Here is a 55685-nt window from a genome sequence, read left to right on the forward strand (position 1 = left end):
TAGCCAAGGCCATCGGCCGACCCGACCTCTCGGACAGGGAGTCCCGGTGAACCGCAATCTCGACCACCCCGGCCTCACCTCCTGGCTCGACGGCGGCCCGGCCTGCAACGGCTGGCCGACCGACACGGAAGCGGGAGGCCGGACGGAGGTCTTCACCGGCACCGCGGCCGCACCGCCCGTGCAGCCGCCGCGGATCACCGTCGCACCGGCACCCTTCCCCTCCACCCACGAGCAGGCCGCCCACGAACTCTCTCTCGCCATCGCCCTGGTCCTCAACGCACCGCAGGCCGGCGCGTCCCTGAAACAGCTGGTCAACGGGTCCCGGATCCACCCGGAGGGCGCGCTCGTCCTCGCCTGTCTGCTGGCCCTCACCGGCCGGGTGGACGCCGCGCAGTTCTGGTGGCAGTTCGCGGCCGGCTCCGGCAGCACCACCGCCGCATACCTCCTCCACCTGCACCACCAGCAGGCGGGCGAGACGCGGGACGCTGCCTACTGGCGCGCCCAGGCGGAGAACCTGGCCGAGAACTCGCGGCACCGCCCCGGACCCCACCGCCCCGCCACCGCGCTGCTCCCCGAGCAGGTGCGGCACGACATCCTCGCCCGCTGCCACGACGGTCTCGCCCCCCGCCTCCCGCCCCGGCTGCAGGCCGTCCTCAACCAACTCGTCGTGGACGGCGAGGACGAGGACTTCGGCGAGATCCCCCAGCCGTCCGCCAGCCTGGTCGAGGACCTCGCCGCAGCCCGGTGACGCGACCCGGACGACGCGTCAGCCGGGTGCGGCCCAGGCGGCGCGGCCGAGGGGGCGCCGCGCGGGCCTCCGGCCGCGGGTCGCGGGCCACCGCCGCCGGGGCGGGGTGCGCCGACGCGGTGTCCGCGTACCCCACCCCACCCCACCCCGGCCGCCCGGCGCTACCTCGGATCACGGTTGAAGACCGACTTCGACCAGAGGTAGCCGAGGACGGTGAGCGCCACGCACCAGGCGACGGCGAGCCAGCCGTTGTAGCCGATCCCGCTGCCGAGCAGCAGGCCGCGCAGGGTCTCGATGGCCGGCGTGAACGGCTGGTACTCGGCGATCGGCTGGAACCAGCCCGGCATCGCGTCGACCGGGACGAAGGCACTGGAGATCAGCGGCAGGACGATCAGCGGCAGCGCGTTGTTGCTGGCGGCCTCGGCGTTCGGGCTGACCATGCCCATCCCCACCGCGATCCAGGTGAGCGCCAGGGCGACGAGCGCGAGCAGACCGAAGGCCGCCAGCCACTCCAGGGCGGTGGCATCCGTGGAGCGGAAGCCGATGGCCACGGCGACGGCGCCCACGAGGAGGACACTGGCGACCGACTGCAGGACGCTGCCGATGACGTGTCCGACGAGGATCGACCCGCGGTGGATCGCCATGGTGCGGAAGCGGGCGATGATGCCCTCGGTCATGTCGTTGGAGACGGACACCGCCGTCCCGACCACCGTGCCACCGATGGTCATCAGCAGGATGCCCGGCACGACGTAGGCGATGTACGCGGAGCGGTCGGCGCCGCCACCCATCCCCGCGCTCATCACGTCCCCGAACACGTAGACGAAGAGCAGCAGCAGGACGATCGGGGTGAGCAGCAGGTTCAGGGTGAGTGACGGGTAGCGCCGGGCGTGCAGGAGATTGCGGCGCAGCATCGTGGAGGAGTCGCGCACGGCGAGGGAGAGGGAGCTCATCGGACGGTCTCCTTGGACTGGTCGGTGCCGCCGGTCAGGGCGAAGAACACGTCGTCGAGGTCGGGGGTGTGGACGGTGAGTTCGTCGGCCGCGATGCCGGTGGCGTCCAGTCGGTCGAGGACGGCGCGCAGGTCGCGCTGGCTGCCGTCGCTGGGGATCCGCAGGGCCAGGGCCTCGTCGTCGCGGGTGACGTCGTGCAGGGCGAGGGCGGCGGACCGGTAGGCGGCCGGGTCGGCGAAGCGCAGCCGCACGTGGCCGCCGGGGATGAGTCGCTTCAGCTCGTCGGCGGTGCCTTCGGCGGCGATCCGGCCGTCGTTCAGGACCGCGATGCGGTCGGCGAGTTGGTCGGCCTCCTCCAGGTACTGGGTGGTGAGGAGGACGGTCACGCCGCCGGTGACGAGTTCGCGGATGATCTGCCACATGGTGTGGCGCGAGCGCGGGTCGAGGCCGGTGGTCGGCTCGTCGAGGAAGATGACCCGCGGGCCGCCGACCAGCGTCATGGCGATGTCCAGCCGGCGCTTCATGCCGCCGGAGTAGGTGGAGGCGGGCTTCCCGGCCGCCTCCACCAGGTCGAAGCGTTCAAGGAGTTCGGCGGCGACCCGGCGGCCCTCGCGCTTGGAGAGGTGGTGCAGGTCGGCCATCAGGAGCATGTTCTCCTCGCCGGTGATCAGGCCGTCGACGGCGGAGAACTGCCCGGTGACACCGATCGCGGCGCGCACCGCCTGCGGCGCGGTGGCGATGTCGTGGCCCGCCACCCGGGCCTGTCCGCCGTCGGCGCCGATCAGGGTGGAGAGGATCTTGACGACGGTGGTCTTGCCGGCCCCGTTCGGGCCGAGCAGCGCGAACACGGACCCGGCCGGGATCCGCAGATCGATGCCGTCGAGGACGGTCTTGTCCCCGTAGGACTTGCGCAGACCGACGACGGAGACGGCGGCCGGTGGCAGGTGACCGTCGGCCCGCCTGGGTGTGGGCATGGCGGATGAAGGCATGAGCCCTCCCGTTCGAGAACTGAAGTGACTGGGGCGTGTGCGAGGTGGCGGCGCCGGGGCTCAGCCCGCGGCGCGGAGGAGGTCGATGGCGCTCTGCCGGGCGTGGTTCTTCGGACCACGACGTCGTCGATCGTCTCCGGGATCACTGACGTCGCGAGGCCGATGACGCTATGGTGGCACCATAATGGCGCCATGCGCAAGCCTTTATGGCACCCACGCTGACATCGGCCTCGTGCCAGGCATTCCCGGGCCTCCCAGCTGCCCGGCCCTGGAGCAAGCACCCCCCAACGACCGGGCACCCCGCGCCCCGCAGCCCCTGGAGACAGCACCCGTGGCGCCTCATGACGTCTCATGACACCGGATGACACCAGATGGCACCACCCACGCGCCAGGCGATGCCACGACGCCACCCGCAGGCACCCCACCGGCCCGCCCGACATCCGCCCCGGCCCCGGCCCCCGGCCCCGGACGAGCACCCGGCCCCCGACCCGCGACCCCCGGCCCGCGACCCGCCCGCCCTGCCACCGCGCGGGTCGCGGCATAGCCTGGACGCAGGACCGGACGCGGTGCCCGTGCGAGCACCGGGCTGCCCCGCGACGCCGCCCCGCAGTCAGGAGGAGCCGGCCATGAGAAACCCCGTCGTCGTGGGCGTCGCCGCCTCCCAGTCGAGCCTGGAGGCCGTGGACTGGGCGTCGGACGAGGCCTGGCTGCGCAACGCGCCGCTCCGCGTGGTCCACGCCTGGTTCGGTGAGGCGGCACACGCTCCCGCGGGTCAGGAGACCCGGCTCAGCAAGGACGCGGGCGCCGGCCTGCTCGACGCGGCCCGCGAACGCGCCCTGCTGAGGCACCCCGGCCTCGCCGTCGTCACGGAGCTGGTGGACGACCATCCGCGGCAGGCGCTGGCGGCAGCGGCCGAGGAGGCCCTGCTCCTGGTCCTGGGCGCCCGGGGTACGGGGGGCTTCCCCCGCCTGCTGCTCGGCTCGACCAGTCTCCGGGCCGCCGGCCACGCCGCCTGCCCGGTCGTCGTCGTGCACGACACCGGGGCCGGCGCCGACGGCGGCGGCGGCGTGCTGGTGGGCGTCCAGGGCAAGGGACACGACGACGAGGTCCTCGCCTACGCCTTCGACTCCGCGCGGCGCCGGAACCTCCCCCTGTTCGCCGTCCACGCCTGGGCCTATCCGCTGGTCGCCGGGCCCGCGCACGACCTCCCGCTGGTCTACGAGGAGGCGGACATCGCCGCCGAGCACGACCGGCTGCTGGCCGAGGTGCTGGCCGGCCCGCGCGAACAGTTCCCGGACGTCACCGTCACCGCGACCGCGGTGCGGTCCAACCCGGCCCGCGAGCTGGTCGCCGGGTCGCAGACCCAGCGACTGGTCGTCGTCGGACGCCACGGTGAGCAGCGCGGACCGCTCGGCAGGCTGGGCTCGACCAGCCAGGCGGTCGTCCGGCACGCCGGCTGCCCGGTCGCGGTCGTTCCGGTCTGAGCGCCCGGCCCGCCTCGACGCCCGCAGCCCCCGGAGTCCCGCTCACCCGACGTGGACGCGGGGGCGGCGGCCGCGGTCCGGCTCGGCCTCCCGCAGCACCTCGCGGGTGACCGGCGCGACCTCGCCGTGGCCGAACAGGAAGAACCGCAGGAACTGGGCGAACGGGTTGCCCTCGGTCCACTCGAAGTAGATGTGCGGCTGCTGCCCCGTCCGGTCCCGGACTTCCATCAGGAGGGCCGCCAGGGCGTTCGGCACGCTGGAGCTCTCCAGGGTGAGCACCCGGTAGCGGTCGTGCAGGACCTCCCCGTGGACCTTCAGGACGGTCTCGAACTCCGACGGGTCGAGCACGGTGACCTCGACGAAGACCAGGTCGTCCTCGGCGGGGATGTCGTTGTCCGCCCGGATCTGGCGCTTCTTCTCCTGGTACTCCGCGAGGTCCCGGCTGTTCGGCTCGTTGGCGATCAGGCGCAGCGGGCGGTGCGTGTAGTCGCGGACGAACCGCTCGGCGGCCTCGTCGAACGCGACGTCCGTCACCCGCAGCTCGAAGGCCCGCTTGAGCCGGGAGAGCAGCGACAGCAGGATGATGCCGGCGATGAAGCAGGCACCGATCTTGACGCCGTCCGGCCGCTCGGCGATGTTCAGCGCCGTGGTGTAGACGAAGACCGCCGCGATCACCGCGAAGCCGACGGTCCAGTTGCGCTGGCGGGCCTTGTGCGCGGCGATGGTGACGGCGATCGCGGCCGAGGTGATCAGCACCAGCACGCCGGTGGCGTACGCGCCGCCCTGCGCGTCGACGCTCGCGTCGAAGAGCCAGGTCACCAGGAAGGCGATCAGGGTGAGCACGATGACCATCGGCCGCACCGCCCGCGCCCAGGCCGGCGCCATGCCGTAGCGCGGCAGGTAGCGGGGCATCAGGTTGAGCATGCCCGCCATCGCCGACGCGCCGGCGAACCAGAGGATCAGGATCGTGGCCAGGTCGTAGACGCTGCCGAAGGCGCTGCCCAGGTACTCGTGCGCCAGGTAGGCCAGGGCCCGGCCGTTGGCCTCGCCGCCGGGCTCGAACGCCGCCTTCGGGATCAGCAGGGTGGTGATGAAGCTGGTGGTGATCAGGAAGACGCTCATGATCAGCGCGGCCGTGGTCAGCAGCTTCCGGGTGCCCCGGATCCGGCCGGTCGGCCGTTCCTCGGTGTCCTCCGGATCGCCCTCGATGTGCGGCATCACCGCGACGCCGGTCTCGAAACCGGACAGGCCGAGCGCGAGCTTGGGGAAGGTGACCAGTGCGACGCCGATCATCGCGACCACGTTGCCGTGCTCGGTGGTCAGCGCGTCCGACCAGTCGGTGACCAGGTGCGGGGAGCGCGCGACCTCCCAGAGCCCGGTGGCCACCACCACCACGTTCAGCGACAGGTAGATCGCGACCAGCACCACGGCCAGGCCGATCGCCTCGCTGAAGCCCTTCAGGAAGACGCCGCCCAGCAGCGCGACCAGGACGAGCGTGATCAGCACCTGCCGGCCGCTCAGCGCGCTCTGCAGGTGCGGGTTCTCCACCAGGTGCGCGGTGGCGTCGGCGGCCGACAGGGTGATGGTGATCATGAAGTCGGTGGCGGCGAAGCCCAGCAGCGCGAGGACGAAGAGCTTGCCCTTCCAGAACGAGAGCAGCCGCTCCAGCATCGCGATCGAGCCCTCGCCGTGCGGGGACTCCTTCGCGACCCGCCGGTACACCGGCAGGGCGCCGAACAGCGTCACCAGCACCAGCACGATGGTCGCCACCGGGGACAGCAGGCCGGCCGCCAGCGCGGCGATGCCCGGCTGGTAGCCGAGCGTCGAGAAGTAGTCCAGGCCGGTCAGGCACATCACCCGCCACCAGCGGGCGCCCTGGTGCTCGACGGGCGCCTGCGCGTGCGGCCCGGGGTACTGCTTGGCCATGTCGGCCAGCCCGTCCAGCAACCACGCACGCAAGCGCTGCCGCCCCGACGCCGCGGCCCCCGGATCGGCCGAACCCGACGAAACCAAGCCGCACCCCTGTCCACCGACCCACGCCGCCTCACCGTCGGGCGACGGCAAGGCGACAGGGTATGCGGCTCGGATCATCGAACCGGGCAGCGCCGGGGCGATGTCGCCGCAATGGCGGAACACTCTCCCCCGGCCGCAGGCACACGCGGCCGCAGGAACCACCGCTGCCCGTGCCCGGCCCCGGCAGCGGGCGTCGCGGTCCCGGCGGCCGGACGGCGACGACCCGCAGGCGACCGGGCGACGGACAGCTCGGCCGGGGCGCTGCGGCGAAGAATATGAGCACGGCTCACAGCGATGATTGGCCCGTGGAACACCCGATGCGGCACAGTGGCCCCATGAGCGCGGACACGAGGAGTCACCGGGTGGCCGGGCAGGGCGGACCGGGCCGGCGGCGGCCGGTGCAGCAGCGCAGTCAGGAGCGCTACGAGCGGCTCCTGGACGCCTGCGCGGGGCTGCTCGACGAGGTCGGCGCGGCCGCGCTCACCACCAAGGAGGTCGCGCACCGCGCCCAGGTGCCGATCGGCACGCTGTACCAGTTCTTCGCCGGCAAGGAGGACCTGCTGGCGGCGCTCGCCGGCCGCAACCTCGACCACTACCTGGAGCGCCTCGACCGCCGGCTGCTCGACGAGGCGCCGACCGGTACGGCGGGGTTCACCGACCTCGCGGTGGACGAGTTCGTGGCGATGAAGCGGGCCGTCCCCGGCTTCGGCCAGGTGGACTTCGGGCTGGCCGGCGCGGCCGTGCCCGCCGGGGTCCGGGACGACCTGCACCTGCTCGACACCGACCTCGACAACAACACCGCCGTCGCGCTGCGCCTCCAGGCCCTCGGCGGCGACCTGTTCGCGACGGCCGACCCGGCGGCGCTCACGCTCGCACTGCGGGTGGCCCTGGAGGCGGCGGACGCCGTGCTCAAGCTCGCCTTCCGGAGCGCTCCGGACGGGGATCCGGCGCTGATCGGCGAGTGCAAGCGACTGGTCCGCTGCTACCTCGCCGAGCAGTTCGGCCCCCACTGACCGGGCCCGCCCCGTGCCCCGCCCGGCGACGTCGACCGGCCCACGACGACACCCGCCCCCCGCACCGGCCGCACGGCCAAGCCGTTGCGGGCCCGCCCCCGCCGCAGCAGAGTGGAAGCAGAACGGCCGCCCGCGCGGCCATCGCGACCCGAGGAGCAGACCATGCACGCAGCGGTAGGTGACCAGCTCCACATCCACAGCAGGGCGGTGGGCATGGTCGACCAGAAGGGCGAGATCATCGAGGTGCGCGGCGCGGAGGGCGAGCCGCCGTACATGGTCCGCTTCGAGGACGGCCACACGGGGCTGATCTACCCCGGCCCCGACTGCAACATCGAGCCCCGCCAGGCGCTCCGCTGACCCATCCGGCCGCCACCCCGGGCCCGACCGGCGCGGGGTGGTGAGCCACGTGTCCGAGCCCGCACTGCCCGGCCCGCTCGCCGGGCTCGCCCCGCTGCTCGACGAGTACGGCTACGCGGCCGTGGCGCTCCTCGTCCTGCTGGACAACTGCGGCATCCCCGCGCCCGGCCAGACCATCCTGGTGCTGGCCGCCGTCTACGCCGGCGCCGGGCACCTCGCCCTGGCCGCCGTGGTCGGGATCGCCTTCGCGGCCGCCGTCCTCGGGAACAGCCTCGGCTACCTGATCGGCAGCACCGGCGGCCGCGCCTTCGTCCACCGGTGGGGCCGCTACGTGCTGCTCACCCCCGCCCGGATGGAGCGCGCCGACGGCTTCTTCGCCCGGCACGGCGGCAAGGTCGTCACCGTGGCGCGCTTCGTGGACGGGCTGCGCCAGACCAACGGCATCATCGCCGGCACCACCGAGATGCCCTGGCGGCGGTTCCAGCCGTTCAACGTGCTCGGCGCGGCGCTCTGGGTGGGGGTCTGGTCCGCCTTCGGCTACCTGGCCGGGGCCAACATCGGGGCCGTGTACCGGACGGCGGTCCGGTACCAGCTGTGGCTGCTGGTCGCCGTCGGCGTGCTCTGCGCGGCGCTCGCCGCCCGGCAGCTGCTGCGCCACCGGCGGCGCCGCCGCGAGCACGCCGACCACGGCTCCTGATCCCGCGCGGTACGCCTCAGCGCAGCGGGAACACCTCGAAGGGGACGGCGAACCGGGTGCCGAGCCGGCTGCCGGCGCCCCGGCCGAAGCCCTCCAGGAACTCCTGCGGATCGGCCATCGCACCGCCCAGCCCGGCCAGGTACGCCTTGTGCTCGGCGAGCGAGGCGACGCCCTTGTCGAAGTGCTCGGTGGTGTCCACGGCGTGCCGCGACTCGGGCGAGCCGGCCGCCCAGACCGCCCGCACCCCGTTCCACGGCTCGTACCCCTCGGCCACCAGCTCGCGGAACACCCAGCGGTTGGCGGCGTCCCGGACCGCGTCCAGGGTGGCCCGGCCGACCGCGATGTGGTCGGCCTGGTTGAGGAAGACCCCGCCGTACGTCTCACGGAAGTTGCTGGTGATGACGATGTCCGGGCGGTGGCGGCGGACGGCCCGGGCGATGTCCCGGCGCAGCGGCAGCCCGTACTCCAGCACCCCGTCCGGGTGGCCGAGGAACTCGACGGTGTCGACGCCGACCACGGCGGCGGAGGCGATCTGCTCGGCCTCGCGGAGCGGGCCGCAGTCCTCGGGGCTCATCGAGTCGATGCCGGCCTCGCCGCTGGTGACCATCACATAGACCACCTTCTTGCCCTGGGCCGTCCAGCGGGCGACGGCGGCGGCACCGCCGTACTCCATGTCGTCGGGGTGGGCGACGACCGCCAGCGCGGTCTGCCAGTCCTCGTCGACGGGCTCGAACGGCTCGGGTGCCTGCTGGTCGTTCATGGTGGTGCCGCCTCTCGGTGTCGCGCTCCGCACAGTCTCCGGGACCGCACGGTGGTCATACAGTCGTACCGCTGGCGACTCTAGAAGATCACCGAGTCGATCGACCGTCGGCCACCGCCCCGGGCAGGCCGACGTACCCGGAGGACATCACTCCGGTTCTCCGCCCGCCCGCTCCGCACGCTCCCCACACTCCTCCGGGCATCACTCCGGGGCAACTTGCAGAGTGTTCTCTGCAGAGACACCTATGCAGAGAACACTCTGCACCCTACGATGGCGCCATGACCGAACACCCCGCCCCCACCGAGCCGCCGGACCCGACCGAGCCGCAGCCGCCGGCCGACCGGCCGCTCCGACGGCTGGACGCCCGCAGCCTGCGCGGGCTGGCCCATCCGCTGCGGATGCGGATCTTCGAGCTGCTGAAGCTGGACGGTCCCGCCACCGCCACCCGACTCGCCGAACGGCTCGGCGAGAACACCGGCACCGTCAGCTGGCACCTGCGCCACCTCGCCGAGCACGGCTTCATCGAGGAGGACACCGGACGCGGCACCAAGCGCGAGCGCTGGTGGCGGCGGATCCCCGTCCGCAACGAGCTGAACACCGCCGAGTTCCGGGACGACCCGGACAGCCGGGGCGCGGTGGCGCTCTACACACACGAGCTGGTGCAGCAGTACTTCAACCGCGTCACCTCCTACCTCAGCGAGGACTGGGCGGGCGACTGGCGCAACTCCGGCACCATCGCGGACTGGACCAACCTGCGCCTGACGCCGTCTCAACTCAAGGCCCTCAACGAGGAGTTGTTCGAGGTGATCGGCCGCCACACCCCCGCCCCGGACGCCGACCCGGCGCCGGACGCGCTGCCGGTCGTGGTGCAACTGCAGTCCTTCCCCCGTACGTCGCGCGGTGCCGAATGAGCGCCGGCGCCCGCGGCTCGCTGCTCCGCCGCAACCGGGACTTCCGGCTTCTCTTCACCGGCGAGGTCGCCGGCAGGTTCGGCGGCGCCCTCACCAATCTGTCGTTACCGCTGATCGCCGTCGGCGTCCTGCACGCCGGCGCCTTCGAGGCCGCCCTGCTGGTCGCCGCGAAGTGGGTGCCCTGGCTGCTGATCGGCCTGCCGGCCGGCGCCTGGGTCGACCGGATGCGCCGACGGACGGTCATGCTCGTCTCCACCGCCGTCTCCCTGGTGCTCCACCTCACCGTCCCCGCCGCCGCCGTGCTCGGCGTCCTCACCACCGGCCAGCTCCTCGCGGTCGCCGCGGCGACCGGCGCCGCCGAGGTCTTCTTCCAGACCGCGTACACCGCCTACCTCCCCACCCTCGTCGCCGAACCGGACCGCGCCGAGGGGAACGCCGCCCTGCACGGCAGCGCCTCGGCCGCCCAGATCGTCGGGCTCGGCGCCGGCGGCGCCGCCGCCCAGACCTTCGGCCCGGTCAACAGCCTGCTCGCGAACACCGCCACGTTCCTCCTCTCGCTCCTCTCCACCGCCGCCATCCGCACCCGCGAGCCCGCCCCGGCGGCACGACGCGGCGACCACCCGGGCACCGCCCCGAGCCCCCGCCCGAACCTGCGGCGCGAGGTCTCCGAGGGCCTACGCCTGATCACCGGCGACGTCTGGCTGCGCACCTTCGCCCTCCACGGGGCGCTGGCCAACATGGCCCTGATGGCCTACCAGTCGATCCAGGTCGTCTTCCTGGTCGAGCAGGCCCGTCTCTCCGACGGCGCGATCGGCGCGGTGGTCGGCGCCGCCGGTGCCGGCGGCGTCCTCGGCGCGGCCGTCGCCCGCCGGGTCGGAGCCGCGATCGGCACCGCCCGCGCCCTGATGCTCTTCCTGTTCTGGGTGCCGATGCTGGCCCTGCTGATCCCGCTGACCGGGCCGGGCGCCGGTGTCGCCTGCTACGTCCTCGGCGGTTTCGCCGTCTCGGCGGGCATCGTCGCCGGTAACGTCCTCCGGGCCACCTTCCAGCAGCGCCGCGTCCCCGCCCGGGTGCTCGGCCGGATCAGCGCGAGCGGTTCCTTCCTCAACTACGGCGCCATCCCCCTCGGCGCCCTGGCCAGCGGCGCGACCGCCTCCGCCGTCGGGGTGGTGCCCGCGATGTGGCTGGCCACCGCCGCCGTCCCGCTCGCCGCCGCCGTCCTCTGGCTGTCCCCGCTGCCCCGCCTGCGCGACCTCCCGGACGGCTCCGCCGCGCCGGCCACCCCGGCCGCCTCCCCCACCCCGGTCGGCCGACCCTGACGGGGCGGCACCCCGCCCCCGGCACCCCGCCCCCGGCACCGCGACACCGAGCCGTCCGGCGCGCCGACACCGGGCCCGCCCCGGCCCGGAGCCGTACGTTTCTCGTATGGCACGGAGCGCACGAGCCGGCCGGCTCGCACCCCCCAGCTGGATCACCGCGGGCCTGCGCCCGCAGCCCGCACCGATCCCCTGGGCGGCCGTCGCCCGCGCCGCCGTCGCCCTCTCCGCGCCGCTCGCCGTCGGTCTCGCGGCCGGGCAGCCCCAGTACGGCGCGCTGGCCTCCATGGGGGCGCTCTCCGGAGTCATCGGCGACACCGCCGACGCCTACCGGATGCGGGTCTACAACATCGCCGTCCCCCAGCTCTTCGGCGCCGTCGGCGTCACCCTCGGCACCCTGGTGTACGGGGAGGGCTGGCTCGCCGTCGTCGTGCTCACCCTGATCGCGCTGGTCTCCGGCATGATCTCCTCGATCGGTTCGGTCGCCTCGGTGTCGGGGCTGCTGCTCCTGCTCAACGCCGTCGTCGGGGCCGGCCTGCCGATGCCGGCGCCCTGGTGGAAGCCGCCGCTGCTGCTCCTCCTCGGCGGCCTGGTGGTGCTCGCGCTCACCCTGTTCGCCTGGCCGCTGCGCGGTGGCGTCCCGGAGCGGACGGCGGTCGCGCAGACGTACCGGACCGTCGCCGACTTCCTCCGGGCGGCGGGCACACCCGCGCACGACGAACGGCGCCTGGCCGTCACCCACTCGCTCAACCGGTCCTACGACCTGCTGCTCGCCCACCGCACCCGCCGGCACGGCCGCTCCCCCGGCCTCACCCGGCTGCTCGCCCAGCTCAACGCCGTGATCCCGGTCGTGGAGGCCGCCTCGGCGGCGAAGCTGCGCCCGGCCTCGCTCGGCCCGCTGCCGGACGCCTACCAGGCGGCGGCCCGGGCCCTGGCCGACACCGTCGAGCGGGGGCGGCCCGGCGAGCCGCACACGCTGGACCTGCCACCGCCGACCGGTCCCTCGGAGCGGGCCGTCGACCAGGCGCTGCGGTACGCGGCCGCCGTCGCCGGGGAGCCCGCGCCGGACCCGTTCGGCGGGGCCGACCGGCTCGGCCGCCCCGCCGTGCTGCACGTCCGGGCCCGCCGCACGGCCCGCGCGGCCCTGCTGTCCGGGGCGTCCTGGCGCTACGGCCTGCGGCTGGCCCTGTGCATCGGCGTCGCCCAGACGCTGGTCTCGGTGATCGCCGTCCCCCGCTCGTACTGGGTGGCGCTGACCGTCACCTTCGTGATGAAGCCCGACTTCGGCTCGGTCTTCTCGCGCGCCGTGCTGCGGGCGTTCGGCACGGCGGTCGGCCTGCTGATCGCCGTCCCGGTCCTCGCCGAGGTGCCGCGCGGATGGTGGGACGTGCCGACCATCGCCCTGCTCGCGATGCTGATCCCGGCGTTCTCCGCGAAGGGCTACGCCTTCCAGACCGCAGCGATCACCCCGGTCATCCTGCTCCTCTCCGACCTGCTCAACCACCAGGGGTTCGGGCTGGTGGCACCCCGGCTCTACGACTCGCTGATCGGCTGCGGGGTCTCGCTGATCGCCGGCTACCTGCTCTGGCTGGAGTCCTGGCACACCCGGATCGGCGACCGGCTCGCGGACGCCGCGGCGGACACCGCGGCCTACGTCAGGCTGGCGTTCGACGCGGACCCCGGCCGGGACCAGTCGGCCCGGCTGCGCCACCGGCGCAGGCTCTACCGCGACCTGTCCGCCGTGCGGTCGGAGTTCCAGCGGGCGCTCACCGAACCCCCGCCCACCGGGGCGCGGGCCGCCGCGTGGTGGCCGCTGGTCATCGCCGTCGAGCGGATCGTGGAGGCCACCACCGCCACCCGGGTCCGGATCGACCACGGGGTGCCCCCGCCGCCGGCGGCCGAGGTCGCCGCCATCACCCGTGAGCTCGACGAGCTCGCGGCGGCCCTGCGCGCCGACGCTCCGCGACCCGCGACCCCTCCGCCGTCCGACCCGGCCGCCGGCACCGGGCGGACCGGCGGAGAGACCGGGCCGGAGACCGGCGAGGAGTCCGGCGGAGAGTCCGCCGAGGACGGCGTGCTGGCGCCGCTGCGCCAGGAGGTGCGGGCCGCCCGGGCGATCGCCTCCCCGGGCCCGGGCTGAGCACCGGCACCCCCTCACGCGGGACGCCTCCCCCGGCCCGGCTTGAGCACGCACCACGCGGGACGCCTGCCGACCCCGCGCTCAGTCCTGGATCCGCTGCCAGGGCCGGTCCGCCTCCAGCGCGAACGCCAGCTCCAGCAGCAGCCGCTCCCGGCCGTGCGCGGCCGACAGGTGCACCCCGATCGGCAGCCCGTTCCCGGCCGACTCGGCGGGCAGCGAGATCCCCGGACCGCCCGTCACGTTGTTCACCGGGGTGAAGGCCACGTACCGGCCCAGCCGGTCCAGCAGCTCGTCGAACGCCACGTTCGGGCTCAAGTGCCCTATCGGCGGCGCGACATGGGCCAACACCGGCGAGAGGATCACGTCGTGCTCGCGGAACAGTCCGCCGTACGCAGCCTCCGCCTGCCGGAGCCGGCGCAGCACGCCGGGCGTGCGCAGGAACTCCCGGTGGAAGCGCCGCCGCAGCCCCGTGGTCAGACCGTCCAGCTTCCGCGCCTGGAAGCCCGGGTCCAGCAGCAGCCGGCCGGTGGTGGCGATCATGAAGGCGATGCAGCCCCAGTAGAGCGTGAAGTCGCGGGAGAAGTCCTCGCCGAACGGCAGCGTCGCGGGCGTGACCTTGTGCCCCATCGCCTCCAGCCGCGCCGCCGTCCGCTCGACCGCCTGCCGGGTCGGCCCGTCGGTGACGGCGATCGGGGAGTCCACCACCAGGCCGACCCGCAGCGGCCGGTCCCCCGGGCCCTCCACCAGTCCGAGCGGCGGCAGCGCCGGATTGCGGTGGTGGAGTTCGGCGGCGGCGAAGAAGGCGGCGGTATCCCGGACGGAGCGCGTCACCACACCGTCCGTCACCAGGTCGATCGGCAGCCGGCGGCCCTGGTCGTTGGCGACCAGCCGGCCGCGGGTCGGCTTCAGGCCGACCAGGCCGCAGCAGGCGGCCGGTATGCGGATCGACCCGCCGCCGTCGTTGGCGTGCGCGATCGGCACGACGCCCGCCGCGACCAGCGCGGCCGCGCCGCCGGAGGAGGCCCCCGGCGAGTGCGAGGTCCGCCACGGGTTGCGGACCGGCCGGGCCTCGGCGAACTCGGTCGAGGCGTTGAGGCCGAACTCCGGCATCCTGGTCTTGCCCAGCACCGCCAGGCCGGTGCTGAGGAACTGCTCGGCGAAGCCGGCGTCGCGCCGTGCCGGCTTGGCGCGGAACGCCGAACTGCCCTGCCCGGTGGGCATCCCCCGCAGGTCAACGTTGTCCTTGAGGTAGCTCGGGACCCCGAACAGCGGGGCCCCACGACCGGCCGGGGCGCTGCGCGGCTGCCCGTACGACGCGAACGCGACGGGTGCCAGCGCCGCGTCGACCCGCTCGGCGCGCGCCGCCGCGGCGGCGGCCAGCTCACCGGGAGCGACCTCGCCGGACCGTACCAGCGCCGCCAGCGCGACCGCGTCGTGCTCCCCCAACGCGTCGTCCCCGAACGCGTGGACCCGCTCCTCGGCCATCCGAACTCCCCATCCCTACCGGTCGGTAATACCGCGCGAGTTCCGCAGTCTAGGCGTGCTCCGCCCGCCCGGACACCCCACCGGACGGCCGGGCGGACGGGCCGGGCGACCGGGCCACCTGATCCGACGCGCCGTGAGCAACGCCGTGAGCAACGCCCGCCCGGCGCCGTGCGGGCCTTCGGTGCTCCCGCCCCGGCGGCATCCCCCCGTACGCTGAGGTGCCCCGGGAACACCCCTGCGGTGTCGCCCGGGACGCCCGGCAGCACCCAACGAGCCCTCTCCCGAAGGCGGTCCGCCATGACCCGACTCCCGGTCGCCGTACTCGGCGAGTGCGTCGCCGACGCGTTCACCGACTCCTCCGCCGAGCGGCGCCCCGGCGAACTCGCGCTGCGCGTCCTGCCCGGCGGCGGCCCCGCCAACACCGCCGTCGCGCTGGCCCGGCTGGGCACCCCGACCCGCTTCCTCGGCCGGATCTCCGCCGACCCCTTCGGGGCGCTGTTCCGACAGCACCTCGACTCCTCCGGCGTCGACCTCGGCGGCAGTGTCGCGGCGGCCGAACCCAGCACCCTGGCCATCGCCACCGTGGACGAACTGGGCCAGGCCCGCTACTCGTTCCACGCCGAGGGCACCGCCGACTGGGCCTGGACGCCGGCCGAGCTCAGCGCCCTCCCGCTGGCCGGCGTGGGCTGTCTGCACACCGGCTCGCTCGCCCTGGTCCGCGAGCCCGGCGGCCCCCGCGTCGAGGAGTTGCTGACCCGGGCCCCGGGCCGCCCGACCGTGTCGATCGACCCCAACGTGCGTCCGCTGCTGGTCGATCCGGCACGCTACCGGTCCCGGCTTCCGCACTGGTGCGCGGCCGCCGACATCCTGCGGCTCAGCGCGGACGACCTCGACCTGCTGCTGCCCGGCGTCAGTCCCGAACGCGCCTGCGACGACTGGCACCTGGCCGGCGTTCGACTGGTCGTGATCACCCTGGGCGGCCGGGGCGCGCTGGCCTCGTTGGACGGCGAGCGGCTGACCGTCGACGCCCCGCGGACCGACGTGGTCGACACCATCGGCGCCGGCGACGCCTTCACCGGCGGCCTGCTGCACCACCTCGGCGGGATCGGCCGGCTCGGCGGCCGCCTCGACGCGCTGACCCCGGAGGATGTGCACGACGCCTGCCGATTCGCCGCCCGGGTGGCCGCCCTGACCTGCTCGGTCGCCGGCCCCAACCCGCCCTGGCACGCCGACCTCCGGGACCGGGCCGACTCGTAGCCCGACGCCCCGCACCGGTGGCCCGTGCTCCGGCATCCCGTCGGCCGCCCCGGGTAGGCTCCGAAGATCACCCGTACACCGACCGTCGGCCCCTCGACCCTCGCCCGGCACACCACGATCACTCCGCGATCCCACCGTGTTCCCACCGAAGGCAGGCCCCCTTACTCGACTACGACGACACCGGGTTCCGCCGCGCCGGCGCCCCGCACCGGATCATCTCCGGCGCCCTGCACTACTTCCGCGTCCACCCCGACCTCTGGGACGACCGCCTGCGCCGGCTGCGCGCGATGGGCGCCAACACCGTCGACACCTACGTCCCCTGGAACTTCCACGAACTGTCCTCCGGCGAGGTCGACTTCACCGGCTGGCGGGACATCGCCCGGTTCGCCGGGCTGGCGCGGGCGAACGGCCTGGACGTGATCCTGCGCCCCGGCCCGTACATCTGCGCGGAGTGGGAGTTCGGCGGCCTCCCGGCCCGCCTGCTCGCCGCCGACGGCGTGCGGCTGCGCTGCGCCGACCCGGCCTTCCTGGCCGAGGTGAACGGCTGGTTCGACGCCGTGGTGCCCGAGATCCTGCCGCTGCTGGCGAGCCGCGGCGGCCCGGTGGTCGCGGTCCAGGTCGAGAACGAGTACGGCAGCTACGGCGACGACGCCGAGTACCTGGCCCACCTGCGCGACGGCCTGCTCGGCCGGGGCCTGGACTGCCTGCTCTTCACCACGGCGGCGGCGCCCAGCGCGGACTACTGAGGCCACCCGGAGCGCCGAGCCCCCGGCGCCCGGAATCCGGCGGGCCCCCGCCCCGCGAACGGCCTCGGCCGGCGCGGACGCGGCGGTCCGGCCGCTCCCTCGGCGATGGCACTATCGCCACATGGTGCTACTGTCGATATCACCATGTTGCTCAAGCTGGACCTCACCGACAACCGCCCCCTGCACGAGCAGGTCGCGGGTGCGATCCGGCGCGCGATCGCCGAGGGCGAGTGCGCGCCGGGCGACCGACTGCCGCCCGCCCGGGAGCTCTCCCGCGCGCTCGGCGTCAACGCCAACACCGTCCTGCGGGGCCTGCGGGCCCTCCGGGACGAGGGAGTGCTGGAGTTCCGCCGGGGGCGCGGCGTGACCGTCGCCGGGGGCGCCGGCCAGCGCGCCGAACTGGCCCGGCAGGCGGCCGAACTGGTCGCCGAAGCGGCCCGCCTGGGGTACAGCCGGGCCGATCTCGTCGAACTGATCAGGAGGCTGCCGTGAGCAGTGGGGGGAACCGGAATCGTGGAGCGCGCTGGAGCGCGGCGGCCTGGGTGACCGGCGTCCTGGCGGCGCTGGTCGCCCTGCCGCTGAGTGCCGCCGGGCGGCTGCCCCAGCGGGTGGCCACCCACTGGGGCGACGGCGGGCACCCGGACGGCTCGCTGCCCCGCTGGGCCGTCCCGCTCTTCCCCGCCCTGATCTGGGCGGTCCTGGTACTGGTCCTCGCCCTGCTGACCCGGCGCACGACCCCGCCGGCGCGCCCCTGGTTCGGCGCGACGCTGCTCTTCACCGGCGTCCTGCTGACCGGCGCCCAGGCCGCCATCGTGCACGCCAACCTGGACCGCGCCGACTGGGCCGAGGCCGACGGGGTCGGCGCCGCGGTCGCCCTGACCCTGGGCGCGGCCCTGCTCGCCGGCCTGCTGGGCCTGCTCGTCGGCCGGCGCGGTACGACGGCCGCCGCGGCCCCGGCCGGCGGACCGGTGCTCGACGTCCCCGTGGGAGAGCGGTTCGTCTGGCTCTCCTGGACGACCAACCCCTGGCTCCAGCTGACCGCTGCCGTGTTCGGTCTGGCCGCGGCGGCCGGGGCGATCGCCGCGGCCGGCGGGCTCATCGACGCCCCCTGGGCGGCGATCGCCCCGCTGGCCCTCGTCGCCGCGGCGGTGCTCGGCTGCTCCTCCGTCCAGGCCCGGGTGACGCCCGAGGGCCTGGAGGTGGCCTTCGGCCCGGCGGGCTGGCCGGTCCGGCGCTGGCCGGTCCAGGACATCGAGTCGGCCCGCGTCGAACAGCGGACGCCCGCCCAGGTCGGCGGCTGGGGCTATCGGCTGAGCGGGCTGGGCACCACCGTGATGCTCCGGCGCGGCGAGTGCCTGGTCGTCCACCCGCGCACCGGCGCGGAGTTCGCGGTCAGCGTCGACGACGCCGAGCGCGGCGCCGCCCTGCTCAACACCCTCGCGGCGCAGCGGGCCGACGGGTGACCACGCCCGGCCCGGCCCCGAAGGAACCGCGTGCCCGGCAGGAATGCGCCCGGCCCACCGGTGGTTGACGCTTCGACAGGCCGATGATCAAGGCCTGACCAGGTGTGCGACCCCGGGGGGGACCAATGTCGAGCACTACCACCGTCCATGGCAGCGTGGCGCCGGGATTCGAGGGGGTGCGCGCGGAGTTCGCCGCCGTCGTGGCCACCGATCCGGGCCACGGCGGCGCCCAGCTGGCCGCCCTTCTGGACGGCCGCCGGGTGGTGCCTCTGGACGGGCGAGGGCATGGCGGGTGACTCGCTGCTCTCCCTCTACTCCTCGGCGAAGGGCGCCGCCCATGTGGTGGTGGCACTGCTGGTGCAGCGGGGCGTGCTCGGCCTGGACGAGGAAGTGGCCCGTCACTGGCCGGAGTTCGCGGCGGAGGGCAAGGCCGGGATCACGCCTTCGGACACAGCGGCGCGGTGGGCGCCCAGTCGTTCGCCGATCCTCGCAGCGGAGTGGCGTACGGCTACGCCCGCCGCAGGTTCGGCACCGAAGGCGGTGGTGCGCCGGAGAACCACGCGCTGGCCGCGGCCGTCCTCCGCGCCGCCGCGGCGGTGCGCTGAGGACGGGTGCCCGGTCGGCCTGCGCGACCGGCCGGGCACCCGCCGCCGTCACTGGTCCGAGTAGCTGAGGTCCCCCAGGGTCCAGCTGCTGACGTCGTCGATCGCGATGCGGTACATCCCGCCGGTGTGCGGGAGGCCGAAGCTGCCCTGCAGGATCTTGGCGAGGTGCAGGTGCAGGTGGGTCACCGGGGCGTCGGCGTCCGTCACCGCATCGGCGAACAGCGGCGCGAAGGGTTTGAGGTGGTCGGACGCTTCCAGGACTTCGGCGACTCGTTCCCGCCAGACAGTCTCGGCGGCGAGCCGCCCGGTGATGACTGCGCCGGGGACGACCACGGTGATCGGCATCTGATTACTGCCCGTCGACTCCACCATCGCGGTGATACTGATGAGCAACGGATCCGGGTTCGGCATACCGCCAGGCTAACGGACCGGACCCGGCGGAGTCAGGGTCCCGGGCCCGTCGGCTTCGCTCCGGCCGGTCCCGGCGCCGCCTGTCGGCCGCGAACGCCCACGGCCGCCCGGCCCGCCCCCGGGAATGCCGAAGGGCCTGCACCGTGCGCGAAGCGCAGTGCAGGCCCGTGCTGTTCGGCCGGGGCCGCTCAGCGGTGCGTACTACAGGGGGCGAATGTTCTCCGCCTGCGGGCCCTTCTGGCCCTGCGTGACGTCGAACTCGACCTTCTGGCCCTCGAGCAGCTCACGGAAGCCCTGGGCGTTGATGTTCGAGTAGTGGGCGAAGACGTCCGGGCCGCCACCCTCCTGCTCGATGAAGCCGAAGCCCTTCTCCGCGTTGAACCACTTCACAGTGCCATTAGCCATAAAAATTCTCCTTGAAAGGGCAAATCCGGAGCTTCGCACCTCGCGAAGTCCCGCGTCGCCGCGATGAGGCCCACCCGAGGAAAATCCGGGGAAAACAAAAATGCGCCAGCGGTTACAACCGGCAGGCGCACACAGAGTTCATGGGAACCAAAACTGCAACTGACGTCGACTGTAGCAGGTGCGGGCGCGAAACGGGGTCCTTTTCCGGGCGCGTCCGCGGTGTGGCATCCGGCACCGTCCGGCCCGGCCGCGCGCGGCCGGTTCCGAACGCGGGCGCCGCCCGCCCCGGGAGGCGGGCGGCACCCCTGGACGGGCCCCCGGGCTCAGCCCAGCGGCTTGTCGAGCACCGCCTTGGTGTGGCTGAACGTCGCCAGCGAGTACTCGCCGTGGTAGTTGCCCATGCCGCTCTCCCCGACGCCGCCGAAGGGCAGTTCGGGCACGGCCAGATGGGACACCGGAAGGCCGAAGACCAGGGCACCGGAGGAGGTCTCCTCGGCGAGCCGGCGCTTGGTCGTGTCCGACTCCGTGAAGGCGTAGAGCGCGAGCGGCTTCTCCCGCGCGGTGATGAAGGCGATCGCCGCGTCGAGATCGGCCACCTCCAGCACCGGCAGCACCGGGCCGAAGATCTCCTCGCGCATCACCGGGGCGTCCGGATCCACGTCGGCCAGCACGGTGGGCTCGATGAAGCGGGTGGCCCGGTCGTGGCCGCCGCCGGTGACCACGCGGCCGTCGCCGAGCAGCGCGGCCAGGCGGTCGAAGTGGCGGGTGTTGACGATCCGGCCGTACTCGGGATCAGCCGCCGGGTCCTCGCCGTAGAGCGCGCGGACGGCCTCGGCCAGGTGCCCGGCCAGCGCGGGGCCGGTGCCGCCCACGGCGAGGACGTAGTCGGGGGCCACGCAGGTCTGGCCGGCGTTGAGGAACTTGCCGGCGGCCAGCCGCCGGGCGGTGACCTCCAGGTCGGTGTCCGGGTCGACCACCACCGGGCTCTTGCCGCCGAGTTCCAGGGTCACCGGGGTCAGGTGGCGGGCGGCGGCGGTCATCACGATCCGGCCGACCGCGCCGTTGCCGGTGTAGAAGATGTGGTCGAACCGCTGCTCCAGCAGGGCGGTGGTCTCCGGGACGGCGCCCTCGACGACGGCGACGGCCTCCGGGTCGAGGTAGCGCGGGAGCAGCCGGGCCAGCGCGGCGGAGGTGGCGGGGGCCAGCTCGCTGGGCTTCACGAGGACGGCGTTGCCGGCCGCCAGCGCGCCCACCACCGGGGCCAGGGCGAGCTGGAGCGGGTAGTTCCAGGGCGCGATCACCAGCACCACGCCGAGCGGCTCCCGGACCACCCGGGCGGTGGCCGGGCGGAACGCCTCGGGGACGTCGGCCGGCCGCGGGCTCAGCCACTCGTCCAGGTGCCGGACGGTGTGGTCGAGCTCGTTGAGGGTGAAGGCGATCTCCGTGCGGTACGCCTCGGCGGGTCCCTTGCCGAGGTCGTCGTGGAGCGCCGTGAGGAAATCCTCGCTCCGCTCGGTGAGCAGCGCGCGCAGGGCGCCCAGCTGCTCCCGGCGCCAGGCGACCGGGCGGGTCCGGCCGCTCGCGAAGGCGGCGCGCAGCCCGGCGACGACGGTGGCGGGATCGGATTCGGTGATGGCCTTCATGAGAGTACTCCCGACAGGAAATTTTGAAGCGCTTGATAGTTGACAACATCAAGCTTCTGTCGACAGTAGGCCGAGATGGTTGGCAAAGTCAATCATCTCCGGGACCGACGCGGCCGCCCGGGCGCGCGACGCACCCGGGCGGCCGGTTCCGTGCGGCCGGGCGGCCGCTACTCGACCGTCACGCTCTTCGCCAGGTTGCGCGGCTTGTCGACGTCGCGCTTCAGGGCCACCGCGGCGTAGTAGGCCAGCAGCTGGAGCGGGATGTTGAGGAGCAGCGGGTCCAGCTCCGGCTCGCTCTTGGGCACCAGGACGCAGTGGTCCGCGAGCTTGGCCTCGGGCCGGCGGTGGGCGACGGCCAGCACGCGGCCGGAGCGGGCCTTGATCTCACCGAGGGTGGTGAGGTTCTTGTCGAGCAGCTCGTCGTCCGGAACCAGCGCGACGGTCGGCAGCTCGGGGCTGATCAGCGCGAGCGGGCCGTGCTTCAGCTCGCTGGCGGGGTAGGCCTCGGCGTGGACGTAGGAGATCTCCTTGAGCTTCTGCGCACCCTCGCGGGCCACCGGGAAGCCGCGGACCCGGCCGATGAACATCATGCCTTCGGACTCGGCGTACGCGGCCGCGAGCTCGGCGATCTCCTCGCCCTGCGCGAGGATCTCCCGGATCTGGTCCGGCAGCGCCTTCAGCCCGGCCACGATCCGGCGGCCGTCGGCGGGCGAGAGGTCGTGGATGCGGCCGAAGTGCAGGGCGAGCAGCGCGAAGGCGACCACCGTCGAGGTGAAGGCCTTGGTGGAGGCGACCGAGATCTCCGGTCCGGCGTGCAGGTAGATGCCGCCGTCGCACTCGCGCGCGATGGCGCTGCCGACGGTGTTGACCACGCCGAGCACCCGCCCGCCCTTGCGCTTGATCTCCTGGACGGCGGCGAGCGTGTCGTAGGTCTCGCCGGACTGGCTGACCGCCACGTACAGGGTGTCCGCCTCGATCACCGGGTTGCGGTAGCGGAACTCCGAGGCCGGCTCGCTGTGGGCGGGGATCCGGGACAGCTCCTCGATCAGCTGGGCGCCCATCTCGCCGGCGTAGTAGGCGGAGCCGCAGCCGAGGATCTTGACCCGGCGGATCTCGCGCAGCTCGCGGGCGTCCAGGTTGAGACCGCCGAGGTGGGCGGTGGCGAAGCGCTCGTCGAGCCGGCCGCTGAGGGTGCGCTCCACCGAGCCGGGCTGCTCGTGGATCTCCTTGAGCAGGAAGTGCTCGTAGCCGCCGGTGTCGTAGGAGTCGATCTCCCAGTCGACGGTGGACGGCTGGCGGTGGGTGGTGCGGGCGTCCTCGGTGAAGGTGCGGAAGCCGTCGGCGCGGACGGTGGCCAGCTCGCCGTCCTCCAGGTGGACGACCTGGCGGGTGTAGCGGACGAGGGCGGAGACGTCGGAGGCGGCGAACATCTCCTTCTCGCCGATGCCGAGCACGATCGGGCTGCCGTTGCGGGCGACGACGATCCGGTCGGGCTGCTCCGCGTCGAGCACGGCGATGCCGTAGGTGCCGACCACCTTGGCGAGCGCGGCGCGCACCGCGTCCTCCAGCTCCGCGCCCTCGGCGGCGTGCGCGGCGATCAGGTGGGCGAGCACCTCGGTGTCGGTCTCGGAGCGGAACACCGCGCCGTCGGCGGTCAGCTTGGCCCGCAGCTCGTCGGCGTTCTCGATGATGCCGTTGTGGACGACGGCGATGCGCTCGGCGTTGTCCAGGTGCGGGTGGGCGTTGGCGTCGCTGGGCACGCCGTGGGTCGCCCAGCGGGTGTGCCCGATGCCGGTGGTGCCCTTGAACCGGGCCGGTACGGCGGCGGCGAGGTCGGCGACCCGGCCCTTGACCTTGCGGAGCTTGAGGCCGCCGGTGCGGCCGGTCACGGCCACGCCGGCCGAGTCGTAGCCGCGGTACTCCAGCCGGGCCAGGCCCTCCAGGAGGAAGGGGGTCGCGTCCTTGGGGCCGATGTAGGCCACGATTCCGCACATCTGGGTGGACTCCTTGAACGGGGAGGGCGAGGGGCGACGGCGGTCAGCCGTAGACGATCCGGCGCAGCTGGCGGGCCGAGAGCCCGGGCGCCGCGACGCGCCGGGCGGGCAGCTCCTCGGCCAGCCGGGCGAAGATCTTCTCGTTGGTCAGGCCGCGTGCCTGCAGCTCGCCGTGGCGGCGGCGGACGTACTCCTCGGTCGTCTCGGAGAAGTACGCCAGCACCTCCGCCACCACCCGCGCCGCCTCGCGGGGCCCGAGCGGGCTGGTCCGGGTGAGGTGGGCGAGCAGGTCTTCGTGAGGGTGCGAGGAGCCGGGAGAGCTGGACACGAACGGGGAGCCTAGGCCGGACCGAGCCGCGAGATCAAAGATCCTGCCCGATTTCGGGCAGACCTTACGACATTCGGACCAGGCGGGGCGCCCGAAGCCCCTTCCGCCCCTCGGGTGGCGGCGCGCCACCCCGACCGGCGCCGGCTCGCCACCCGGCCGACACACCCTTGTAGCGACACCACTACGCCCCGTAGCGTGATACTCCGCATACGCATCGGAGATGCGTAGCGGAAGACCGGAGGCTTGCTGATGTGCGGGATCACCGGATGGGTCGACTTCGAGCGCGACCTCACCGCCCAGCGTCCAGTGCTGGACACGATGACGCGGACCCAGCTCTGCCGTGGCCCGGACGCCGGCGGCGCCCACCTGGAGCGGCACGCCGCGCTCGGCCACCGCCGCCTCGCCGTGATCGACATCGAGGGCGGCACCCAGCCCATGACCGTCGAGCACGACGGCCGCGTACTGGCCGCCCTCACCTACAGCGGCGAGGTCTACAACCACCGCGAGCTGCGCGCCGAGCTGGAGGCGGCCGGCCACCGGTTCCGCACCCGCAGCGACACCGAGGTGGTGCTGCACGCCTACCTGGAGTGGGGCGAGGGCCTGGCCGAGCGGCTGAACGGCATGTTCGCCTTCGCCGTCTGGGACTCCCGCCGCCAGGAGCTGCTGCTGGTCCGCGACCGGATGGGCGTCAAGCCGCTGCACTACTTCCGGACGCCGCACGGCGTGGTCTTCGGCTCCGAGGCCAAGGCCGTGCTGGCGCACCCGGACGTCCGGGCGGTGGTCGACCTGGACGGGCTGCGCGAGATGCTCGCCGTCAGCCGGACCCCCGGCCGCACCGTCTACCGGGGGATCGCCGAGGTGCGGCCCGGCCACGTCGTCCGGGTGCGCAGCCAGGGCGTCACGACCCGGCGGTACTGGGCGCTGGAGGCCCGCGAGCACACCCACAACCTGGAGACCACCGTCGCCACCGTCCGCGCCCTGCTGGAGGACATCGTCCACCGCCAGCTGGAGGCGGACGTCCCGCTCTGCTCGCTGCTCTCCGGCGGGCTCGACTCCAGCGCCGTCACCGCCATCGCCGCCCGGGCGCTGCGGACGGCCGGAGCCGGCCCGGTGCGCTCCTTCGCGGTCGACTTCACCGGCCAGAGCGAGAGCTTCCGGGCCGACGCCGTCCGGTCCACCCCGGACGGCCCGTACGCGCGGATGCTGGCCGGGCACGTCGGCGCCGACCACCACGTCATCGAGCTGGACAGCGCCGCGCTCACCGACCCGGCGCAGCGCTCCGCCGTACTGCGGGCCCGGGACACCCCCGGCGGCTTCGGCGACATGGACGTCTCGCTGCTGCTGCTCTTCCGGGGCGTGCGCGAGAAGTCCACCGTGGCGCTGTCCGGCGAGTCCGCCGACGAGCTGTTCGGCGGCTACCGCTGGTACCACGACCCGAAGCTGGTCGCCGCCGACGACTTCCCGTGGGTGGACGCGGTCACCCAGCTCGGCGGAACCGGCGCCGGCCCCCGCGACCAGCTGCTGGACCGGGGGCTGGCCGAGAAGCTCGACGTGGCCGAGTACCGGCGGGCCCGCTACCGCGAGGCGCTGACCGAAGTCCCCCACCTGCCCGGCGCCGACCCGGTGGAACGCCGGATGCGCGAGATCTCCTACCTCAACCTCACCCGCTTCGTCTGCATCCTGCTGGACCGCAAGGACCGGATGAGCATGGCCAACGGCCTGGAGGTCCGGGTGCCGTTCTGCGACCACCGGCTGGTCCAGTACGTCTTCAACACCCCCTGGGCGATGAAGAGCTTCGACGGCCGGGAGAAGAGCCTGCTGCGGGCCGCCGTCCGCGACCTGCTGCCGGCCGAGATCGCCGACCGGGTGAAGAGCCCGTACCCCGTCGTCCAGGACCCGCACTACCCGGCGCTGCTGCGCGCCGAACTCGCCGAACTCGCCGCCGACCCGGGCGCCCCCGTGCTCGGCCTGCTGGACCGCCGGGCGCTCACCGACGCGCTCGCGCCGGACACCGACCCGCAGTCCGTCCGGCTCGGCGTCGACCTGGCGCTGGACCTCAACGCCTGGCTGACGGAGTACCAGGTCTCCCTGGAACTGTGAGCGGCCGTCACCTCCGGACGGCGGCGTGCCGGGTGCCCGCCGTCCGGGTGGTGACCGCCGGGCATCCCGCTTCGTTGACCGGGTGCGACGTGCGATAGCGTCGCCGACACCTCCCGAATGGCTGCCCAAAACGCGGATTCCCGCCCCCGTGGCGTCAGGATGGGGAGCGAACCGTCCGTCTCGATCCGCCGGGGGATCTCCGCCATGCAGCCGCGAGTCTTCGCGATTCTCACCGCCCTCCTGCTGGGAGTGCTGGGCCTCGGGTCGGTGGCCGTCACCGACTGGACCCCCGCGACGAGCACCTCGGCGACCGCCCCCGGCGCCGCCACCGCGGCCGGCTCCAACGCACCCCCCGTCGGCGGCGCCGCGACGGCCACCCCGACCGGTGACCCGGCGGTCTGGACCCGCTCGACGCTGCGCAACAAGATGATGGCCGAGATGCAGGCGAGCGACCCGGGGGTGGCGCTGGCGGACCTCGACCGGATCACCAAGCAGCTGCCGTACACCGTCCGGTTCTGCCACCCGATCGCGCACGAGCTCGGGCACGAGGCGGTCAAGCGGTACAACGCCGACTTCCAGAAGGTCATCTCCTTCCCCCACGAGACCTGCGCGGCCGGCTACCTGCACGGCGCGGTCGAGGAGATGCTGAACGCCTCCGCCCAGCCCGAGGTGGACCTGCTCAAGCTCTGCGCGCCCAAGAACACCGGCCCCTGCATCCACGGCGTCGGGCACGGCACGATGTTCGTCGCCAAGCAGGACGTGGCCAAGGCCCGCGACCTCTGCAACAAGTTCACCACCGACCAGAACCGGATCCGCTGCTCGGAGGGCCTGTTCATGCAGCTCTTCGGCCCGGACGAGGAGGACGAGAAGGCGAAGGCGAACCTGCCCGCCGACAAGCTCGCGCAGGACCCGCTCTACCCGTGCAAGGACCAGCCGGCCCTCTACCAGTCCGCCTGCTACTTCTACGCGCCGACCTTCTTCCTCTCCTCGCACGACTACCCGAACCACCCCGAGGTCTACGGCGAGGCGCTGAAGTGGTGCCTCAACGGCAAGGCGAGCGGCGGCGCGGTGGACTGCAGCCGGGGCGTCGGCTCGCGGACCATGAAGTACAACCTGGACCGCGAGGACTGGGCCGCCGAGCAGTGCGCGACCGCCGCCGACGGCTGGCAGCGCAAGGCCTGCGCCGAGGGCCTGGTCAGCTACTACACGGTCAACTACACCGACGGCGGCGCGGCCGGCCGGCTCTGCGCCAAGATCACGAACAAGGAGATGCAGGGCTACTGCCGCTCGGCGAGCGGGCTCTCCGCCTCCCTGGACTGACCCCCTCCCCCCAGGACCGGGCCCGCGCCGCACGGCGCGGGCCCGCTTTCGTAGGATCGGGCTGATCCGGGTGCGCCGAGGACGCCGCGCCACCAGGCCCCGTACCACCTGGAGCCCGCCGTGACCTCCGAGGACTTCCGCGCCGCCGCGCACGCCGCCGCCGACCTGGTCAGCGACTACCTCGCCGACCTGCCCGCGCGCCCGGTCTGGCAGCCGATGGACGACAGCTCCCGGCAGGCCCTGCTGGACGCGCCGCTACCCGCGGCCGGCCGGCCGCTCACCGAGCTGCTCACCGCCATCGACGCGGAGGTGCTGCCGTACCCGATGGGCAACGGCAACCCGCGGTTCTTCGGCTGGGTGAACTCCGCCCCCGCGCCGGCCGGCGTGCTCGCCACCCTCGCCGCGTCCGCCATGAACCCCAGCTCGGCCGGCGGCGACCACGCCGACGTCCACCTGGAGCGGGCCGTGGTCCGCTGGATCGCCGAGCTGGTCGGCTTCCCCCACCCGGCCGGCGGTGGGCTGCTCACCTCGGGCACCTCGATGGCGACCATCGTCTGCCTCGCCGCCGCCCGCGACCGGGCCGCCCGCGCGGCCGGGTGGGACGTCCGCGAGGACGGCCTCGCCGGGCTGCCGCCGCTGGTCGGCTACGTCACCGGCGAGACGCACTCGTGCGTGCGCAAGGCCGCCGAGCTGCTCGGCCTGGGCAGCAGGCACCTGCGCACCGTCGCCACCGGCCCCGACGGCCGGCTCGACCCGGCCGTCCTGCGGGCCGCGATCGAGCGGGACCGGGCCGCCGGACTGCTGCCGTTCCTGGTGGTGGCCTCCGCCGGCACGGTCGGCACCGGCGCCGTGGACGCCTTCGGGCCGATCGCCGACGTCTGCGCCGAGCAGCGCCTCTGGCTGCACGTGGACGGCGCGTACGGGGCCTTCGGCGTGCTGGACCCGCTGATCGCCCACCGCTACGCCGGGCTGGCGCGGGCCGACTCACTCGCCCTCGACCCGCACAAGTGGCTCGGCGTCCCGGTGGACTGCGGCTGCGCGCTGGTGCGCGACACCGAGGAGCTGCGCGCCACCTTCAGCCTGGTGCCGCCCTACCTGCGCGACGAGGCCGCCGGGGCGCTCGGCTGGTTCTCCGAGTACGGCACCGAGCAGACCCGCCCCTTCCGCGCCCTCAAGGTCTGGGCCACCATCGCCCACCGGGGCCGCGACGGCATCGCCCGGGACATCGCCCGGTGCACCGCGCTGGCCCGCCACCTCGGGGAACTCGTCGAGGCGGACGACGAGTTGGAGCTGCTGGCCGAGGTGCAGACCTCGATCGTGGCGTTCCGTCACCGCGCCGCCGGCCTGGACGGCGCCGCGCTGGACGCGCTCAACCGGGAGCTGCCGACCGCGGTGCAGCGGCGCGGCCGGGTCTTCGTCACCGGCGCCCGGCTCGACGGCCACGAGATGCTGCGCGCCTGCCTGTTGAACGCCGCGACCACCGAGGCGGACCTCGCCCTGCTGCTCACCGAGGTGAAGTCGGCCGCGGCCGAACTGCTCGCCGGCGAGCAGCGGTAACCGAGGCCCGGAGACATTTACCGACAGGTCACGGGGGATTCGTGATCGCGAAACACCGGAGCGGCAGATTGATGGCATGGAGCACACGGAGCCTCTGACGACGACCGAATCCACCGACCACTCGCCGACCCCCTCCCGTGCCCAACGGCGCGGCGCCAGAACCCACCGCTGGCGCCGCGACACCGTAGAGCTGGCCGCGGTCTTCCTCTCGGTGACCGCCGCCGACCTGGTGGCCAAGCTCGTCGTGCACGGCCCGGAGGGCCCGGTGGTGCTCGCCGCCTCGGCGGTGGCCCTGCTCGCCACGGCGCTGTTCCACACCTGGTGGTCACACCGGCACCATCTGCACGGCCCGCCGGCCCCGGACGCGCCGGCGCCCCCGGGTCCGCCCGCGCCGGACGCGGCGGAGGGGCTGAAGGGGCCGCTGGCCGACTTCGAGCAGACCGCGCTCTGGCGGGTCCGCACCACGGTGCAGGACTCCCCCGGCAGTCTGGCCCGGGTCTGCACGGCCTTCGCCGAGCGGCAGGTCAACATCATCTCGATGCAGTCCCACCCGCTGCCGAACGGCACCGTGGACGAGTTCTTCGTCCGGGCCCCGCACGCCCTCACCCGGACCGACCTGGCCGCGCTGGTGGCGTCGGCCGGCGGGCACGACATCTGGACCGACCCGGCCGACGCGCACGACCTGGTGGACGTGCCCACCCACGTCCTGGCACTGGCGACCCGCACCGCGCTGGACGCCGCCGAGCTGCCGATCGCGCTGCGTCGGCTGTTCGGGCAGTGCGCCATCCGGCAGTACCCGGGCGCGGCCCGGCGCGGCGGCGCCGGGGTGGACGGGCACCTGATGCGGCTGCCGGTGCCCTCCGGCGACCTCATCGAGCTCAGCCGCCCGCACCTGCCGTTCACCCCGACCGAGTTCGCCCGGGCCCAGGCCCTGGTCGAGCTGGACACCCTGCTCGGCCCCCGGGTGCCGGACGTCCGGGCCCGGCTGCGGCTGCCCGCCGGGGCGGACCTGACCGTGCGGCGCGCGGACGAGGGCGACCGGGAAGCGGCGCTGGCGATGCACGGGCGCTGCTCCCCGGAGACCCTGCGCCGGCGCTACCACGGCCCGGTCCGGGACGCCGACCGCTATCTGGACCACCTACTGGACGCCCGGCACGGCCAGACCCTCACGGTCGAGGCCCCCGACGGGCGGATCGTCGCCCTCGGGCACCTGATGTGGGACGACGGCAGCGCCGAGGTCGCGGTGCTGGTCGAGGACGACTGGCAGCGGCGCGGGCTGGGGCTCGACCTGATGCGGCGGATGGCCGCGCTGGCGCTGGAGGCCGGGGTGCAGACGGTCTACGCCGTCACCCACTCCTCCAACACCGGGCTGATCGCCACCATGCGCAAGCTGGCCGCGCCACTGGACTACCAGGTCGAGGAGGGCACCCTGGTGATCACCGCGCACCTGGCGGAGGCCGCCGAGGAGCTGCCCGTGCCCTGGCCCACCCGGCCGGGCAGGTAGTCCGGTCTTCACCGGATCCTCACCGCGGGCCTCGGCACGCACACCGGTCCGGGCGGCGATCACGCCGCCCGGACCGTCGCGCGCCCGGCCCGGACCCGCGCCGCCGGGCGGCTCGGCGGGCCCTTCGCAGGCGCGCACCGGGGGAACCGACCGGCCCGGCCGAGGCGTCCCCCGCAGGGCAAGGCCCCTCCGTACACCGCCCGTTCTGACGCCACGTCAGAGCGGCGCCGACGAGGCAGCCGGCGCCGTCGCAGCAGGCGGCGCGGGGTCCGGAGCGTCGAGCCGGGCGGCGGAGTCGGTAGGCTGGCCCCGTCCCCGCCGCCCGACGGCCCGTTATCCGGCCCCGGGCGGTGCCGCAGCAAGGAGGAACCACTGAGCATGGCAGGCACCGAATCGGAGCCCACAGGCGCACGCGACGCCTCGCTGCCCGCCCGCGCCAAGATCGCGGTCACGGCCGGCAAGGTGGCCGCCGCCCTGTCCCAGAAGGCGGGCCGAGGCAGCGGCTCGGTGATCGGCGGCAAGATCGCCCTGAGGCTCGACCCCGACCTGCTCGCCACCCTCGCCGACCACCTGGACGTCGTGCTGGTCAGTGCCACCAACGGCAAGACCACGACCACCCGGCTGATCGCCGAGGCGCTGCGCGCCGCCGGCCCGGTGGTCTCCAACGCCCTGGGCGCCAACATGCCGGCCGGCATCACCTCCGCCCTGGCCGGCGGCACGGACGCCCGCTTCGGCGTCATCGAGGTGGACGAGAAGTACCTGGCCGGAGTGGCCCGTGACACCCACCCCAAGGCGATCGCCCTGCTCAACCTCTCGCGCGACCAGCTGGACCGCGCCGCCGAGACCCGGATGATGGCCGAGAAGTGGCGCGAGGGCCTCCAGGACACCGAGGCCGTGGTCATCGCCAACGCCGACGACCCGCTGGTGACCTGGGCCGCCTCCTCCTGCAAGAAGGTGGTCTGGGTGGCCGCCGGACAGGCCTGGAAGGAGGACGCCTGGTCCTGCCCCGCCTGCGGCGGCGTGATGCAGCGCCCCGGCGACGACTGGTTCTGCCAGGACTGCGGCTTCCGGCGCCCCAACCCGCACTGGGCGCTCCAGGGCACCCACGTGATCGACCCGCAGCGCGGCGCCTGGCCGATCCAGCTCCAGCTGCCCGGCCGCGCCAACCTGGCCAACGCCACCAGCTCCGCCGCCGTGGCCGCCGTCTTCGGCGTCCCGCCGCAGGTCGCGCTGGAGCGGATGCAGTCGGTGACGGCCGTGGCCGGCCGCTACGACGTGGTCCAGTACCAGGGCCGGGACATCAGGCTGCTGCTCGCCAAGAACCCGGCCGGCTGGCTGGAGACCTTCTCGCTGATCGACGGCCCGCCGGCGCCGGTGATCCTCTCCGTCAACGCGCTCGACGCCGACGGAACCGACACCTCGTGGCTCTGGGACGTCGACTACGAGCGCCTCGCCGGGCACCCGGTCTTCGTGATGGGCCAGCGCAAGCTGGACCTCGCCGTCCGCCTGGAGGTCGCCGGGCTGCAGTTCCACGTGGTGGACTCGCTGGAGCAGGCCGTCCGGATGGCCCCGCCCGGCCGGATCGAGGCGATCGCCAACTACACCGCCTTCCAGCAGCTGCGGAAGGTCGTGGCCGGCTGATGCCCGGCCCAGCAGCCCACTTCACGACGGAAGGCCTTCGAGGATGAGTGAGAGCAGCCTGCGCGTGGTCTGGGTCTACCCCGACCTGCTCAGCACCTACGGCGACCGGGGCAACGCCCTGGTCGTGGAGCGCCGGGCCCGCCAGCGCCACCTCAACGTGACCAGGATCGACGTCCGCTCCGACCAGGCGGTGCCCACCAGCGGTGACATCTACCTGATCGGCGGCGGTGAGGACCGGCCGCAGCGGCTGGCCGCCGAGCGCCTGCGGGGCGACAGCGGGCTGGTCCGGGCCGCCGAGAACGGCGCGATCATCTTCGCCGTCTGCGCCGGCTACCAGATCCTCGGCCACGAGTTCGTCAACGACCTCGGCGAGCGCGAACCGGGCCTCGGCCTGCTCGACGTCTGGACCACCCGCGGCGAGGGCGCCCGCTGCGTCGGCGACGTGCTCGCCGACGTCGACCCGCGCCTGGCCCTGCCGCAGCTGACCGGTTTCGAGAACCACCAGGGCATCACGCACCTCGGCCAGGGCGTCCAGCCGCTGGCCACCGTCACCGCGGGCCGGGGCAACGGCACCGGTGACGGCACCGAGGGCGCCTGGCGGGACACCGTCTTCGGGACGTACCTGCACGGCCCCGTGATGGCCCGCAATCCCGCGGTCGCGGACATGCTGATCAAGCTGGCGCTGGACGTGAACGCCCTGCCGCCGGCCGACACCACCTGGTACGACGCGCTGCGCGCCGAGCGCATCGCGGCCACTTCGCGCCCCGCGTAGTACGCCGGCCCGCTCCGACCGGGTGCCCGCGATGCGGTCATCCGGTCCACGGGCGGGCCCGGACGTACGACAATGGGGATGCCGGCTGCACACCCTCCTCGGCAGCAGGCTGCACTTCCGCGCGGGGGCGCCGACGGCGCCGCTCCCGCGTCGGCTCCTGCCCGGCCGGACGCAGGGGTCGTATGCTCGACTGCACGGTCGTTTTCGGGCGTTCTGTCCGGATCGACCGGTCCTTCACCCCTCGGTCATCTCCCCGCCATCACGGTGTGGGAACCGACCGCTACGGTGACGGTTCGTCGTCCCAGCCTGTAGTCCGGCCGTTCCTCGGTTCTGCTCGGGAGTTGCAAAGCAATGCGTATTGGAGTGCTGACCAGCGGCGGTGACTGCCCCGGCCTGAATGCGGTGATCCGCTCCGTGGTCCACCGGGGGGTGGTCGACCACGGCGACGAGATCATCGGGTTCGAGGACGGCTGGCGAGGTTTCCTGGAGGGCGTCCACCGCCCCCTGACCCTGGACTCGGTGAGCGGCATCCTCGCCCAGGGCGGCACCATCCTCGGCTCCTCGCGAGTGCAGCCGAGCCATCTGCGGGACGGCGTCGAGCGCGCCAAGCGGTACTGCGCCGACCTCGGTCTGGACGCGGTCATCCCGATCGGCGGCGAGGGCACCCTCAAGGCCGCCAAGCTGATGAGCGACGCCGGTCTGCCGATCGTCGGCGTGCCGAAGACCATCGACAACGACATCGCGTGCACCGATGTCACCTTCGGCTTCGACACCGCGGTCTCGGTCGCCACCGACGCGCTGGACCGGCTGAAGACCACGGCCGAGTCGCACCAGCGGGTCATGGTCGTCGAGGTCATGGGCCGGCACACCGGCTGGATCGCGCTCAACGCGGGCATGGCCGCCGGCGCCCACGCGATCGTCGTCCCGGAGCGCCCGTTCCACATCGACAAGCTCACGGCCGTCGTCCGCGAGCGCTTCGACCGGCAGAAGAAGTTCGCGATCGTGGTCTGCGCCGAGGGCGCCAAGCCCGAGCCCGGCACCATGCACTGGGAAGAGGGCAGCAAGGACATCTACGGCCACGAGCGGTTCACCGGCATCGCCACCCAGCTCTCCCGGGAGCTGGAGCACCGGCTCGGCAAGGAGGCCCGCCCGGTGATCCTCGGCCACACCCAGCGCGGCGGCACCCCGACCGCGTACGACCGGGTGCTGGCCACCCGGTTCGGCTGGCACGCCGTGGAGGCCGTCCACAAGGGCGCCTTCGGCCACATCACCGCACTGCAGGGCACCAACATCAACCTGGTGCCGATCGGCGAGGCCGTCGCCGAGCTCAAGACCGTGCCGCAGGAGCGTTACCTGGAGGCGGAGACGGTCATCTGACCAGACCCGACCACGGCCGCCGGCCCCCGAGCAACCGCTCGGGGGCCGGCGCCGTCTCGTGCGGGCGTCAGGTCGGCGCGCGGCCGGTCAGAAGCCGGTGTCGTAGGTGTAGCGGGCGGTGTGGTCGAGCATGTCCGCCGGGGTCACGTCGTTCCACGGCTTCATGGTCTCGTTGAGGTCGACCACGTTCGCCGTGCCGGCCGCCGGCAGGTAGGTGGACGACGGGTGGAGCTTCTGCCACTCCGACCAGAGCTTGTCGATGAAACAGTGGTGCAGCCAGAACACCGGGTCGTTGGGCGACATGCCGGTGGTCATGTGACCGCCGACCCAGACGTGCACCCGGTTGTGCAGGTTGACCCCGCGCCAGCCCTCCAGGTTGTTGCGGAAGCCGTCCGAGGCGCTGTTCCACGGCGCGGCGTCGTACGCGGCGATCGCCAGCACACCGGTGGCCTCGGCGCGGGTCGGCAGCTGGGCGACCGAGGCGCCGAACTGGCGCCGCAGGAAGGTGCGGCTGTCCGGCCGCACGTTCAGCGCCCAGTTGCCGCCGGAGAAGGCGAACGGCCCGGTGGTCACCTGGCCGTCGCTGCTGCGGCCGTTGCCGCCCATGAAGTCGGCGCCCCAGATCGAGGCGGTGGTGGTGCGGTCCGCCGTCCAGTCCCAGTACGGGAGGGTGACGGTCGGGTCGATCGCCTGCAGGGCCTCCTCGAACTGGAGCAGGAAGCGCCGGTGCCAGGGCAGGAAGGACGGCGAACGGTGGCCGACCCGCTCGCCGTTGTCGGTGTCGCTGATGATGAAGTTGTTGTGGGTCGTGACGAAGGAGTCGTAACCGCCGTTGCGCTTGAGTTCGAGCACGGCGTTGACGAAGGCGCGCTTCTCCTGGGCCGTCAGGGTCGCCTGGTTCTTGCGGACTGCCATGAGTCCCCCCTTGGGTGTGAAGTGGAGTTCCTGGTCCGGGTGTTCGGACTCGGTGCTCAGACCGTCGCGATCGGCACGAGCGTGGCGCCCTGCAGCTCGCTGACGGCCGCGCGGGCGAGCGCGCGCGGCGTGGCGAAGGTCTGGTAGTGGTTGACGACGCTGATCCAGGTGCCGTCCGCGTTGCGCATCATGTGCAGCTCGTCGCCGTCGATCCGCACCGAGTAGCCGGCGCCGCCGTGGTGGTGGCTGCTGCCGTCGGTGACCGGGCGGCCCTGGATGCGACGGCCCTGGAAGACCTCGTCGAAGGTGTCGGACGCACCCGGGTCGGCCGCCGTCGCCGACTTGCTGGTCGGACCGGCGACGCCGAGCACGACGGTGCCGGCGGCCGCGGTCAGGGCCACGGCGGCCCCCTGCAGCATCCGCCGCCGGGTCAGCTCCGAGGCATGGGTGTCTTCGGACATGGTGGTACCCCCCTTGGGCACCCCGTCTGGTGTTGGGGCGCCGTTCAGAAAAGCTTGCAGAAACGTTAATGCGAGGCGATTTCATGATCGTGCTCGCTGTTTCGATGCTCGCAGGGCAACTCGACCTAGTGAACTGCCGATCGGCGGGGGTACGTACGGTTGGCGCGGATTCAGCCATCCCCCGACTGCCCACGCCTCGGACGCCCCAGGAAGATCTCCCGTTTCTCCACTGAATGATCGTCAGACCCGGATCGATCTTCACGCTGTGCAGATCCCGCACCGAAGATCCTTCGCCCCCGACCCTTCCTCGGTGACCCGCACCACCCGGCCGGAATGGCGCGATGGGACGGCCTCCCTCCGGCCGTCGGTGGCCGAACCCCGGTGCCACCGGCCACAACTGTCGATTCGTCCGGTGGGCGCGACGCCCCGACGCGTCGGGGGCGTCGGAGCGGGACGGCTCGGTAGCGTGACGGGATGGAGATCCTCGCCTACGGCGTCCAACAAGATGAGCGGCCCCTGCTGGAGAAGGCCTTCGCCGAGCGCCACGCGCTGCGCAGCCTGGCGGTCTTCCTCGACCGCGACACCGCCCCGCTGGCGGCCGGGCACCGCGCGGTCAGCAGCAGCGTCAACGACGTCCTGGACGCCCGGACGCTCGGCCTGCTCGCATCCGGCGGCACCGAGCTGATCGCGCAGCGCTCCACCGGCTTCAACAACATCGACCTGGACGCCGCCGCCGAGCTCGGCCTCACCGTCGCCCGGGTCTCGTACTACAGCCCGTACGCCGTCGCCGAACACGCCTGGGCGCTGGCGCTCGCGGTGAACCGGCGGCTCACCCGGGCCACCAACCGCTCCCGCGAGTTCGACTTCCGGCTGGACGGGCTGCTGGGCCGCGACATCCACGGGATGACGGTCGGCGTCCTCGGCACCGGCAAGATCGGCGAGTGCTTCGCCCGGATCGCCCACGGCTTCGGCACCGAGCTGCTCGGCTGGGACATCGCGGAGAACCCCGCGTGCACCGCGCTCGGCATGACCTACGTGGACCGCGCCGAACTGCTCGCCCGCAGCGACCTGATCAGCCTGCACGTCCCGCTGGTCCCGAGCACCCACCACGTGATCGACGGCGCGGCGCTCGCCCTGATGAAGGACGACGCGATCCTGATCAACTCCAGCCGCGGCGGCCTCGTCGACACCACCGCCCTGGTCGAGACGCTGCGCGCCGGCCGGCTGTCCGGGGTCGGTCTGGACGTCTACGAGGAGGAGACCGGCGTCTTCTTCTACGACCGCTCGGTCGAGGGCGTCAGCGACGACACGCTCGCCCGGCTGGTCACCTTCCCGCAGGTCCTGATCACCTCCCACCAGGCCTACTTCACGCACACCGCCGTCGGCCAGATCATCGAGGCGACGGTCCGCAACGTCGACGACTTCGAAGCCGGCCGGCGCAGCGAGAACACCCTGGTACCGCGGAACTGACCCCGGGGTGCCCGGCGGGGACCCGGCTTGCGGTCCTTCGGCCCGGGGAGGTCCGGGCACGCGATGCCGTCGCCGTCCCGCGAGTGCGTTCGGGTCGAGCGTGTCCGCCCGCAGGACGGCCTGCGCGTCGGCCTGGACTGAACGCGTCGCAGCCGACGACATGACCCTGGCGCACGTACGGGGCGACGTCGACGGCGTGCTCCGGGGGCCACCCCCCGAGGAGCCCGCCGACCGCCCGGGCCCCGCCCCGCCCGGGCGGGGCCGACCACCCTCCGGGACGCCCGGGGGAACGGAATGGACCTGGGGGAGGAATTCGCGGCAGAATGTGGTCTAGACCTCTACGTCGCTCTCCAGAAATGGCTATCCGTATGGAAATCGTGATCGTGCCCGACGCTGCCGCCGGAGGCAGCCTCATCGCCGCGGCGATCGCCGATCTGCTGACCGACAAGCCCGACGCCCTGCTCGGGGTGGCAACCGGCTCCACCCCGACGCCGATCTACCAGGCACTGGCCGCCCGCGTGCAGGCCGGGACCCTGGACGCCTCCCGCGCACGCGTCTGCCAGCTGGACGAGTACGTCGGCCTCCCGGCCGGCCACCCCGAGTCGTACCGCTCGGTGGTCCTGCGCGAGGTCGTCGGGCCGCTCGGCCTGACCGAGGCGTCCTTCCTCGGGCCGGACGGCAACGCGCCGGACATCGCCGCGGCCGCGGCGGCGTACGACCGCGCGCTCGCCGAGGCCGGCGGGGTCGACCTCCAGCTGCTCGGCATCGGCACCGACGGCCACATCGGCTTCAACGAGCCGTGCTCCTCGCTCGCCTCGCGCACCCGCATCAAGACGCTGACCCGGCAGACCCGCGAGGACAACGCCCGGTTCTTCGACAGCCTCGACGAAGTCCCGCACCACGTGCTCACCCAGGGCATCGGCACCATCCTGGAGGCCCGCCACCTGGTGCTGCTCGCCACCGGTGAGGCCAAGGCCGAGGCCGTCGCCCTCGCGGTGGAGGGCCCGCTGTCCGCGATGGTGCCCGCCTCGGCCCTGCAGCTGCACCCGCACGCCACCGTCGTCGTCGACGAGGCGGCCGCCTCCGGCCTCAAGCTCGCCGACTACTTCCGCGACACCTACGCCGCCAAGCCCGCCTGGCAGGGCCTCTGACACGAGGCCGGGGCCACCCGGTGGAACCGGAGCCCCGCCGCCGAGGACCCGTCACCACCCGCGGTGACGGGTCCTCGGCGTTCCCCCGCGCCGCCGCACCCGACACGGCGCGGTGCGTCGGCGGGACCGTCCGGCGATCCGGGGCGAGCGGCCCGCCGAGCCCCCGAACGGGCCTCCACCGCACGGGCCCTGGGCCGAACGGGTGAGCGGCAGGCTGTGCGCGTGGGTCATCCGTGCACCAACAGTGTCGCCGTGGGTAACTGTGCGCGTGTCCTCGGCTACCGGGCCCGCCGAGCGGGCGGCGTGACCGAGGCGCCCCGACTCCCCCTCCCGAACGGAACCACGCATGCGCAGTCCCGCTCTCGCCGCCTTCACCATGGCGGTCGCGCTCCCCCTGACCGGCCTGGCCGCCACCGGCACCGCCGTCGCGCAGTCGTCCCCCTCCCAGCGGGTGCCGATCAACGAGTGCGAAGGCGTCCCGAAGGTCTACGACACCGGCGCGGACCAGTACCTCTGCACCCGGCGGGAGCTCGGCCCGGTCACCCTGCCGACGAGCCCGGTACTGAAGGCGCTGCTGAAGGACTACGACCGGCTGGGCGGGGTGACACCGGCCCGGTTCCTGGACTGGTACCGGGACTGGCGGGGCTGGAAGTACCCGGACCACAACGGCTTCACCGCCAACGGCGGCAACCTCGACATGACCGAGGTGACCCTGCCGACGGGCAAGAAGCTCGACCGCTTCGGCAGCAACGACCGCGGCAGGTTCCTGGCCCCCGGCGGCACGCGTTTCGCCGAGCGCGCCCTCCCGCCGGACTCCCTCAACGGGGGCGAGGCCAACTACCACTGCTTCGAGGTGCGGAAGGCGTTCAAAGTCCAGCAGGGCCACATCGCGGGCGCCTTCTCGCAGCCCGGCAACGGCCTCCAGCAGTGGCTCGACCCGGACCTCAAGCCGAACGACCCCACCCTGACGACCTTCGACGTGAGCGGCCTGATCACGGCGGGCTACCTGAAGGAGCACACGGACAAGAGCTACTGCCTGAAGGGGAACAACGGGTCCTGACACCCGCCCGGACGGACGGAAGGGGCGGCGCGCGGACGGCGACCGGCGCGCCGCCCCTTCCCGCGCCGCCGCCCCGCGGACGGGGGGCGGGGGAAGCGGCGGAGTAAGGCCCGCCTAGGCTGTGGAGGCAAGCAAAACGGGCGAACCGGACCCACCCAGGGTCGTGACGAGGGAAAGCGGGACCCGCCGATGGGCGACGGAATGTCAGGGATGCACCACCACGGCGGAATGACCGAGCTGGGCCCCTTCTCCCTCTCCAACGTCATGACCTGGTCCCCCGACTGGGTCTTCCTGATCGGCAGCCTGGCCGGCCTGGCGCTGTACGGCGCCGGCGTCGTCCGGCTGTACCGGCGCGGCGACCGCTGGCCGATCGGCCGGTCGGTCGGCTGGGCGGCGGGCATCGGCTCGGTGATCCTGGTCACCTGCACCGGGCTGAACGACTACGGCATGGTGCTCTTCAGCGCGCACATGATGCAGCACATGGTGCTCTCGATGCTGTCGCCGATCCTGCTGCTGCTCGGCGCGCCCATCACGCTGGCGCTGCGGGCGCTGCGCCCGGCCGGCAAGGGCCGGCCGCGCGGGCCGCGCGAGCTGCTGGTGGCCCTGCTGCACAGCACCTACGTCAAGGTCGTCTCGCACCCGGGCTTCACCATCCCGCTGTTCATCGCGAGCCTCTACGGGGTCTACTTCACCCCGCTGTTCGACTTCCTCATGCAGTACCGGCTCGGGCACATCTTCATGATGGTGCACTTCCTCGCCGCCGGACTGGCGTTCTTCTGGCCGATCATGGGCGTGGACCCGGGCCCGCACCGGCCTGGCCACGTGATGCGGATCATCGAGCTGTTCATGGGGATGCCCTTCCACGCCTTCTTCGGCGTCGCGGTGATGATGGCCAGCCACCCGCTGGTGACCACCTTCACCGAGGAGGGAGCGCCTCCGGGGACGAAGCTGCTGGACGACCAGAAGCTGGCCGGTGGTATCACCTGGGCGTTCGGCGAGATCCCGACCGCGATCGTGCTGATCGCGCTGGTCTACCAGTGGATGCGGTCCGAGCAGCGGGTGTCCCGCCGCCGCGACCGCGCCGAGGACCGCAGCGGCGACGCCGAGCTGGCCGCGTACAACGCCTACCTGGCCTCGCTGGACAAGCGCGGCCAGCGGGCCGCCCCGGCACCGGCGGCCGACGCGGGCTGACCGGCCGCGCCGGCACCGCCCCCGACACCGTGACGAAGCCCCCGCCCCACCTGCGGGGGCTTCGTCGTCCCCGGCCGCAGGCTCCTCTGGGGTTCAGGACCCCGGCGGCTCGGGACCTGGCGGCTCAGGCCTTCCAGCCGTTCTGGCGGGCGAGGCCGGCCACCAGGATGTCCAGACCGAACTCGAACCGCTCGTCACCGACGTTGCGGGTGAGCGCCGCCGCCATCGAGGTGATCATCGGATAGCGGTCGGCGGGGATGGTGCCGAAGTACTCCCGCACCTGGTCGGTGTAGTCCTGGGAGTTCCCGCCCCCACGCGTGGACGCCTCGAAGGTGGTCGCCGTGGTGTAGAGCCCGAGCACGTCGACCCCGTACGCGGCGGTCTGCTCGTCGAGGCCGCCCGCGCGCAGGATGCCGAGCATGGACTCGGCGATGTCCATGGCGTGCGGCGTGGTGGGCACATTGGCCACCACCGCCGCCCGGGCGAGGTCCCGGTGCGCCAGCAGGGCGTCCCGGGAGCGGCGCATCAGCCGCTTGATCTGCTCCTGCCAGTCGGCCGCGTCGGGCTCCTCGAGTTCGATCTCGGAGTAGGCCAGGTCGAGGACCTGCTCGACCAGCTCCTCCTTGCCGCCGATGTGGGCGTAGAGGCTCGCGGCCCCGGTGTCGAGCTCCTGGCCGACCCGTCGCATGCTCAGCGCGTCCATGCCCTCGGCGTCGACGATCCGCAGCGCCGCCTCGACGATCCGCTCGCGACTCAGCGGCTGCCGCTTGGCCGGCGCCTTCTCCTTCTCCTGCCAGTGCGCTGGCCAGCTCGGACGCGGGGCGGCACTGGTCATCGGGGCTCCTTCGTGGTCGGCGACGAGTTCCAGCGTACTTGGCACGAACGCCGTTCCATGGGAAAACACTGTTCGTCGAAGAAAACAGTGTTCGTACAGGCGAACAGAGTTCGCCCCCAGTTCCAGTTCCAGTCCCCTTCCCAGCCCCGGATCCCGGAGAGCCCCCTCATGACCAGTCAGACCGCCCCACCCCCGGCCGCCACCGCGGCCGAGCCCGAACCGGCCGGATACCGGCTGCGCTGGGCCGCCCTCGCCGTGATCCTGGCCGCCGAGGTGATGGACCTCCTCGACACCACGATCGTCGGCGTGGCCTCCCCCGCCATCCAGCGCGACTTCGGCGGGGGCGACGCGCAGATCCAGTGGATCTCCGCCTCCTACACGCTCGCCTTCGCCGTGCTGCTGATCACCGGCGGCCGACTCGGCGACCTCTTCGGCCGCAAGCGCCTGTTCGTCCTCGGCGCGGCCGGCTTCACGCTCGCCTCCGTGCTCTGCGCGGCCGCCACCGGCGCGGGCACCCTGATCGCCGCCCGGACCGTCCAGGGCCTGTTCGCCGCACTATTGATCCCGCAGGGGCTCGGCCTGATCAAGGCGATGTTCCCGCCCAAGGAGATCGGCGCCGCCTTCGGGCTGTTCGGGCCGATCCTCGGGCTCTCCTCCGTCCTCGGCCCCACCCTCGGCGGCTACCTCACCGACGCCGACTGGTTCGGCACCGGCTGGCGGATGGTCTTCCTGATCAACCTGCCGCTCGGGCTGCTCGCCGTGGTGGCCGCCGTCAGGATCCTGCCCGCCAACCGGACCACCCGGGCGGAGGGCGCCGGCCGGCTCGACCCGGTGGGCGTGCTGCTGCTCAGCACCGCCGTCCTGCTGCTGGTCTACCCGCTGGTCCAGGGCCGCGAGCTGGGCTGGCCGCTCTGGACGTACCTGGCCATGGCCGCCTCGCCTCCGGTGCTCCGGCTCTTCGCCCTCCACCAGCGCAGCGTGCTGCGGCGCGGGGGCACCCCGCTGATCGAGCCCTCGCTGTTCGCCAAGCGGGCCTTCACCTCGGCGCTCGCCACCGGCCTGGTCTTCTTCGCCGCGCTCTCCGGCCTGCTGCTGACCTTCACCCTCTACCTCCAGCTCGGCCTCGGCTGGACATCGCTGCACTCCGGCCTCAGCATGATCCCGCTCTCGCTCGGCATCGTGGCCGGCGCCGTGCTCTCCGGCGGCGTCCTCGGCCCCCGCTACGGCCGCCGGGTGCTGCACGCCGGGATGGCGGTCGCCGCCACCGGCGCGCTCGGGCTCTGGGCCTCGGTGGAGCACTGGGCCGGCGGCCTGACCAGCTGGGCGCTGATCCCCGCGCTGCTGGTCACCGGATTCGGACTCGGCCTGATCATGGCGCCGTTCTTCGACATCGCCCTGGCCGGTGTGGAGGACGCCGAGACCGGCTCGGCCTCCGGCGTGCTCAACGCGCAGCAGCAGCTCGGCGGCTCGATCGGGGTCGCCCTGCTCGGCACCGCGTTCTTCGGCTGGGCCGGTCCGGAGGGCTTCCGGCACGCGGCCGGCTGGACCTTCGGCCTCAGCGCGGGCCTGCTCGCGCTGGCCTTCCTGGTGGCCTACCTGCTGCCCCGCCACGCCCGCCCGCACGAGGAGGGGTGAGCCCGCCTCCGGCCCCTTCCCGCCACCACCTGCGCCGTCGCCCGCCGGGACCAGCCCGGCAGGCGGCGGCGCCCGCGCGTGTGCGCCTGGGGGGGTGTTGGCAGAGTCCCGCCGGGTCCGCGACGCCGCGACCTTGCCGACACCGCCTAGGATCCGGGCATGCAAGCGCTTCTGATGGCCGCCCTGCTCGCCGTGGTCCTGCTCTCCCGGATCCAGGAACCGAGACGGTTGGGCAACGGGGTGCTGATCGGCCTGATCGGCGTCTGCGCGGCGCTCGGCACGGTGAGCGCGGTCGGCCACTTCTCCTCGTCGGCCGCGAGCGCCGTCACCGCCGGGGTGGCCGGCGCGGTCTGGCTGAGCGGGCTGGTCGCGGCCGCCCTGCTGGTGGCCAACGGGGTCACCATGGTCCGGCGGGAGGGCACCCGGCCGGCCAGCCTGCTGTCCCTGCTCGCCGGCGCCGCCCTGCTCGCCCTGCTCGGGCTGCTGCTCTCGGCCACCTACCTCAGCGTCCGGGCGCTGCGCGCGGCGGCCGGCGCCGCCGTCCTGCTCGGCGGCTACGGCGCCTTCCTGCTGCTCTGCTTCCTCGGGTACACCCTGCTGTACCGGCGCCTCGCCCCCCGGCCCGGCGCCGACTACCTGGTGGTGCTGGGCGCCGGGCTGAACGGCTGCGAGGTGCCGCCGCTGCTGGCCGCCCGGCTGGACCGGGCGATGGCGCTCTACCGCGCCGAGGAGGCCGCCGGACACGCACCGCTGATGCTGGTGACCGGCGGCAAGGGCCCGGACGAGAGCTGCACCGAGGCCTCGGCGATGGCGGACCACCTGGTCGCCGCCGGCTGCCCGCGGGAGCGGATCCGGCTGGAGGAGAAGGCCACCAGCACCACCGAGAACCTCGCCTTCAGCCGCGAGCTGATGGAGCGCGAACGGCCCGGCTACCACTGCACCGTGGTGACCAGCAGCTTCCACGTGCTGCGCTCCGCCGTGACCACCCGCCGGGCCGGGGTGCCGGGGCAGGTCGTCGGCGCGCCGACGGCCGGGTACTACTGGCCCAGCGCCGTCCTGCGCGAGGTAGTCGCGACGGGCCTGATGTACCCCCGGGCGAACGCCGTCGCCGTGCTGCTGCTCGCGACGGCGGGGGCGGTGGTGGGCTGGCGGTGGTGAGCCGCCCGGCCGCCCGCCCCGCCGGACGGCCGCCCGCCCCGCCGGACGCGGAGAGGCCCCCGGGTCCGCGAACGGACCCGGGGGCCTCCCGGTACGGCTCGGTGCCGGCTTGGTGCCGGCCTGGTGCCGACTCCGCCCGGCTGGGATCAGCCGAGGTTGGCGAGCGCCTCGTTGAAGGTCTTCGAGGGACGCATCACGGCCGCGGCCTTGGCCGGGTCGGGCTGGTAGTAGCCGCCGATGTCGACCGGCGAGCCCTGCACGGCGATGAGCTCCTCGACGATGACCTGCTCCTGCCCGGCCAGCGCCTCGGCCAGGCCGGCGAACGCCTGGGCCAGCTCGGCGTCGGCGGTCTGCCCGGCCAGCTCCTGGGCCCAGTACAGGGCCAGGTAGAAGTGGCTGCCGCGGTTGTCGATGCCGCCGAGGCGACGGCTCGGCGACTTGTCCTCGTTGAGGAAGGTGCCGGTGGCGCGGTCCAGCGTGTCGGCCAGCACCTGGGCGCGGGCGTTGTCGGTGGTCTGGGCCAGGTGCTCGAAGCTGGCGGCCAGCGCGAAGAACTCGCCCAGGCTGTCCCAGCGCAGGTAGTCCTCCTTGACCAGCTGCTGGACGTGCTTCGGGGCGGAGCCGCCGGCGCCGGTCTCGAAGAGGCCGCCGCCGTTCATCAGCGGGACGACCGACAGCATCTTGGCGCTGGTGCCCAGCTCCAGGATCGGGAAGAGGTCGGTGAGGTAGTCGCGCAGCACGTTGCCGGTGACCGAGATGGTGTTCTCGCCGCGGCGGATGCGCTCCAGCGAGAACTTGGTGGCCTCGACCGGGGTCTTGATCTCGATCTGCAGACCGGCCGTGTCGTGCTCCGGCAGGTAGGTCTTGACCTTCTCGATCAGCACGGCGTCGTGCGCGCGGTTCTCGTCCAGCCAGAAGACGGCCGGGTCGCCGGTGGCGCGGGCGCGGGTGACGGCCAGCTTGACCCAGTCCTGGATCGGCAGGTCCTTGGTCTGGCAGGCGCGGAAGATGTCGCCGGCCTCGACGGCCTGCTCCAGCACGACGTTGCCCTCGTCGTCGACGAGCCGGACGGTGCCGGCGGCGGCGATCTCGAAGGTCTTGTCGTGGCTGCCGTACTCCTCGGCCGCCTGGGCCATCAGGCCGACGTTCGGCACCGAGCCGATGGTGGCCGGGTCGAGGGCGCCGTGGGCGCGGCAGTCGTCGATGACGGCCTGGTACACGCCGGAGTAGCTGCTGTCCGGCAGCACGGCCAGGGTGTCGGCCTCGTTGCCGTCCGGGCCCCACATGTGGCCGGAGGTGCGGATCATGGCCGGCATCGAGGCGTCGACGATGACGTCGCTCGGCACGTGCAGGTTGGTGATGCCCTTGTCGGAGTCGACCATGGCCAGGGCCGGGCCCTCGGCCAGCTCGGCCTCGAAGGAGGCCTTGATCTCGGCGCCGTTCTCCAGCTTCTCGAGGCCGCCCAGGATGCCGCCGAGGCCGTTGTTCGGGTTCAGACCGGCCGCGGCCAGCGCCTCGCCGTACTTGGCGAAGGTGTTCGGGAAGAAGGCGCGGACCACGTGGCCGAAGATGATCGGGTCGGAGACCTTCATCATGGTGGCCTTGAGGTGCACCGAGAACAGCACGCCCTCGCTCTTGGCGCGGGCGACCTGGGCCGCCAGGAACTCGTGCAGCGCGGCGACGTGCAGCACCGAGGCGTCGACGACCTCGCCGGCCAGGACCGGGACGGACGGACGCAGCACGGTGGTGGTGCCGTCCTCGGCGACCAGCTCGATGCGCAGCGAGCCGGCCGAGGAGACCACCGCGGACTTCTCGGTGGACCGGAAGTCGTTCGCGCCCATGGTCGCGACGTTGGTCTTGGAGTCGGCCGACCAGGCGCCCATGCGGTGCGGGTGCGTCTTGGCGTAGTTCTTGACCGACGCGGGGGCGCGGCGGTCGGAGTTGCCCTCGCGCAGGACGGGGTTGACCGCGCTTCCCTTGACCTTGTCGTAGCGGGCCCGGACGTCCTTGTCCTCGTCCGTCTGCGGGTCGTCCGGGTAGTCCGGCAGCGCGTAGCCCTGCGCCTGGAGCTCGGCGACCGCCGCCTTCAGCTGCGGGATGGAGGCCGAGATGTTCGGCAGCTTGATGATGTTGGCGCTCGGGGTCTTGGCGAGTTCGCCCAGCTCGGCGAGGGCGTCCTCGATCCGCTGGCCCTCCTCCAGACGCTCCGGGAAGCTCGCGATGATCCGCCCGGCGAGGGAGATGTCGCGGGTCTCCACCCGCACACCCGCCGTCGAGGCGTAAGCCTGCACCACAGGCAGGAACGAGTACGTTGCCAGGGCCGGCGCCTCGTCGGTGTGCGTATAGATGATGGTCGAGTCAGTCATCGGTACTCCGCTTCACGTCTCCAACGTCTTGATGTCAAGATATCTCGTGTTCGCCCCTTCGCTCCACCTCCCCCCGTACCGGAGTGCGCTCCCGCGCCCGGGCGGGCCGGCGGCGGTCAGCTCCACCGTCGTCCCGGGGCGGGCGCCGGGCAAGCGGAGCAGCGGGGCGCGGGCCCGCGGAACCCCCCGCCGGCGGCCTCACCGGTGCGCGGCGAGCCGGGCGTCGAACTCGGCCTCGTCGGCGAGGAACCAGAGCTGGCCGCCCCGGTTGCTCTCCCGGACGAAGTCCCGCAGCGGGCCGCTGCCGTCGGTGTGGCGGGAGATGTCACCGACGACGGCCAGGCCGAGCCGGTAGGTGGCGAACTTCTGCACGATCCCGCCCGCGATCCGGGTGCTGAGGCGGAAGAAGTCCTCCTCGAAGCGCTCGGCGGGCACCACGACCCAGGCCGCGCCGGCCGCGAACGCGTCACCGATCAGATCGGTGGCATCCCGTTCGTCGCGCACCGGCGGGCCGTCGGCGGGCAGGCGCAGGACGGTGACGGCGGACTCAGACATCGGCGTTCTCCCCGGTCAGTGCGTGGACGATGACGAGCAGCTCGGCCGTGTCGGCCAGACCCCCGAGGATGACCACCTTGAGCGTCGAGCGCTGCTCGTCGTGCAGGGTCTGGACCCGCAGCGGTCCGTCCTCGCGCGGGCCCGCGACGGCCGCCATCAGGGTGTTGGCCAGCCGAGCGGCCTCCACCGTCCCGATCGCGTCGATCTGCACGATGGTCGAGGCCTCGGCGTGGCGCCGCTCCTCGGCCGGCGCGGGCGCGGGGGCACCGGTGAACTCCGCGAGGTCCTGGGCGGTGATCCGGTACTGCTTGCCGATCCTGGTCGCCCGGAGGCGGCCGTCGCGGACGTAGCCGCGCACCGTGCGCACGTGCAGGTCCAGCAGTTCGGCCACCTGTTCCACCGAGTAGTACGGCGCCACCAGGCCTCGCTTCCTTCGATCTTTCCTTATCATTACGCAAACTACCACGACGATCGGGCGTATAGGGAAGGAAAGGGTAGGCGTGTTCGGGGGGAGGTCCGGGGACCGTCAGGACTCCGTCAACACAGCACCGCATTCGGTCAACGCCGCGTCAGGGGAGCGACCGACGGCCCGCCGCCGCCCTAGCGTCGGAGTAAGCAGTTCCCGCAGGCCCCACCACTCCTTGGGAGCACCGCATGGCCCCCGTCGTCTGGCACGTCCCGGTCACCGTCACCGGATCCACCACCGCCCTCCGGCTCTTCCGCCTGCGCGACGGCCGTCGCTGCGCGGTGGGCTTCGCCACCACCGAGGCGCTGACCGCGCTCCTCGGACCGGACCAGGCGTGCACCGAACTCGCCGAGCCTGCGCTGCGGGCGCTCGCCGCGCCACTCGGCGTGGACGCCCTGGTCCTGGATCCACGGCTGGTGGCACCGCCCGTCGCCAGGCCCGCCCGGGAGGGCGCTGCCAGCACGCCCGCCGGGCCCACCGGCCCCACCGCGGCGGCTGTCCGGACCGAGCTCCAGCACCGGTGACGACGCTCCGGCTCGTCCCCGGCGCCCGGTCGCCCGAACCGGACCGGCGGGCCGCCGGCCCGGGACAGCGCTCCCCCGGGCCGGCGGCCCGGCCCGGGGGAGCCCCGCACCCCGGCGGCGGGCGGCCCCTGCACGCCCTGGTCCGGGTCGGCTTCGGCCCCGTACCGCTCGACTTCGACCGGCTCGCCGCCGAGTTCCCGGCCATCCGGAGCGGGTTCGCGCTGGCCGGCGGCGCCGACCTCGAACTGCGGCTCGTCTGCGGCGGCCCCCAGGAGTTGCGCGCGATCTCCACCGCGCTGCTCCGGGCCGGCGCGGTGCGGGTCCAGGTCGACCTCGTGCTGCGCGCCCTGACACCTGCTCCACCGACGCTGCGGCCGGTGCCGTAAGGCCGCCCGCGCCCCACCGTCGACCGGGCGGGGCGCGGGCGGCCCTAGCGGTCAGCCGCTCTCGCGGGTGAGCAGCGCGATCGCGGCCAGCAGCAGAACGGAGCCCGCCAGCAGGGCCGGGGTCACCGGCTCGCCGAAGCAGACGGTGGCGAGCAGCGCGGCGGTCGCCGGCTCCAGCAGCACCAGCACGGCGGCCGTCGCCCCGGGGACGGCCGTCAGACCGGTGAAGTACCAGCGGTAGGCGAGCAGCGTGGGGACGGTCCCCAGGAAGAGCAGCGCGCCCGCCGTCAGCGCCGGACCGCCCGCGGTCGGCAGCACCCCGTCGGCCGCGGCCAGGGGCAGCAGGCAGAGCATGCCGGTGGTGAAGGCGCCGACGTCCGCCCGGGCCGAACCGCCGCCGCGGGCCCAGAGGGTGAGACCGCTCTGCCCGGCGCCCGCCAGGACGGCGAGCGCGACGCCGAGCACCGGCCGCGGGCCGGCCGCCGGGGCGGCGACCAGCAGGAACAGCCCGCCCAGCGCGACCGCGATCGCGGCCGAGGCCCGCACGGTGAGCCGCTCACCGAGCAGCAGATGGGCGCCGAGACTGGTCAGGACGGGCCCCGCACCGATGGTGACCAGGGTGCCGAGGCCGAGACCGGCGTACTGCACCGAGCCGAAGTAGGCGCACTGACTCACCGCCAGCCCGAGGCCGGTGAGCAGGGCCGCGCCGCGCGCACCGGCGCGCCCCTGGCGGGCGGGGAGGAGGGCCAGGCAGCCGGCCGCGACGGCGAACCGCCAGAAGCAGACGGCCACCGGGCCGAGCCCGGTGGTCCGCAGCAGCAGCGCGGCGGCGGCGCCGCCCAGGCCCCAGGCGACGGCGGCGGCCGAGATGGACAGCAGGCCGTGCCGGAGCGGCACGGCGGATCGAGTGGTCATGCGTTGGTTCTCCACGATGGTGGGCCGGTGACGTCCGCGGTCGGCGCGGGCGGCATCCAGCGGCCCGGTGGCGACAGCGCCGCCGGGCGGGGAATCGTGGAGCGCGCCCGCTAGCGGGCGGGCGGCGGAAGAATCACGGAACGCATGGCGGTCAGCCTACGCGGCCGCCCGGACCCGACCCCTGTGCGGCCCCCGCCGGGCGGTCGTGATCTTCTGTTGGTGGGCCGCCGCGACGTACCGTCGGCGGCGACGCGGTGGAAGTCGGCTTCCGCCCCCGGACCGGGAGGAGCAGCAGCGTGGAGCACCTGACGTACGGCGAGGTCGAGGCGGCCGGACGGCGGATCGCGGGGCGGGTGCGGCCGGTGGTGGTGGCACCCGGGGACGACGGCGGGCGGGTCTGGCTGGCCCTGGAGTACCTCCAGCACACCGGCAGCTTCAAGGCCCGCGGGGCGCAGAACTTCCTGCTCGCGCACACCGAGGCGGGCACCCTCCCGGCCGCCGGGGTGACCATCGCCTCCGGCGGGAACGCCGGCCTCGCCTGTGCCTGGGCGGCCCGCGAACTCGGCGTGCGGGCCACCGTGTTCCTGCCGGAGACCGCGCCCGCGGTCAAGGTGGCCCGGCTGCGCTCCTACGGGGCCGAGGTGCGGCTGGCGGGCCGCGAGTACGCCGAGGCGCTGGCGGCCTGCGAGGAGTTCGCGGCGGACGGCGGCGCGCTCGCCTCGCACGCGTACGACCACCCGCTGATCGCGGCCGGGGCCGGGACGGTGCTGGACGAGATCGTGGCCCGGCTGCCCGGTCTGGACACGGTGGTGGTCTCGGTGGGCGGCGGCGGACTGTTCGCCGGGGTGGCCGCCGCGGCGCGGGAGCACGGCGTCCGGGTGGTGGCGGTGGAGCCGACGGGGAGCCGGGCACTGGGTGCGGCCCTCGCGGCCGGCCACCCGGTGGACGTCCCGGTGGACTCGGTGGCCGCGGACTCCCTGGGGGCCCGCCGGGCCACCGTGCTGGCCGTGCACGCCGCCCGGCAGGACGGCGTCCGCACCGTGCTGGTACCGGACGACGCCATCGTCCGGGCCCGGCAGGCGCTCTGGGACGAGCGGCGGATCGCCGTCGAGCACGCGGCGGCCACCGCGCTCGCCGCGGTGACGGAGCTGGACGACGTGGCCGGCGAGCGGATCGCGGTGCTGCTCTGCGGCGCCAACACCGACCCCTCCGACCTGGTGGCGGCCGGGTAGTCGGGCGGCGGCCCGGCCCCGGGGCTCCTCAGCCGATGCCCTGCCGGTCCGGCAGCAGGGCGAAGGCGCGGACCTCCGGATCGGGCAGCTGTTCGACCACGGCACGGTCCAACAGGCGCCGCTGCTCCAGGAGTTGCGAGCGCCGCCGGTCGGGGCTGATCAGCAGCAGGTCGTCCAGGGCGGCCGCCAGTCGGCGGGTCACCTGCGGGTGGCCAGCCCCGCAGAGCCGGATCTCGGTGAACGCGAGGTCGACCACGGACTGCCAGTCCGGCACCGGTTCGACCAGCCGGACGGCGCCGGCCCGGTCGCGGAAGCAGAGGTCCCCGAAGCTCTCGTGCACCAGCATCCCGAGCAGTTGGTGGATCCGGTCGATCGCCTGCACGGCGGTCGTCGGGTCGTTGACGGCGGGCGAGAGCGCGCGGATCGCGATGTCGACCAGCTGCCGGAACCCGAAGCTGAGGTCCTGGTGCATGGTGCGGTCGACGCCGACGTTGAGCGCCAGGGCGATCCCCCGCGGGCGCGGCGGCCGGTCGGCGGCCCCGGCCACCCGGACGATCGGGGTGCCGGGAGTGATGAAGTCGCCGATCCTGGGCACCAGATGGAGCACCACGTCGTGCTTGCGGGCGATCCGGACCAGGCGGCCGATGTTGACGTCGCGCAGCACCCCGGAGCGCCCCTCGTGGAGCAGGGTGGGCGCCCCCTCCGGGACGGCCGGCGGCTGCGGCTCGGGCGGCATCCGTCGGTACTGGAGGATCACCGCCACCGACTCGTTGGCGACCCGGTCGATGACGTGCGGCACCCGCAGCAGCCGCATGGTGGACTGCACGTAGAGCACGAACAGCGCCAGGCTGAGCAGTACCAGCAGGAGGGAGCCGAGGCCGGAGAAGACCGGCACCGAGGTGACCTTCGCCGGGTCGGTGGAGTCGTCGTAGCTGAGCTGGACGAGCAGGGCGAACAGGAAGGTGGCCAGGCAGACCGAGAAGGTGGCCTTGGTGAGCCGGCTGCGGACGTACAGCCGCAGGACGCGCGGGGAGAACTGGCTGGCGCCCATCTGCAGGGCGACCAGCGAGATCGAGAACACCACGCCGATGAACGTGAGCATCGCCGAACTCACCGTGGAGACCACGCTCTTGGCCGCACCGGTGAACCGCATCAGCTCGTCCGCCGAGCCGGTCTCGGCGACGCTGGCGGTGACCACGGCCTCGTCCAGCCAGGCCGTCACCCCGGAGAGCAGTACCGCGGCGACGCAGGTGACCAGCGGGGCGAACCAGAACGCCTCCCGCAGGTGCTCGCGCAGCGGGGAGAGCGGGCGGTAGCGGCCGGGCCGGCGATCGGTCATCGCCCCAGGCTAGGGCTTGTCCGACCATTCGCATCGGATCAGCGCCCGGCCGGCCGCGCGCGGGGCCGCCCCGCGGCGGCGGCCCCGGCGCTCAGTCCCCGTCGAGCACCCGCCGTAGGGCGAGCGCGTCGGGGGCCGCGGCGACGAGCAGCCGGGCGTCCGGGTCGGGCAGGGTGAGCAGAGCGGCGTCCCCGGCCTCGGGCCACCGCGGCGGCGCGGGCGGCGGGTGGCCGACGGTGAGCAGCTGGCCGGTGGCCCGGTGGCCGCCGAGGACGGCGGGACCGTCCCAGCCGGGGGCGCCGGGGCCGAGGTCGGTCCGCTGGTCCAGCAGGAGCCGGCCGGCTCGGCGCACGGTCAGCCGGGAGGTGAGCCGGCCGGGGCCGGCGGCCCGGGCCCAGTCGTGGTGGCGGCCGAGGATCTGCTCCTCGCGGTAGCGCAGCCGGGCACCGGCGGCGAGGGTGATCCGGGTGTGCAGCAGGAGGTGGCTGCCGGCGGCGGCGACCACCGGCTCGGGGCACCAGTCGAGCCGGGCGCCCTCCCCCACCGTCAGTTCGACGTCGTAGTGGGCGGGGCCGGGGCCGGGCAGGCTGATGGTGGCGGCCGCGCTGGTCACGGTGAGGGCCGCGCCGTCGGCCACCTCGACCGCGAGTGCCAGCCGGTCGCCGCCGAGCGGCGCGGCCATCGAGCCGACGAGCACCACCCGGGCTCCGCCGTCGGCGTCCCGGGTGCGCCGTGGGGCGAGTGGTCCGGCGCCGGAGAGGACGGGCAGGGCGGTCGCGCCCCGCCCGTCGGGTTCGGCCCGGATCCGGGCCCGGGCCACCAGTGCGACCCGGGGCGCGTCGGCCGGGACGGGACCGGCCGCGGCCGTCGTCACCGGAGCCGTCACCATGGGAGCCGTCACGGCCGGGTGCGCCAGTCGGCCAGCCGCTCCCGGACCCAGGCGGCGACCGGTGCCACGCCGTCGGGCGAGGTGAGCGCGGAGAACACGGTGGGCAGGGGGCCGCGTTGTGCGGCGGCGTCACGGGCCATCACGTCGAGGTCGGCGCCGACCAGCGGGGCGAGGTCGGTCTTGTTGATCACCAGCAGGTCCGAGGTGGAGATCCCCGGGCCGCCCTTGCGCGGGATCTTGTCCCCGCCGGAGACGTCGATGACGAAGATCTGGTGGTCGACCAGGCCCCGGCTGAAGGTGGCGGTGAGGTTGTCGCCGCCGGACTCGACCAGGACGAGGTCGAGCGGCCCGACCGCCTCCTCCAGTTCCTCGACGGCCTCCAGGTTGGCGGAGATGTCGTCGCGGATGGCGGTGTGCGGGCAGCAGCCGGTCTCCACGGCGGTGATCCGCTCGGGCGGCAGGACGGCGTTGCGCAGCAGGAACTCCGCGTCCTCGGTGGTGTAGATGTCGTTGGTGACGACGGCCAGCGACAGCTCCTCGCGCAGCAGGCGGCAGAGCGCGGCGACGGTGGCGGTCTTGCCGGAGCCGACCGGCCCGCCGAGGCCGATCCGCAGGGCGCGCCGGCGGGTGCCGCCGGCGGCGGTGGAGGTGTAGGTGTGGCGGGCGGGGGCGTCGACGGGGTCGGCGTGGTCACGATGCAAAGAGGCGGACCTTCCAGGAGTGGTGCTGCTCGGCGTAGACGTCGAGCAGCGGCGCAGAGGCGGCGGGCAGCGCGTCCGGGTCCCCGCACAGGGCGGCGGTGACGGCGGCCTCGGCCACGGTGTCGAGTTCGGGGGCGAGCCGGGCCAGCGCGGCCGCGACCTCGTACGGGTCCAGGCCCAGCAGCCGCACGCAGGCGGTGGCCGGGCCGTTGACGCTCTCGTGGGCGGCGGCGGTCGCGGCCTGGGCGGGGGTGAGGCCGGCGGCCAGCGCGGCGGTGCCGAGGACGACGCTCTGGTGCGCGCCGCGCGGGAACTCGGCGGCCAGCCGGTCGAGTCCGGGGTGCGGCCAGGCCGCGCGGGCGGCGCGGAGCAGTTGTCGGCCGAGCCGGCGGCTGGTGGCGCGCAGGGCGGGTGAGGCGGTGCGGGCCTCGGCGGCCGCGTCGAGCCGGCCGGTGTCCTGGCCGGCTGCGGCCGCCGCGGCCAGGGCGGCCGACACCAGACCGGTGGTGTGCAGCCGCCCGGTGAGGAAGGCCGTCATGCTCTCGGTGTCCCGCACCCGCCCGGACCGGACCGCCGCCTCGGCCCCGCCGGAGTGGGCGTGCCCGCCGGCGGGGAACCGGCCGTCGGCGAGCAGCAGGAGCGCGGCGAGGCCCATCAGAAGAGGAAGTACCGCTGGGCGAGCGGCAGTTCGGCGGCCGGTTCGGGGGTGACGAGTTCCCCGTCGATGGTGACGGTGAAGGTGTCGGGTTCGACCCGGACGTCCGGCCGCGCGCTGTTGTTGACCATCCGCTCCTTGGTGACCCCCCGGGTGTTCCGGATCGCGCTGAACGCCTTGGCGACCCCCAGCTGTTCGGCCAGCCGCTCGGGCAGGCCGTCCTCGATCGCCGCCGCCGCGGTGAAGTTGAGCGAGTTGGCCGCCGCCGAGCGCCCGATGGCGCCGAACATCGGCCGGGGCAGCATCGGCTGGGGCGTCGGGATGGACGCGTTGGCGTCGCCCATCTGCGCCCAGGCGATCTGGCCGCCCTTGACCACGAGGTCCGGCTTGACCCCGAAGAAGGCGGGTGACCAGAGCACCAGGTCGGCGAGCTTGCCCGGTTCGACCGAGCCGATCTCGCCGTCCAGGCCCTGGGCGACGGCCGGGTTGATGGTGTACTTGGCGACGTAGCGCCGGGCCCGGTGGTTGTCGGCCCGGCCGTCGCCGGCGAGCGGGCCGCGCCGGGCCTTCATCACGTGGGCGGTCTGCCAGGTGCGCAGGACCACCTCCCCGATCCGGCCCATGGCCTGGGAGTCGGAGCTGATGATGGAGATGGCGCCGAGGTCGTGCAGGATGTCCTCGGCGGCGATGGTCGACGGCCGGATCCGGGACTCGGCGAAGGCGAGGTCCTCCGGCACGTACGGGCTGAGGTGGTGACAGACCATCAGCATGTCGAGGTGCTCGGAGACGGTGTTGACGGTGTGCGGCCTGGTCGGGTTGGTGGAGCTGGGCAGCACGTTCGCGGCGCCGACCACGGTGATGATGTCCGGCGCGTGGCCGCCGCCCGCACCCTCGGTGTGGTAGGCGTGGACGCCCCGGCCGGCGATCGCCGCGAGGGTGTCGCCGACGAAGCCGGCCTCGTTCAGGGTGTCGGTGTGAATGGCCAGTTGGGCACCGGTCTCGTCGCAGACCCGGAGGCAGGCGTCGATCGCGGCCGGCGTGGCGCCCCAGTCCTCGTGGATCTTGAACCCGAGCGCGCCGGCCCGCAGCTGGTCGTGCATCGAGGCCCGGTTGACGGTGTTGCCCTTGCCGAGCAGGCCGATGTTGACCGGCAGGCCGTCCAGCGCCGCGAAGACCCGGCCGAGGTGCCACGCCCCCGGGGTGATCGTGGTCGCCTTGCTGCCCTCGGCCGGTCCGGTGCCGCCGCCGACCAGGGTGGTGACCCCGGAGGCCAGCGCCTCGTCCACCAACTGCGGGCAGATGAAGTGCACATGGGCGTCCACGGCGCCGGCGGTGACGATCCGGCCGTTGCCGGAGATCACCTCGGTCTCCGGTCCGATCACCAGGTCCGGGTGGACACCGTCCATGGTCTCGGGGTTGCCGGCCTTGCCGAGGGCGGTGATCCGGCCGTCCCGGATGCCGATGTCGGCCTTGACGACGCCCCAGTGGTCGAGCACCACCGCGCCGGTGATGACGGTGTCCGGGGCGCCCTCGGCGCGGCTGGTCCGGGCCTGGCCCATCGACTCCCGGATCACCTTGCCGCCACCGAAGACGGCCTCGTCGCCGCCGCGGCCGCGGTCCTCCTCGACCTCGATCAGCAGATTCGTGTCACCGAGCCGGATCCGGTCCCCGGTGGTCGGGCCGTACAGGTCGGCGTAGCGCTCGCGGGTCAGCCAGAGGGCGGGGCGGTCAGTCATCGAGCGCACCTCCGACCGCGCCGCGCAGGCCGAGGACCTCGCGCCGGCCGGCGATCGGG

General features: G+C 73.8%; 53 protein-coding genes and 1 pseudogene (1 of these 54 running past the window's edge). 31 read left to right on the top strand and 23 right to left on the bottom strand.

Annotated features, from left to right (window positions below; translation table 11 throughout):
• Positions 1 to 46: 46 nt before the first annotated feature.
• On the top strand, positions 47 to 748 hold the full coding sequence (locus tag ACZ34W_RS23235) for a hypothetical protein (protein ID WP_465606705.1): 702 nt from the start codon (positions 47 to 49) through the stop codon (positions 746 to 748).
• A gap of 161 nt (positions 749 to 909) precedes the next feature.
• Here the strand turns inward: ACZ34W_RS23235 and ACZ34W_RS23240 are convergent, their stop codons facing one another.
• Positions 910 to 1698 carry an ABC transporter permease gene (locus tag ACZ34W_RS23240; RefSeq protein WP_329491032.1) on the bottom strand — a complete coding sequence of 263 codons (789 nt, stop codon included), beginning with the start codon at positions 1696 to 1698 and terminating at the stop codon, positions 910 to 912.
• The gene (locus tag ACZ34W_RS23245; RefSeq protein ID WP_465606707.1) at positions 1695 to 2672 is read right to left on the bottom strand and encodes an ATP-binding cassette domain-containing protein; all 978 of its coding nucleotides are present in this window, start codon (positions 2670 to 2672) and stop codon (positions 1695 to 1697) included. Before ACZ34W_RS23245 ends, ACZ34W_RS23240 begins: the two co-directional genes overlap by 4 nt.
• Positions 2673 to 3313: 641 nt before the next feature.
• Here ACZ34W_RS23245 and ACZ34W_RS23250 point away from each other — a divergent pair.
• Positions 3314 to 4171 (top strand): universal stress protein, encoded by an 858-nt coding sequence (locus tag ACZ34W_RS23250; RefSeq protein ID WP_465606709.1) that lies wholly within the window; start codon positions 3314 to 3316, stop codon positions 4169 to 4171.
• A 42-nt stretch (positions 4172 to 4213) separates the two neighbouring features.
• Here ACZ34W_RS23250 and ACZ34W_RS23255 read toward each other — a convergent pair whose 3' ends face one another.
• On the bottom strand, positions 4214 to 6097 hold the full coding sequence (locus ACZ34W_RS23255) for an APC family permease (RefSeq protein WP_465606921.1): 1884 nt from the start codon (positions 6095 to 6097) through the stop codon (positions 4214 to 4216).
• Between the two features lie 422 nt (positions 6098 to 6519).
• Here ACZ34W_RS23255 and ACZ34W_RS23260 point away from each other — a divergent pair, with 422 nt between their 5' ends.
• The 3 genes from ACZ34W_RS23260 to ACZ34W_RS23270 all read left to right on the top strand — a co-directional run bounded on the left by ACZ34W_RS23260 (position 6520) and on the right by ACZ34W_RS23270 (position 8251).
• Entirely contained in the window at positions 6520 to 7197 is a 678-nt protein-coding gene (locus ACZ34W_RS23260) for a TetR/AcrR family transcriptional regulator (protein WP_465606711.1), read from the top strand.
• Between the two features lie 162 nt (positions 7198 to 7359).
• On the top strand, positions 7360 to 7554 hold the full coding sequence (locus tag ACZ34W_RS23265; RefSeq protein WP_329491028.1) for a DUF1918 domain-containing protein: 195 nt from the start codon (positions 7360 to 7362) through the stop codon (positions 7552 to 7554).
• A 49-nt stretch (positions 7555 to 7603) separates the two neighbouring features.
• The gene (locus ACZ34W_RS23270; protein WP_465606713.1) at positions 7604 to 8251 is read left to right on the top strand and encodes a DedA family protein; all 648 of its coding nucleotides are present in this window, start codon (positions 7604 to 7606) and stop codon (positions 8249 to 8251) included.
• Positions 8252 to 8267: 16 nt separating this feature from the next.
• Here ACZ34W_RS23270 and ACZ34W_RS23275 read toward each other — a convergent pair whose 3' ends face one another.
• Positions 8268 to 9011 carry a PIG-L deacetylase family protein gene (locus ACZ34W_RS23275; protein ID WP_329491026.1) on the bottom strand — a complete coding sequence of 248 codons (744 nt, stop codon included), beginning with the start codon at positions 9009 to 9011 and terminating at the stop codon, positions 8268 to 8270.
• 278 nt (positions 9012 to 9289) lie between these two features.
• On the opposite strand from ACZ34W_RS23275, the gene ACZ34W_RS23280 reads away from it, so the two are divergent.
• The 3 genes from ACZ34W_RS23280 (at position 9290) to ACZ34W_RS23290 (ending at position 13378) form a co-directional block, all read left to right on the top strand.
• A complete protein-coding gene (locus ACZ34W_RS23280; protein ID WP_329491025.1) occupies positions 9290 to 9922 on the top strand; it encodes an ArsR/SmtB family transcription factor in 633 nt (210 codons plus the stop codon).
• Positions 9919 to 11241 carry an MFS transporter gene (locus ACZ34W_RS23285; RefSeq protein ID WP_465606716.1) on the top strand — a complete coding sequence of 441 codons (1323 nt, stop codon included), beginning with the start codon at positions 9919 to 9921 and terminating at the stop codon, positions 11239 to 11241. The genes ACZ34W_RS23280 and ACZ34W_RS23285 overlap by 4 nt, the downstream gene beginning before the upstream one ends.
• A 106-nt stretch (positions 11242 to 11347) precedes the next feature.
• On the top strand, positions 11348 to 13378 hold the full coding sequence (locus ACZ34W_RS23290; protein WP_465606718.1) for an FUSC family protein: 2031 nt from the start codon (positions 11348 to 11350) through the stop codon (positions 13376 to 13378).
• A gap of 81 nt (positions 13379 to 13459) precedes the next feature.
• Here the strand turns inward: ACZ34W_RS23290 and ACZ34W_RS23295 are convergent, their stop codons facing one another.
• Positions 13460 to 14863, bottom strand: coding sequence for an amidase (locus tag ACZ34W_RS23295; RefSeq protein ID WP_465606720.1), 1404 nt, complete (start codon positions 14861 to 14863; stop codon positions 13460 to 13462).
• A 297-nt stretch (positions 14864 to 15160) separates the two neighbouring features.
• Between ACZ34W_RS23295 and ACZ34W_RS23300 the strand changes: the two genes are divergently transcribed.
• The 7 genes and pseudogenes from ACZ34W_RS23300 (at position 15161) to ACZ34W_RS23330 (ending at position 18934) form a co-directional block, all read left to right on the top strand.
• Positions 15161 to 16120 (top strand): carbohydrate kinase family protein, encoded by a 960-nt coding sequence (locus ACZ34W_RS23300; protein WP_465606722.1) that lies wholly within the window; start codon positions 15161 to 15163, stop codon positions 16118 to 16120.
• 17 nt (positions 16121 to 16137) lie between these two features.
• Positions 16138 to 16866 (top strand): beta-galactosidase, encoded by a 729-nt coding sequence (locus ACZ34W_RS23305; RefSeq protein WP_465606724.1) that lies wholly within the window; start codon positions 16138 to 16140, stop codon positions 16864 to 16866.
• Between the two features lie 144 nt (positions 16867 to 17010).
• Positions 17011 to 17358, top strand: coding sequence for a GntR family transcriptional regulator (locus tag ACZ34W_RS23310; RefSeq protein ID WP_329491019.1), 348 nt, complete (start codon positions 17011 to 17013; stop codon positions 17356 to 17358).
• Positions 17355 to 18329 (top strand): DUF1648 domain-containing protein, encoded by a 975-nt coding sequence (locus ACZ34W_RS23315; protein ID WP_465606726.1) that lies wholly within the window; start codon positions 17355 to 17357, stop codon positions 18327 to 18329. The genes ACZ34W_RS23310 and ACZ34W_RS23315 overlap by 4 nt, the downstream gene beginning before the upstream one ends.
• A gap of 125 nt (positions 18330 to 18454) precedes the next feature.
• Positions 18455 to 18625 (top strand): hypothetical protein, encoded by a 171-nt coding sequence (locus ACZ34W_RS23320; RefSeq protein ID WP_465606728.1) that lies wholly within the window; start codon positions 18455 to 18457, stop codon positions 18623 to 18625.
• A pseudogene (locus ACZ34W_RS23325) lies at positions 18615 to 18713 on the top strand (hypothetical protein); the annotation flags it as partial. The gene ACZ34W_RS23320 and the pseudogene ACZ34W_RS23325, both read left to right, overlap by 11 nt.
• Positions 18714 to 18790: 77 nt before the next feature.
• Positions 18791 to 18934, top strand: coding sequence for a hypothetical protein (locus tag ACZ34W_RS23330; protein ID WP_465606930.1), 144 nt, complete (start codon positions 18791 to 18793; stop codon positions 18932 to 18934).
• Positions 18935 to 18982: 48 nt separating this feature from the next.
• On the opposite strand, the gene ACZ34W_RS23335 is transcribed toward ACZ34W_RS23330, so the two are convergent.
• From ACZ34W_RS23335 to ACZ34W_RS23355, 5 genes are all read right to left on the bottom strand, one after another.
• On the bottom strand, positions 18983 to 19345 hold the full coding sequence (locus tag ACZ34W_RS23335; protein ID WP_329491017.1) for a hypothetical protein: 363 nt from the start codon (positions 19343 to 19345) through the stop codon (positions 18983 to 18985).
• 201 nt (positions 19346 to 19546) lie between these two features.
• Complete coding sequence (locus tag ACZ34W_RS23340; RefSeq protein WP_042388274.1) at positions 19547 to 19750, bottom strand: cold-shock protein; 204 nt, start codon at positions 19748 to 19750, stop codon at positions 19547 to 19549.
• Between the two features lie 323 nt (positions 19751 to 20073).
• A complete protein-coding gene (locus ACZ34W_RS23345; protein WP_465606730.1) occupies positions 20074 to 21393 on the bottom strand; it encodes an aldehyde dehydrogenase family protein in 1320 nt (439 codons plus the stop codon).
• A gap of 167 nt (positions 21394 to 21560) precedes the next feature.
• On the bottom strand, positions 21561 to 23387 hold the full coding sequence (gene glmS / locus ACZ34W_RS23350) for a glutamine--fructose-6-phosphate transaminase (isomerizing) (RefSeq protein ID WP_465606732.1): 1827 nt from the start codon (positions 23385 to 23387) through the stop codon (positions 21561 to 21563).
• A 43-nt stretch (positions 23388 to 23430) separates the two neighbouring features.
• Positions 23431 to 23715, bottom strand: coding sequence for a hypothetical protein (locus tag ACZ34W_RS23355; RefSeq protein ID WP_352294279.1), 285 nt, complete (start codon positions 23713 to 23715; stop codon positions 23431 to 23433).
• A gap of 249 nt (positions 23716 to 23964) precedes the next feature.
• Between ACZ34W_RS23355 and asnB the strand changes: the two genes are divergently transcribed.
• The 7 genes from asnB (at position 23965) to ACZ34W_RS23390 (ending at position 33986) form a co-directional block, all read left to right on the top strand.
• Positions 23965 to 25815, top strand: coding sequence for an asparagine synthase (glutamine-hydrolyzing) (asnB, locus tag ACZ34W_RS23360; protein ID WP_465606735.1), 1851 nt, complete (start codon positions 23965 to 23967; stop codon positions 25813 to 25815).
• Positions 25816 to 26019: 204 nt separating this feature from the next.
• Entirely contained in the window at positions 26020 to 27135 is a 1116-nt protein-coding gene (locus tag ACZ34W_RS23365; RefSeq protein ID WP_329491012.1) for a hypothetical protein, read from the top strand.
• 120 nt (positions 27136 to 27255) lie between these two features.
• A complete protein-coding gene (locus ACZ34W_RS23370; RefSeq protein ID WP_465606737.1) occupies positions 27256 to 28692 on the top strand; it encodes a pyridoxal phosphate-dependent decarboxylase family protein in 1437 nt (478 codons plus the stop codon).
• 76 nt (positions 28693 to 28768) lie between these two features.
• On the top strand, positions 28769 to 30196 hold the full coding sequence (locus ACZ34W_RS23375) for a GNAT family N-acetyltransferase (protein ID WP_465606739.1): 1428 nt from the start codon (positions 28769 to 28771) through the stop codon (positions 30194 to 30196).
• Positions 30197 to 30574: 378 nt separating this feature from the next.
• Positions 30575 to 31837: a MurT ligase domain-containing protein gene (locus ACZ34W_RS23380; RefSeq protein ID WP_329491009.1), complete on the top strand. Its 1263-nt coding sequence runs from the start codon at positions 30575 to 30577 to the stop codon at positions 31835 to 31837.
• Positions 31838 to 31880: 43 nt separating this feature from the next.
• Positions 31881 to 32609 carry a type 1 glutamine amidotransferase gene (locus tag ACZ34W_RS23385; protein WP_329491008.1) on the top strand — a complete coding sequence of 243 codons (729 nt, stop codon included), beginning with the start codon at positions 31881 to 31883 and terminating at the stop codon, positions 32607 to 32609.
• Between the two features lie 351 nt (positions 32610 to 32960).
• Entirely contained in the window at positions 32961 to 33986 is a 1026-nt protein-coding gene (locus tag ACZ34W_RS23390; RefSeq protein WP_329491007.1) for a 6-phosphofructokinase, read from the top strand.
• Positions 33987 to 34073: 87 nt separating this feature from the next.
• On the opposite strand, the gene melC2 is transcribed toward ACZ34W_RS23390, so the two are convergent.
• Together melC2 and melC1 are read right to left on the bottom strand one after the other, a co-directional pair.
• On the bottom strand, positions 34074 to 34901 hold the full coding sequence (gene melC2, locus ACZ34W_RS23395; protein WP_465606743.1) for a tyrosinase MelC2: 828 nt from the start codon (positions 34899 to 34901) through the stop codon (positions 34074 to 34076).
• Positions 34902 to 34957: 56 nt separating this feature from the next.
• Complete coding sequence (gene melC1 / locus ACZ34W_RS23400) at positions 34958 to 35362, bottom strand: apotyrosinase chaperone MelC1 (protein WP_329491003.1); 405 nt, start codon at positions 35360 to 35362, stop codon at positions 34958 to 34960.
• 474 nt (positions 35363 to 35836) lie between these two features.
• Between melC1 and ACZ34W_RS23405 the strand changes: the two genes are divergently transcribed.
• The 4 genes from ACZ34W_RS23405 (at position 35837) to ACZ34W_RS23420 (ending at position 40234) form a co-directional block, all read left to right on the top strand.
• Positions 35837 to 36832, top strand: a complete 996-nt coding sequence (locus ACZ34W_RS23405) for a 2-hydroxyacid dehydrogenase (RefSeq protein ID WP_359809799.1) — start codon at positions 35837 to 35839, stop codon at positions 36830 to 36832.
• A gap of 368 nt (positions 36833 to 37200) precedes the next feature.
• Positions 37201 to 37983, top strand: a complete 783-nt coding sequence (gene nagB, locus ACZ34W_RS23410) for a glucosamine-6-phosphate deaminase (RefSeq protein ID WP_329491001.1) — start codon at positions 37201 to 37203, stop codon at positions 37981 to 37983.
• A gap of 346 nt (positions 37984 to 38329) precedes the next feature.
• Positions 38330 to 39043: a TNT domain-containing protein gene (locus ACZ34W_RS23415; RefSeq protein ID WP_465606745.1), complete on the top strand. Its 714-nt coding sequence runs from the start codon at positions 38330 to 38332 to the stop codon at positions 39041 to 39043.
• Between the two features lie 210 nt (positions 39044 to 39253).
• The gene (locus ACZ34W_RS23420) at positions 39254 to 40234 is read left to right on the top strand and encodes a cytochrome c oxidase assembly protein (RefSeq protein ID WP_329492364.1); all 981 of its coding nucleotides are present in this window, start codon (positions 39254 to 39256) and stop codon (positions 40232 to 40234) included.
• Between the two features lie 124 nt (positions 40235 to 40358).
• On the opposite strand, the gene ACZ34W_RS23425 is transcribed toward ACZ34W_RS23420, so the two are convergent.
• Positions 40359 to 41114, bottom strand: a complete 756-nt coding sequence (locus ACZ34W_RS23425; RefSeq protein WP_465606747.1) for a TetR/AcrR family transcriptional regulator — start codon at positions 41112 to 41114, stop codon at positions 40359 to 40361.
• Between the two features lie 123 nt (positions 41115 to 41237).
• Between ACZ34W_RS23425 and ACZ34W_RS23430 the strand changes: the two genes are divergently transcribed.
• Positions 41238 to 42704, top strand: coding sequence for an MFS transporter (locus ACZ34W_RS23430; protein WP_465606749.1), 1467 nt, complete (start codon positions 41238 to 41240; stop codon positions 42702 to 42704).
• A 159-nt stretch (positions 42705 to 42863) separates the two neighbouring features.
• Positions 42864 to 43862, top strand: a complete 999-nt coding sequence (locus tag ACZ34W_RS23435; RefSeq protein ID WP_329490996.1) for a YdcF family protein — start codon at positions 42864 to 42866, stop codon at positions 43860 to 43862.
• Positions 43863 to 44008: 146 nt separating this feature from the next.
• On the opposite strand, the gene ACZ34W_RS23440 is transcribed toward ACZ34W_RS23435, so the two are convergent.
• From ACZ34W_RS23440 to ACZ34W_RS23450, 3 genes are all read right to left on the bottom strand, one after another.
• A complete protein-coding gene (locus tag ACZ34W_RS23440; RefSeq protein WP_329490995.1) occupies positions 44009 to 46228 on the bottom strand; it encodes an NADP-dependent isocitrate dehydrogenase in 2220 nt (739 codons plus the stop codon).
• 198 nt (positions 46229 to 46426) lie between these two features.
• On the bottom strand, positions 46427 to 46783 hold the full coding sequence (locus tag ACZ34W_RS23445; RefSeq protein ID WP_329490994.1) for a DUF4180 domain-containing protein: 357 nt from the start codon (positions 46781 to 46783) through the stop codon (positions 46427 to 46429).
• Positions 46776 to 47201, bottom strand: a complete 426-nt coding sequence (locus tag ACZ34W_RS23450) for a helix-turn-helix domain-containing protein (protein ID WP_465606752.1) — start codon at positions 47199 to 47201, stop codon at positions 46776 to 46778. The genes ACZ34W_RS23445 and ACZ34W_RS23450 overlap by 8 nt, the downstream gene beginning before the upstream one ends.
• Positions 47202 to 47437: 236 nt before the next feature.
• Here ACZ34W_RS23450 and ACZ34W_RS23455 point away from each other — a divergent pair, with 236 nt between their 5' ends.
• Both ACZ34W_RS23455 and ACZ34W_RS23460 read left to right on the top strand, forming a co-directional pair.
• The gene (locus tag ACZ34W_RS23455; protein ID WP_329490993.1) at positions 47438 to 47773 is read left to right on the top strand and encodes an SAV_915 family protein; all 336 of its coding nucleotides are present in this window, start codon (positions 47438 to 47440) and stop codon (positions 47771 to 47773) included.
• Positions 47770 to 48159, top strand: a complete 390-nt coding sequence (locus ACZ34W_RS23460; protein ID WP_465606754.1) for a hypothetical protein — start codon at positions 47770 to 47772, stop codon at positions 48157 to 48159. Before ACZ34W_RS23455 ends, ACZ34W_RS23460 begins: the two co-directional genes overlap by 4 nt.
• 51 nt (positions 48160 to 48210) lie before the next feature.
• On the opposite strand, the gene ACZ34W_RS23465 is transcribed toward ACZ34W_RS23460, so the two are convergent.
• The gene (locus ACZ34W_RS23465; protein ID WP_465606756.1) at positions 48211 to 49074 is read right to left on the bottom strand and encodes a DMT family transporter; all 864 of its coding nucleotides are present in this window, start codon (positions 49072 to 49074) and stop codon (positions 48211 to 48213) included.
• A gap of 296 nt (positions 49075 to 49370) precedes the next feature.
• Between ACZ34W_RS23465 and ACZ34W_RS23470 the strand changes: the two genes are divergently transcribed.
• Positions 49371 to 50306 (top strand): serine/threonine dehydratase, encoded by a 936-nt coding sequence (locus tag ACZ34W_RS23470; RefSeq protein WP_465606758.1) that lies wholly within the window; start codon positions 49371 to 49373, stop codon positions 50304 to 50306.
• A gap of 28 nt (positions 50307 to 50334) precedes the next feature.
• Here ACZ34W_RS23470 and ACZ34W_RS23475 read toward each other — a convergent pair whose 3' ends face one another.
• The 6 genes from ACZ34W_RS23475 to ACZ34W_RS23500 form a co-directional block, all read right to left on the bottom strand.
• A complete protein-coding gene (locus ACZ34W_RS23475; protein ID WP_465606760.1) occupies positions 50335 to 51645 on the bottom strand; it encodes a DUF2254 domain-containing protein in 1311 nt (436 codons plus the stop codon).
• A gap of 91 nt (positions 51646 to 51736) precedes the next feature.
• On the bottom strand, positions 51737 to 52534 hold the full coding sequence (locus tag ACZ34W_RS23480) for an urease accessory protein UreD (RefSeq protein ID WP_465606924.1): 798 nt from the start codon (positions 52532 to 52534) through the stop codon (positions 51737 to 51739).
• Positions 52535 to 52542: 8 nt separating this feature from the next.
• Entirely contained in the window at positions 52543 to 53235 is a 693-nt protein-coding gene (gene ureG / locus ACZ34W_RS23485; RefSeq protein WP_329490987.1) for an urease accessory protein UreG, read from the bottom strand.
• Positions 53225 to 53890, bottom strand: coding sequence for an urease accessory protein UreF (locus tag ACZ34W_RS23490; protein WP_465606762.1), 666 nt, complete (start codon positions 53888 to 53890; stop codon positions 53225 to 53227). Before ACZ34W_RS23490 ends, ureG begins: the two co-directional genes overlap by 11 nt.
• Complete coding sequence (locus tag ACZ34W_RS23495; protein WP_359806175.1) at positions 53890 to 55626, bottom strand: urease subunit alpha; 1737 nt, start codon at positions 55624 to 55626, stop codon at positions 53890 to 53892. Before ACZ34W_RS23495 ends, ACZ34W_RS23490 begins: the two co-directional genes overlap by 1 nt.
• On the bottom strand, positions 55619 to 55685 hold the 3' portion of the coding sequence (locus ACZ34W_RS23500; RefSeq protein WP_465606765.1) for an urease subunit beta. Its footprint extends 260 nt past the window's final position; the window shows 67 of its 327 coding nt (coding positions 261-327); its start codon lies off the right edge, out of view; its stop codon occupies positions 55619 to 55621. Before ACZ34W_RS23500 ends, ACZ34W_RS23495 begins: the two co-directional genes overlap by 8 nt.

Source organism: Kitasatospora sp. NPDC022856 (assembly GCF_055561235.1).

Bases quoted from the DNA above. Each gene is read 5' to 3' on its own strand.
- ACZ34W_RS23240 (WP_329491032.1), bottom strand. From the start codon at position 1,698: ATGAGCTCCCTCTCCCTCGCCGTGCGCGACTCCTCCACGATGCTGCGC.
- ACZ34W_RS23245 (WP_465606707.1), bottom strand. From the start codon at position 2,672: ATGCCCACACCCAGGCGGGCCGACGGTCACCTGCCACCGGCCGCCGTC.
- ACZ34W_RS23250 (WP_465606709.1), top strand. From the start codon at position 3,314: ATGAGAAACCCCGTCGTCGTGGGCGTCGCCGCCTCCCAGTCGAGCCTG.
- ACZ34W_RS23255 (WP_465606921.1), bottom strand. From the start codon at position 6,097: ATGGCCAAGCAGTACCCCGGGCCGCACGCGCAGGCGCCCGTCGAGCAC.
- ACZ34W_RS23260 (WP_465606711.1), top strand. From the start codon at position 6,520: ATGAGCGCGGACACGAGGAGTCACCGGGTGGCCGGGCAGGGCGGACCG.
- ACZ34W_RS23265 (WP_329491028.1), top strand. From the start codon at position 7,360: ATGCACGCAGCGGTAGGTGACCAGCTCCACATCCACAGCAGGGCGGTG.
- ACZ34W_RS23275 (WP_329491026.1), bottom strand. From the start codon at position 9,011: ATGAACGACCAGCAGGCACCCGAGCCGTTCGAGCCCGTCGACGAGGAC.
- ACZ34W_RS23280 (WP_329491025.1), top strand. From the start codon at position 9,290: ATGACCGAACACCCCGCCCCCACCGAGCCGCCGGACCCGACCGAGCCG.
- ACZ34W_RS23285 (WP_465606716.1), top strand. From the start codon at position 9,919: ATGAGCGCCGGCGCCCGCGGCTCGCTGCTCCGCCGCAACCGGGACTTC.
- ACZ34W_RS23290 (WP_465606718.1), top strand. From the start codon at position 11,348: ATGGCACGGAGCGCACGAGCCGGCCGGCTCGCACCCCCCAGCTGGATC.
- ACZ34W_RS23295 (WP_465606720.1), bottom strand. From the start codon at position 14,863: ATGGCCGAGGAGCGGGTCCACGCGTTCGGGGACGACGCGTTGGGGGAG.
- ACZ34W_RS23300 (WP_465606722.1), top strand. From the start codon at position 15,161: ATGACCCGACTCCCGGTCGCCGTACTCGGCGAGTGCGTCGCCGACGCG.
- ACZ34W_RS23310 (WP_329491019.1), top strand. From the start codon at position 17,011: ATGTTGCTCAAGCTGGACCTCACCGACAACCGCCCCCTGCACGAGCAG.
- ACZ34W_RS23320 (WP_465606728.1), top strand. From the start codon at position 18,455: ATGTCGAGCACTACCACCGTCCATGGCAGCGTGGCGCCGGGATTCGAG.
- ACZ34W_RS23335 (WP_329491017.1), bottom strand. From the start codon at position 19,345: ATGCCGAACCCGGATCCGTTGCTCATCAGTATCACCGCGATGGTGGAG.
- ACZ34W_RS23340 (WP_042388274.1), bottom strand. From the start codon at position 19,750: ATGGCTAATGGCACTGTGAAGTGGTTCAACGCGGAGAAGGGCTTCGGC.
- ACZ34W_RS23345 (WP_465606730.1), bottom strand. From the start codon at position 21,393: ATGAAGGCCATCACCGAATCCGATCCCGCCACCGTCGTCGCCGGGCTG.
- glmS (WP_465606732.1), bottom strand. From the start codon at position 23,387: ATGTGCGGAATCGTGGCCTACATCGGCCCCAAGGACGCGACCCCCTTC.
- asnB (WP_465606735.1), top strand. From the start codon at position 23,965: ATGTGCGGGATCACCGGATGGGTCGACTTCGAGCGCGACCTCACCGCC.
- ACZ34W_RS23365 (WP_329491012.1), top strand. From the start codon at position 26,020: ATGCAGCCGCGAGTCTTCGCGATTCTCACCGCCCTCCTGCTGGGAGTG.
- ACZ34W_RS23375 (WP_465606739.1), top strand. From the start codon at position 28,769: ATGGAGCACACGGAGCCTCTGACGACGACCGAATCCACCGACCACTCG.
- ACZ34W_RS23380 (WP_329491009.1), top strand. From the start codon at position 30,575: ATGGCAGGCACCGAATCGGAGCCCACAGGCGCACGCGACGCCTCGCTG.
- ACZ34W_RS23385 (WP_329491008.1), top strand. From the start codon at position 31,881: ATGAGTGAGAGCAGCCTGCGCGTGGTCTGGGTCTACCCCGACCTGCTC.
- ACZ34W_RS23390 (WP_329491007.1), top strand. From the start codon at position 32,961: ATGCGTATTGGAGTGCTGACCAGCGGCGGTGACTGCCCCGGCCTGAAT.
- melC2 (WP_465606743.1), bottom strand. From the start codon at position 34,901: ATGGCAGTCCGCAAGAACCAGGCGACCCTGACGGCCCAGGAGAAGCGC.
- melC1 (WP_329491003.1), bottom strand. From the start codon at position 35,362: ATGTCCGAAGACACCCATGCCTCGGAGCTGACCCGGCGGCGGATGCTG.
- ACZ34W_RS23405 (WP_359809799.1), top strand. From the start codon at position 35,837: ATGGAGATCCTCGCCTACGGCGTCCAACAAGATGAGCGGCCCCTGCTG.
- nagB (WP_329491001.1), top strand. From the start codon at position 37,201: ATGGAAATCGTGATCGTGCCCGACGCTGCCGCCGGAGGCAGCCTCATC.
- ACZ34W_RS23415 (WP_465606745.1), top strand. From the start codon at position 38,330: ATGCGCAGTCCCGCTCTCGCCGCCTTCACCATGGCGGTCGCGCTCCCC.
- ACZ34W_RS23420 (WP_329492364.1), top strand. From the start codon at position 39,254: ATGCACCACCACGGCGGAATGACCGAGCTGGGCCCCTTCTCCCTCTCC.
- ACZ34W_RS23430 (WP_465606749.1), top strand. From the start codon at position 41,238: ATGACCAGTCAGACCGCCCCACCCCCGGCCGCCACCGCGGCCGAGCCC.
- ACZ34W_RS23435 (WP_329490996.1), top strand. From the start codon at position 42,864: ATGCAAGCGCTTCTGATGGCCGCCCTGCTCGCCGTGGTCCTGCTCTCC.
- ACZ34W_RS23440 (WP_329490995.1), bottom strand. From the start codon at position 46,228: ATGACTGACTCGACCATCATCTATACGCACACCGACGAGGCGCCGGCC.
- ACZ34W_RS23445 (WP_329490994.1), bottom strand. From the start codon at position 46,783: ATGTCTGAGTCCGCCGTCACCGTCCTGCGCCTGCCCGCCGACGGCCCG.
- ACZ34W_RS23455 (WP_329490993.1), top strand. From the start codon at position 47,438: ATGGCCCCCGTCGTCTGGCACGTCCCGGTCACCGTCACCGGATCCACC.
- ACZ34W_RS23465 (WP_465606756.1), bottom strand. From the start codon at position 49,074: ATGACCACTCGATCCGCCGTGCCGCTCCGGCACGGCCTGCTGTCCATC.
- ACZ34W_RS23475 (WP_465606760.1), bottom strand. From the start codon at position 51,645: ATGACCGATCGCCGGCCCGGCCGCTACCGCCCGCTCTCCCCGCTGCGC.
- ACZ34W_RS23480 (WP_465606924.1), bottom strand. From the start codon at position 52,534: ATGGTGACGGCTCCGGTGACGACGGCCGCGGCCGGTCCCGTCCCGGCC.
- ACZ34W_RS23490 (WP_465606762.1), bottom strand. From the start codon at position 53,890: ATGGGCCTCGCCGCGCTCCTGCTGCTCGCCGACGGCCGGTTCCCCGCC.
- ACZ34W_RS23495 (WP_359806175.1), bottom strand. From the start codon at position 55,626: ATGACTGACCGCCCCGCCCTCTGGCTGACCCGCGAGCGCTACGCCGAC.